The sequence below is a fragment of the Mycobacterium sp. Panama NTM2 genome (assembly GCF_054355555.1).
Map to the genome: position 1 here is coordinate 2,618,750 of NZ_CM135953.1, position 57,373 is coordinate 2,676,122.

The 57,373-nt window shown below is 67.9% G+C and carries 52 protein-coding genes, 1 tRNA gene and 2 pseudogenes (2 of these 55 cut by a window edge); 36 read left to right on the plus strand and 19 right to left on the minus strand.

What is annotated here, in order from left to right; all coding sequences use genetic code 11:
* The 16 genes from ACXYX3_RS12530 to ACXYX3_RS12605 all read left to right on the plus strand — a co-directional run.
* A protein-coding gene (locus ACXYX3_RS12530) for a TlyA family RNA methyltransferase (RefSeq protein ID WP_458611889.1) crosses the window boundary here: on the plus strand, positions 1–641 show its 3' portion. Its footprint begins 169 nt before the window's first position; 641 of the gene's 810 nt are visible here — the last part of the coding sequence; the start codon falls outside the window, past its left edge; its stop codon occupies positions 639–641.
* Positions 638–1,555, plus strand: a complete 918-nt coding sequence (locus ACXYX3_RS12535) for an NAD kinase (RefSeq protein WP_241207597.1) — start codon at positions 638–640, stop codon at positions 1,553–1,555. Before ACXYX3_RS12530 ends, ACXYX3_RS12535 begins: the two co-directional genes overlap by 4 nt.
* A complete protein-coding gene (gene recN, locus ACXYX3_RS12540) occupies positions 1,555–3,330 on the plus strand; it encodes a DNA repair protein RecN (protein ID WP_458611890.1) in 1,776 nt (591 codons plus the stop codon). Before ACXYX3_RS12535 ends, recN begins: the two co-directional genes overlap by 1 nt.
* A gap of 91 nt (positions 3,331–3,421) precedes the next feature.
* Complete coding sequence (gene steA, locus ACXYX3_RS12545; RefSeq protein ID WP_241207596.1) at positions 3,422–4,606, plus strand: putative cytokinetic ring protein SteA; 1,185 nt, start codon at positions 3,422–3,424, stop codon at positions 4,604–4,606.
* Between the two features lie 10 nt (positions 4,607–4,616).
* On the plus strand, positions 4,617–5,558 hold the full coding sequence (locus ACXYX3_RS12550; RefSeq protein WP_458611891.1) for a copper transporter: 942 nt from the start codon (positions 4,617–4,619) through the stop codon (positions 5,556–5,558).
* A gap of 73 nt (positions 5,559–5,631) precedes the next feature.
* Positions 5,632–7,392 carry a CTP synthase gene (locus ACXYX3_RS12555; RefSeq protein WP_458612069.1) on the plus strand — a complete coding sequence of 587 codons (1,761 nt, stop codon included), beginning with the start codon at positions 5,632–5,634 and terminating at the stop codon, positions 7,390–7,392.
* Complete coding sequence (locus ACXYX3_RS12560; RefSeq protein ID WP_458611892.1) at positions 7,385–8,017, plus strand: NUDIX domain-containing protein; 633 nt, start codon at positions 7,385–7,387, stop codon at positions 8,015–8,017. Before ACXYX3_RS12555 ends, ACXYX3_RS12560 begins: the two co-directional genes overlap by 8 nt.
* Complete coding sequence (gene xerD / locus ACXYX3_RS12565; protein ID WP_241207593.1) at positions 8,014–8,973, plus strand: site-specific tyrosine recombinase XerD; 960 nt, start codon at positions 8,014–8,016, stop codon at positions 8,971–8,973. Before ACXYX3_RS12560 ends, xerD begins: the two co-directional genes overlap by 4 nt.
* A gap of 93 nt (positions 8,974–9,066) precedes the next feature.
* Positions 9,067–9,975 carry a ParA family protein gene (locus ACXYX3_RS12570; protein WP_304654343.1) on the plus strand — a complete coding sequence of 303 codons (909 nt, stop codon included), beginning with the start codon at positions 9,067–9,069 and terminating at the stop codon, positions 9,973–9,975.
* Positions 9,972–10,763 (plus strand): segregation/condensation protein A, encoded by a 792-nt coding sequence (locus tag ACXYX3_RS12575; RefSeq protein ID WP_458611893.1) that lies wholly within the window; start codon positions 9,972–9,974, stop codon positions 10,761–10,763. The genes ACXYX3_RS12570 and ACXYX3_RS12575 overlap by 4 nt, the downstream gene beginning before the upstream one ends.
* Positions 10,764–10,779: 16 nt before the next feature.
* Positions 10,780–11,487: an SMC-Scp complex subunit ScpB gene (gene scpB / locus ACXYX3_RS12580; protein ID WP_458611894.1), complete on the plus strand. Its 708-nt coding sequence runs from the start codon at positions 10,780–10,782 to the stop codon at positions 11,485–11,487.
* Between the two features lie 2 nt (positions 11,488–11,489).
* Complete coding sequence (locus ACXYX3_RS12585; protein ID WP_458611895.1) at positions 11,490–12,233, plus strand: pseudouridine synthase; 744 nt, start codon at positions 11,490–11,492, stop codon at positions 12,231–12,233.
* A complete protein-coding gene (gene cmk, locus ACXYX3_RS12590; RefSeq protein ID WP_458611896.1) occupies positions 12,230–12,916 on the plus strand; it encodes a (d)CMP kinase in 687 nt (228 codons plus the stop codon). Before ACXYX3_RS12585 ends, cmk begins: the two co-directional genes overlap by 4 nt.
* On the plus strand, positions 12,913–14,322 hold the full coding sequence (gene der, locus ACXYX3_RS12595) for a ribosome biogenesis GTPase Der (RefSeq protein ID WP_458611897.1): 1,410 nt from the start codon (positions 12,913–12,915) through the stop codon (positions 14,320–14,322). Before cmk ends, der begins: the two co-directional genes overlap by 4 nt.
* 25 nt (positions 14,323–14,347) lie before the next feature.
* Positions 14,348–15,115 carry a sulfite exporter TauE/SafE family protein gene (locus ACXYX3_RS12600; protein ID WP_241207605.1) on the plus strand — a complete coding sequence of 256 codons (768 nt, stop codon included), beginning with the start codon at positions 14,348–14,350 and terminating at the stop codon, positions 15,113–15,115.
* A gap of 207 nt (positions 15,116–15,322) precedes the next feature.
* On the plus strand, positions 15,323–16,231 hold the full coding sequence (locus ACXYX3_RS12605) for a sulfite exporter TauE/SafE family protein (protein WP_458611898.1): 909 nt from the start codon (positions 15,323–15,325) through the stop codon (positions 16,229–16,231).
* Here the strand turns inward: ACXYX3_RS12605 and ACXYX3_RS12610 are convergent.
* Positions 16,211–17,689 carry a cryptochrome/photolyase family protein gene (locus ACXYX3_RS12610; RefSeq protein WP_458611899.1) on the minus strand — a complete coding sequence of 493 codons (1,479 nt, stop codon included), beginning with the start codon at positions 17,687–17,689 and terminating at the stop codon, positions 16,211–16,213. The two genes, ACXYX3_RS12605 and ACXYX3_RS12610, sit on opposite strands and share 21 nt — an antisense overlap.
* Before the next feature lie 100 nt (positions 17,690–17,789).
* Here ACXYX3_RS12610 and ACXYX3_RS12615 point away from each other — a divergent pair.
* Positions 17,790–17,863, plus strand: a tRNA-Pro gene (locus ACXYX3_RS12615).
* Between the two features lie 43 nt (positions 17,864–17,906).
* Here ACXYX3_RS12615 and ACXYX3_RS12620 read toward each other — a convergent pair.
* From ACXYX3_RS12620 to ACXYX3_RS12630, 3 genes are all read right to left on the minus strand, one after another.
* Positions 17,907–19,097, minus strand: coding sequence for an IS481 family transposase (locus ACXYX3_RS12620; protein ID WP_458608895.1), 1,191 nt, complete (start codon positions 19,095–19,097; stop codon positions 17,907–17,909).
* Positions 19,098–19,257: 160 nt separating this feature from the next.
* Positions 19,258–19,581 carry a DUF2795 domain-containing protein gene (locus ACXYX3_RS12625; protein WP_241207585.1) on the minus strand — a complete coding sequence of 108 codons (324 nt, stop codon included), beginning with the start codon at positions 19,579–19,581 and terminating at the stop codon, positions 19,258–19,260.
* A gap of 171 nt (positions 19,582–19,752) precedes the next feature.
* On the minus strand, positions 19,753–20,154 hold the full coding sequence (locus ACXYX3_RS12630) for an STAS domain-containing protein (RefSeq protein ID WP_458611900.1): 402 nt from the start codon (positions 20,152–20,154) through the stop codon (positions 19,753–19,755).
* Positions 20,155–20,324: 170 nt separating this feature from the next.
* Here ACXYX3_RS12630 and ACXYX3_RS12635 point away from each other — a divergent pair, with 170 nt between their 5' ends.
* Together ACXYX3_RS12635 and ACXYX3_RS12640 are read left to right on the plus strand one after the other, a co-directional pair.
* Positions 20,325–21,560, plus strand: coding sequence for an IS256 family transposase (locus ACXYX3_RS12635; protein WP_241207993.1), 1,236 nt, complete (start codon positions 20,325–20,327; stop codon positions 21,558–21,560).
* 320 nt (positions 21,561–21,880) lie between these two features.
* The gene (locus ACXYX3_RS12640; RefSeq protein WP_458611901.1) at positions 21,881–22,873 is read left to right on the plus strand and encodes an AraC family transcriptional regulator; all 993 of its coding nucleotides are present in this window, start codon (positions 21,881–21,883) and stop codon (positions 22,871–22,873) included.
* A gap of 244 nt (positions 22,874–23,117) precedes the next feature.
* Here the strand turns inward: ACXYX3_RS12640 and ACXYX3_RS12645 are convergent, their stop codons facing one another.
* From ACXYX3_RS12645 to ACXYX3_RS12655, 3 genes are all read right to left on the minus strand, one after another.
* Entirely contained in the window at positions 23,118–25,241 is a 2,124-nt protein-coding gene (locus ACXYX3_RS12645; protein ID WP_458611902.1) for a hypothetical protein, read from the minus strand.
* 61 nt (positions 25,242–25,302) lie between these two features.
* On the minus strand, positions 25,303–25,968 hold the full coding sequence (locus tag ACXYX3_RS12650; protein WP_458611903.1) for a cation efflux transmembrane domain-containing protein: 666 nt from the start codon (positions 25,966–25,968) through the stop codon (positions 25,303–25,305).
* Positions 25,968–26,306, minus strand: coding sequence for an ArsR/SmtB family transcription factor (locus tag ACXYX3_RS12655; protein ID WP_241207580.1), 339 nt, complete (start codon positions 26,304–26,306; stop codon positions 25,968–25,970). The genes ACXYX3_RS12650 and ACXYX3_RS12655 overlap by 1 nt, the downstream gene beginning before the upstream one ends.
* A gap of 86 nt (positions 26,307–26,392) precedes the next feature.
* On the opposite strand from ACXYX3_RS12655, the gene ACXYX3_RS12660 reads away from it, so the two are divergent.
* Positions 26,393–26,815, plus strand: a complete 423-nt coding sequence (locus ACXYX3_RS12660; protein ID WP_241207579.1) for a pyridoxamine 5'-phosphate oxidase family protein — start codon at positions 26,393–26,395, stop codon at positions 26,813–26,815.
* Here ACXYX3_RS12660 and ACXYX3_RS12665 read toward each other — a convergent pair whose 3' ends face one another.
* The gene (locus ACXYX3_RS12665) at positions 26,816–28,954 is read right to left on the minus strand and encodes a DNA gyrase subunit A (RefSeq protein WP_458611904.1); all 2,139 of its coding nucleotides are present in this window, start codon (positions 28,952–28,954) and stop codon (positions 26,816–26,818) included. It lies immediately after the preceding gene.
* Between the two features lie 9 nt (positions 28,955–28,963).
* On the minus strand, positions 28,964–30,997 hold the full coding sequence (locus ACXYX3_RS12670; RefSeq protein ID WP_458611905.1) for a toprim domain-containing protein: 2,034 nt from the start codon (positions 30,995–30,997) through the stop codon (positions 28,964–28,966).
* 115 nt (positions 30,998–31,112) lie between these two features.
* Here ACXYX3_RS12670 and ACXYX3_RS12675 point away from each other — a divergent pair, with 115 nt between their 5' ends.
* Together ACXYX3_RS12675 and ACXYX3_RS12680 are read left to right on the plus strand one after the other, a co-directional pair.
* The gene (locus ACXYX3_RS12675; RefSeq protein ID WP_458611906.1) at positions 31,113–32,021 is read left to right on the plus strand and encodes an endonuclease/exonuclease/phosphatase family protein; all 909 of its coding nucleotides are present in this window, start codon (positions 31,113–31,115) and stop codon (positions 32,019–32,021) included.
* Positions 32,022–32,084: 63 nt separating this feature from the next.
* Positions 32,085–32,321: a hypothetical protein gene (locus ACXYX3_RS12680; protein ID WP_241207575.1), complete on the plus strand. Its 237-nt coding sequence runs from the start codon at positions 32,085–32,087 to the stop codon at positions 32,319–32,321.
* A gap of 6 nt (positions 32,322–32,327) precedes the next feature.
* Here ACXYX3_RS12680 and ACXYX3_RS12685 read toward each other — a convergent pair whose 3' ends face one another.
* Complete coding sequence (locus ACXYX3_RS12685; RefSeq protein WP_241207574.1) at positions 32,328–32,687, minus strand: Rv2640c family ArsR-like transcriptional regulator; 360 nt, start codon at positions 32,685–32,687, stop codon at positions 32,328–32,330.
* 105 nt (positions 32,688–32,792) lie between these two features.
* Here ACXYX3_RS12685 and ACXYX3_RS12690 point away from each other — a divergent pair, with 105 nt between their 5' ends.
* Complete coding sequence (locus tag ACXYX3_RS12690; RefSeq protein ID WP_241207604.1) at positions 32,793–33,188, plus strand: ArsI/CadI family heavy metal resistance metalloenzyme; 396 nt, start codon at positions 32,793–32,795, stop codon at positions 33,186–33,188.
* Between the two features lie 10 nt (positions 33,189–33,198).
* A pseudogene (gene arsB / locus ACXYX3_RS12695) lies at positions 33,199–34,724 on the plus strand (ACR3 family arsenite efflux transporter).
* Here the strand turns inward: arsB and ACXYX3_RS12700 are convergent.
* Both ACXYX3_RS12700 and ACXYX3_RS12705 read right to left on the minus strand, forming a co-directional pair.
* The gene (locus ACXYX3_RS12700; RefSeq protein WP_458611907.1) at positions 34,696–35,487 is read right to left on the minus strand and encodes a bestrophin-like domain; all 792 of its coding nucleotides are present in this window, start codon (positions 35,485–35,487) and stop codon (positions 34,696–34,698) included. The pseudogene arsB and the gene ACXYX3_RS12700 overlap by 29 nt on opposite strands.
* Positions 35,488–35,610: 123 nt before the next feature.
* Positions 35,611–36,867 (minus strand): integrase catalytic domain-containing protein, encoded by a 1,257-nt coding sequence (locus ACXYX3_RS12705; RefSeq protein ID WP_176215952.1) that lies wholly within the window; start codon positions 36,865–36,867, stop codon positions 35,611–35,613.
* A gap of 189 nt (positions 36,868–37,056) precedes the next feature.
* Between ACXYX3_RS12705 and ACXYX3_RS12710 the strand changes: the two genes are divergently transcribed.
* Together ACXYX3_RS12710 and ACXYX3_RS12715 are read left to right on the plus strand one after the other, a co-directional pair.
* Positions 37,057–38,004, plus strand: a complete 948-nt coding sequence (locus tag ACXYX3_RS12710; RefSeq protein WP_458611908.1) for a helix-turn-helix transcriptional regulator — start codon at positions 37,057–37,059, stop codon at positions 38,002–38,004.
* Positions 38,005–38,097: 93 nt separating this feature from the next.
* Positions 38,098–38,373, plus strand: coding sequence for a hypothetical protein (locus ACXYX3_RS12715; RefSeq protein WP_458611909.1), 276 nt, complete (start codon positions 38,098–38,100; stop codon positions 38,371–38,373).
* A gap of 20 nt (positions 38,374–38,393) precedes the next feature.
* Here ACXYX3_RS12715 and ACXYX3_RS12720 read toward each other — a convergent pair.
* Positions 38,394–38,552: pseudogene (locus ACXYX3_RS12720) on the minus strand (SDR family NAD(P)-dependent oxidoreductase); the annotation flags it as partial.
* 154 nt (positions 38,553–38,706) lie between these two features.
* Between ACXYX3_RS12720 and ACXYX3_RS12725 the strand changes: the two are divergent.
* The gene (locus ACXYX3_RS12725; RefSeq protein WP_458611910.1) at positions 38,707–40,530 is read left to right on the plus strand and encodes an alkaline phosphatase family protein; all 1,824 of its coding nucleotides are present in this window, start codon (positions 38,707–38,709) and stop codon (positions 40,528–40,530) included.
* On the opposite strand, the gene ACXYX3_RS12730 is transcribed toward ACXYX3_RS12725, so the two are convergent.
* Positions 40,527–41,186, minus strand: a complete 660-nt coding sequence (locus tag ACXYX3_RS12730) for a VldE C-terminal domain-containing protein (protein WP_374238436.1) — start codon at positions 41,184–41,186, stop codon at positions 40,527–40,529. The two genes, ACXYX3_RS12725 and ACXYX3_RS12730, sit on opposite strands and share 4 nt — an antisense overlap.
* A gap of 128 nt (positions 41,187–41,314) precedes the next feature.
* Here ACXYX3_RS12730 and ACXYX3_RS12735 point away from each other — a divergent pair, with 128 nt between their 5' ends.
* The gene (locus ACXYX3_RS12735) at positions 41,315–42,715 is read left to right on the plus strand and encodes an amino acid permease (RefSeq protein ID WP_458611911.1); all 1,401 of its coding nucleotides are present in this window, start codon (positions 41,315–41,317) and stop codon (positions 42,713–42,715) included.
* Positions 42,716–42,718: 3 nt separating this feature from the next.
* On the opposite strand, the gene ACXYX3_RS12740 is transcribed toward ACXYX3_RS12735, so the two are convergent.
* Entirely contained in the window at positions 42,719–43,048 is a 330-nt protein-coding gene (locus ACXYX3_RS12740) for a cupin domain-containing protein (RefSeq protein ID WP_241207567.1), read from the minus strand.
* Between the two features lie 139 nt (positions 43,049–43,187).
* Here ACXYX3_RS12740 and ACXYX3_RS12745 point away from each other — a divergent pair, with 139 nt between their 5' ends.
* From ACXYX3_RS12745 to ACXYX3_RS12755, 3 genes are all read left to right on the plus strand, one after another.
* Entirely contained in the window at positions 43,188–45,425 is a 2,238-nt protein-coding gene (locus ACXYX3_RS12745) for an NADP-dependent isocitrate dehydrogenase (RefSeq protein ID WP_458611912.1), read from the plus strand.
* A 157-nt stretch (positions 45,426–45,582) separates the two neighbouring features.
* The gene (locus tag ACXYX3_RS12750; protein ID WP_458611913.1) at positions 45,583–46,722 is read left to right on the plus strand and encodes a hypothetical protein; all 1,140 of its coding nucleotides are present in this window, start codon (positions 45,583–45,585) and stop codon (positions 46,720–46,722) included.
* 70 nt (positions 46,723–46,792) lie between these two features.
* Complete coding sequence (locus ACXYX3_RS12755; RefSeq protein WP_458611914.1) at positions 46,793–48,106, plus strand: acyltransferase family protein; 1,314 nt, start codon at positions 46,793–46,795, stop codon at positions 48,104–48,106.
* Here ACXYX3_RS12755 and ACXYX3_RS12760 read toward each other — a convergent pair.
* On the minus strand, positions 48,060–48,842 hold the full coding sequence (locus ACXYX3_RS12760; protein WP_241207563.1) for an SDR family NAD(P)-dependent oxidoreductase: 783 nt from the start codon (positions 48,840–48,842) through the stop codon (positions 48,060–48,062). The two genes, ACXYX3_RS12755 and ACXYX3_RS12760, sit on opposite strands and share 47 nt — an antisense overlap.
* A 138-nt stretch (positions 48,843–48,980) precedes the next feature.
* On the opposite strand from ACXYX3_RS12760, the gene ACXYX3_RS12765 reads away from it, so the two are divergent.
* Both ACXYX3_RS12765 and katG read left to right on the plus strand, forming a co-directional pair.
* Positions 48,981–49,418 (plus strand): Fur family transcriptional regulator, encoded by a 438-nt coding sequence (locus ACXYX3_RS12765; protein WP_241207562.1) that lies wholly within the window; start codon positions 48,981–48,983, stop codon positions 49,416–49,418.
* Positions 49,419–49,451: 33 nt separating this feature from the next.
* Positions 49,452–51,698 (plus strand): catalase/peroxidase HPI, encoded by a 2,247-nt coding sequence (gene katG, locus ACXYX3_RS12770; protein WP_458611915.1) that lies wholly within the window; start codon positions 49,452–49,454, stop codon positions 51,696–51,698.
* 7 nt (positions 51,699–51,705) lie between these two features.
* On the opposite strand, the gene ACXYX3_RS12775 is transcribed toward katG, so the two are convergent.
* Positions 51,706–52,455, minus strand: a complete 750-nt coding sequence (locus tag ACXYX3_RS12775) for an STAS domain-containing protein (protein WP_458611917.1) — start codon at positions 52,453–52,455, stop codon at positions 51,706–51,708.
* Positions 52,452–53,456 (minus strand): chemotaxis protein CheB, encoded by a 1,005-nt coding sequence (locus ACXYX3_RS12780; protein ID WP_458611918.1) that lies wholly within the window; start codon positions 53,454–53,456, stop codon positions 52,452–52,454. The genes ACXYX3_RS12775 and ACXYX3_RS12780 overlap by 4 nt, the downstream gene beginning before the upstream one ends.
* 144 nt (positions 53,457–53,600) lie before the next feature.
* On the opposite strand from ACXYX3_RS12780, the gene ACXYX3_RS12785 reads away from it, so the two are divergent.
* The 3 genes from ACXYX3_RS12785 (at position 53,601) to ACXYX3_RS12795 (ending at position 57,052) form a co-directional block, all read left to right on the plus strand.
* Positions 53,601–54,719, plus strand: a complete 1,119-nt coding sequence (locus tag ACXYX3_RS12785; protein WP_458611919.1) for a glycosyltransferase family 4 protein — start codon at positions 53,601–53,603, stop codon at positions 54,717–54,719.
* 153 nt (positions 54,720–54,872) lie between these two features.
* Positions 54,873–55,850, plus strand: a complete 978-nt coding sequence (locus tag ACXYX3_RS12790) for a glycosyltransferase (RefSeq protein WP_458611920.1) — start codon at positions 54,873–54,875, stop codon at positions 55,848–55,850.
* An 11-nt stretch (positions 55,851–55,861) separates the two neighbouring features.
* Entirely contained in the window at positions 55,862–57,052 is a 1,191-nt protein-coding gene (locus ACXYX3_RS12795; RefSeq protein ID WP_458612070.1) for a glycosyltransferase, read from the plus strand.
* A gap of 4 nt (positions 57,053–57,056) precedes the next feature.
* On the opposite strand, the gene ACXYX3_RS12800 is transcribed toward ACXYX3_RS12795, so the two are convergent.
* Positions 57,057–57,373, minus strand: partial view of a glycosyltransferase family 2 protein gene (locus ACXYX3_RS12800; protein WP_458611921.1) — the end only. It continues 577 nt past the right edge of the window; only the last 317 of its 894 coding nucleotides appear in the window; its start codon lies off the right edge, out of view; it ends in the stop codon at positions 57,057–57,059.

Genomic DNA, 57,373 nt, shown 5'->3' on the forward strand with positions numbered 1-57,373 from the left:
CCGACGAGCCCAGCTGGGTGTCTCGCGGTGCGCACAAGCTCATCGGCGCGCTCGACGCGTTCGAAGTGGCGGTCCAGGGGCGGCGCTGCCTGGACGCCGGCGCCTCCACCGGAGGGTTCACCGAGGTCCTGCTGTCCCGCGGAGCACAGCAGATTCTGGCGGTCGACGTCGGTTACGGGCAGCTCGCGTGGTCATTGCGCACCGATGACCGGGTCACGGTGATGGAGCGGACCAACGTGAGGGAGCTGTCTGCGGAGGCCATCGGCGGTCCGGTCGACCTGATCGTCGCCGACCTGTCGTTCATCTCGCTGGCGACCGTGCTGCCGGCGCTGACTGCGTGCGCGTCGTCGGCCGCAGATATCGTTCCCATGGTGAAGCCGCAGTTCGAGGTCGGCAAGGACCGGGTGGGTGCCGGGGGCGTGGTCTCCGACCCGCTGCTGCGCATCGACGCGGTGCGCTCGGTCGCGGCGACCGCGCACACTCTGGGTTGGTGCAGTGTCGCCGTCACGGCGAGCCCGCTACCCGGCCCGGCCGGCAACGTCGAGTACTTCCTGCACCTACGCGCCGACACGACGAATGCCATCAGCGGCGACGCGCTCGAGACCGCGATCCGCCGCGCAGTCGAGGAAGGTCCGCAATGACAGCCCAACGCACCGTCCTGCTGGTGGTGCACACCGGACGGGACGACGCCCTCGACGTTGCGCGACGGGTGGCAAAAGTGTTCGGCGACAACGGAATCGCCCTCCGCGTGCTCTCTGCCGAAGCGGTGGACTCGCCGCAGCGCCGATCGACGGACATGAGTGCCCTCGGTGTCGACGTGGACGTCGTCGATGCCGATCAGCGTGCCGCCCAGGGGTGCGAACTGGTTCTGGTGCTCGGCGGCGACGGCACGTTCCTGCGCGCGGCCGAGCTGGCCCGCAATGTCGAGATACCGGTACTCGGGGTGAACCTCGGCAAGATCGGCTTCCTCGCCGAGGCCGAAGCGGATTCGATCGACACGGTGCTCGACCACATCGTGCGCCGCGACTACCGCGTCGAGGAACGGATGACACTCGACGTCACCGTGTGGTCGGGCGGAGAGCTGCTCGACCGCGGCTGGGCGCTCAACGAGGCCAGCCTGGAGAAGGGCCCACGGCTGGGCGTGCTCGGCGTGGTCCTCGAAGTCGACGGTCGCCCGGTGTCGGCGTTCGGATGCGACGGCGTGCTCGTGTCCAGTCCGACCGGCTCCACCGCGTACGCGTTCTCCGCCGGCGGCCCCGTGCTGTGGCCCGACCTCGAGGCGATCATCGTGGTGCCCAACAACGCGCACGCGTTGTTCGCCCGGCCGATGGTCACCAGCCCCAATGCCTTGATCGCCATCGAGATCGAGGCAGGGGGACACGACGCGCTGGTGTTCTGCGACGGGCGTCGGGAAATGGTGCTGCCCGCCGGCAGCCGCCTCGAGGTGACCCGCTGCGGGACGCCGCTGAAGTGGGTGCGCCTGGACAGCGCACCGTTCACCGACCGGCTGGTCCGCAAGTTCCGGTTGCCTGTCACAGGGTGGCGCGGACAGTAGTGCTAGCCGAGATTCGGATCGAGTCGCTGGGCGCGATCAGCGCCGCGACCGCGGAATTCGACGGTGGATTGACCGTGCTCACCGGGGAGACCGGCGCCGGCAAGACCATGGTGGTGACGGGCCTGCACCTGCTCGGGGGCGCCCGCGCGGACCCGGCCCGCGTGCGCTCGGGGTCGGCCAAGGCGGTCGTCGAGGGCCGGTTCGTGACTGACGAGATCGGCGCGGACGCGGTCGCCCGCGTCGACGACATCCTCGATTCCTCGGGTGCCGATCGCGACGACGACGGCAGTGTGATCGCGGCCCGCTCCGTGAGCCGTGAAGGGCCGTCACGGGCCTATCTGGGCGGCCGCAGCGTGCCCGCCAAGTCGCTCAGCGAGTTCACCGGCGAGCTGTTGACGCTGCACGGCCAGAACGACCAGCTGCGCCTGATGCGTCCGGATCAGCAGCGCGCCGCCCTCGACCGCCATGCCGGCGTCACCTCGCAGCTACAGCACTACCGGACCGTGCGCGACGAGTGGCTGGCCGCGCGCAGCGACCTCGAGGAGCGGCGCCGCAGCGCCCGGGAACTGGCCCAGGAGGCGGACCGGCTGCAGTTCGGTATCGACGAGATCGAGGCGGTCGCACCGCAGCCGGGCGAGGACGAGTCGCTGGTGTCCGACATCCGGCGCCTGTCCGAGCTCGACGCGCTGCGCGAGGCGGTGCAGACGGCGCGCGCCGGGCTCGCCGGTGACAGCGAGCCCGGCGCCGACGGGGTGGCCGCCGTCGACACGATCGGGCAGGCGCGCTCGGCGCTCGAGCACACCGATGACGCCGCGCTCAAGGCGCTGGCCGCACAACTCGACGGAGCATTGACGGTCGTCGTCGACGTCGCCGCTGAGCTGGGCCACTTCCTGTCCGAACTACCCAGCGACGCAAGCGCACTGGAGACCAAGCTGGCCCGGCAGGCCGAGCTGCGTTCGCTGACCCGCAAGTACGCCCCCGACGTGGACGGCGTGCTGGAGTGGGCGCGCACCTCCCGCGAGCGGCTCGCGCAGCTCGACGTCTCCGAGGAAGCGATGGCCGGGCTCGCGCGTCGCGTGGACGAGCTGGCCGGGTCGGTCGCCTCGGCTGCGGCGACCGTGACCAAGGCCCGCGTGAAGGCCGCCAAGGGATTGGCGAAGGCGGTCACCGCCGAACTCGGCGGGCTCGCGATGGCCGGCGCGCAGTTCACCATCGCGGTCAGCCCGCTGCCGACCCGCCCCGACGACAGTGCGCCGCTGACGCTGAGCTCCGGTGACATCGTGCACGCCGGCCGCGACGGTGTCGACGCGGTGGAATTCGGGTTTGCCGCGCACTCCGGGTCGGACATCCTGCCGCTGCACAAGAGCGCGTCCGGCGGTGAGCTGTCGCGCGTGATGCTCGCCCTCGAGGTGGTTCTGGCCGCGTCGACAGAAGGCACCACGATGGTGTTCGACGAAGTCGACGCCGGGGTCGGCGGGCGTGCGGCAGTGCAGATCGGGCGCCGACTGGCCCGCCTGGCCCGCACCCACCAGGTGATCGTCGTGACCCACCTGCCGCAGGTCGCCGCCTATGCCGACGTGCACCTGGTCATCGAGGGTCAGACGGAGGCGACCTCGACGCGCGCCAAGACCAGCGGTGTGCGGCGCCTCGGCGAAGACGACCGGGTCGCAGAACTGGCGAGAATGCTGGCCGGTCTGGGGGAGTCCGACAGCGGCCGTGCGCACGCGCGGGAGCTGCTCGACGCGGCGCGGCAGGAGCGTGACGCGCCGGACTGACGTGTGACTGGTGTGAAAAGAAGAGACTTCTGAGGCTGATGTTACGGCGCGCCTCCGACGGATCTGCGGGGTTGCTGGCCAGAATCCCCCCATGAAGATGTCAGCGCTGCTCTCCCGAAACGCCAGTTCACGGCCGGGCATCACCGGCACCGCCCGCGTGGACCGCGACATCGACCGGCTGCTGCGCCGGGTGACTCCCGGCGACATCGTCGTCATCGACGCCCAAGACCTCGACCGCGTCACCGCCGATGCTCTCGTGGAGGCCAACATCGCGGCCGTGGTGAACGCCTCGTCGTCGATCTCGGGGCGCTATCCCAACCTCGGACCCGAGGTGCTCGTCGCCAACGGCATCACCCTCGTCGACGACACCGGCCCGGAGGTGTTCAAGAAAGTCAAGGACGGTGCACGGATCCGGCTCAACGAGGGCGGCGTCTACTCCGGTGATCGCCGGCTCATCCTGGGCACCGAGCGCACCGACGCCGACATCCACGAGCTGATGCAGGAAGCCAAGGGCGGGCTGGTCGCGCACCTGGAGGCCTTCGCCGGCAACTCGATCGAGTTCATCCGCAGCGAGAGCCCGCTGCTCATCGACGGCATCGGCATCCCCGACATCGACGTCGACCTCAACCGTCGGCACGTCGTGGTCGTCGCCGAGGAGGACCACGCTGCCGCCGACCTCAAGGCGCTCAAACCGTTCATCAAGGAGTACCAGCCGGTGCTCGTCGGCGTCGGAACCGGCGCCGACGTCCTGCGCAAGGCCGGCTACCGGCCGGCGCTCATCGTGGGCGACCCGGACAAGATCAGCACCGAGGCGCTGCGCAGCGGCGCGCAGGTGGTGCTTCCCGCCGACGCCGATGGGCACGCCGCCGGTCTGGAGCGCATCCAGGACCTCGGCGTCGGGGCGATGACGTTCCCGGCCGCGGGATCGGCTGCCGATCTCGCGCTGCTGCTGTGCGATCACCACGGGGCGTCGCTGATCGTCACCGTCGGCCACACCGCAAGCATCGAGGAGTTCTTCGACCGCACCCGGCAGCGCAGCAATCCGTCGACCTTCCTGACCCGGCTGAAGGTGGGCGAGAAGCTGGTCGACGCCAAAGCCGTTGCGACGCTGTACCGCAGCCGTGTCTCCGGCGGTGCGATCGCGCTGCTCGTCCTCGCGATGCTGATCGCGGTGATCGCCGCGCTGTGGGTGTCGCGCGCCGATGCCGCCGTGCTCGAATGGATCACCCACACGTGGAATCAGTTCCTGCTGTGGGTGCAGGGTCTGGTCTCCTAGGGCTCGCGACATGATCTCGCTGCGTTCGCACGCCATCTCGCTGGCCGCCGTGTTCCTGGCGCTCGCCATCGGCATCGCCCTGGGTTCCGGGCTGCTGTCCAACACCGTGCTGTCGGGTCTGCGCGACGACAAGGCGCAGATGCAGACCGAGATCGACACCCTCACCAATGATCGCAATGCGCTCAACGAAAAGCTCAGTGCCGCAGGCGACTTCGATGCCCAGATGGCCCCTCGCATCCTGCGTGGCAGCCTGGCCGACAAGTCGGTGGTGCTGTTCCGCACCCCGGATGCCGCCGACGACGACGTCGACGCCGTGTCTCGCCTCGTCAGCGCGGCGGGCGGTTCGGTCAGCGGCACCATCGCGCTGACCCAGGAGTTCGTCGACGCCAACGCCGCCGAGAAGCTGCTGTCGGTCGTGAACTCGCCGATCGTGCCCGCGGGCACCCAGCTGAGCACCACGACCGTCGACCAGGGCTCCCAAGCCGGCGACCTGCTCGGCATCACACTGCTGGCCGCCAAGGACCCCAAGGCTCCGCCCGTCAACGACGATCAGCGCGACACCGTGCTCTCCGCGCTCCGCGACACCGGTTTCATCACCTACGGGACCGAGCGCATCGGTGTGGCCGACACCGCGGTCGTCATCACCGGTGGCGGTCTCGGCGACGATGCCGGCAATCAGGGCGCGACGGTGGCCCGCTTCGCCGCCGGACTCGCCCCGCACGGTGCGGGCGTCGTGCTCGCCGGCCGGGACGGCGCCGCCTCGGGGACCTCGGCGGTCGCCGTCGTTCGCTCCGACAACGCCCTCGCGAGCACGGTCAGCACCGTCGACGACGTCGACTCCGAATCCGGCCGGATCACCACTGTGCTCGCGCTGGGCGCGCTGGTCGGAGGCGGCAAACCCGGTCAGTACGGCACCGGACAGGGCGCTAGCGCGGTCACCGTTCCCCAGTAGCGCCGCCGCGTGCCCGCGTGTCAGTGACGCGGCAACGCAGTCGCTGTTAGGGTGGAGTTCCGTGCCAGGCCAAATGAAGCCGTTGCGCAAGCATCCGCAGACCGCCACCAAACACCTCTTCGTGACCGGTGGGGTGGTGTCCTCTCTCGGCAAGGGGTTGACGGCATCCAGCCTCGGTCAACTCCTCACCGCGCGTGGTCTGCAGGTGACGATGCAGAAGCTGGATCCGTACCTCAACGTCGATCCGGGCACCATGAACCCGTTCCAGCACGGTGAGGTGTTCGTCACCGAGGACGGCGCCGAAACCGACCTGGACGTCGGCCACTACGAGCGCTTCCTGGACCGCAACCTGACCGGGTACGCCAATGTGACGACAGGCCAGGTGTATTCGTCGGTGATCGCCAAGGAGCGCCGGGGCGAGTACCTCGGCGACACCGTGCAGGTCATCCCGCACATCACCGACGAGATCAAGAACCGGGTACTGGCCATGGCCGAGCCCGACGCCGACGGGAACCGCCCCGACGTGGTGATCACCGAAGTGGGCGGCACGGTCGGCGACATCGAATCGCTGCCGTTCCTGGAGGCCGCGCGGCAGGTGCGCCACGAGGTCGGCCGGGAGAACTGCTTCTTCCTGCACTGCTCGCTGATCCCCTACATGGCGCCCTCCGGGGAACTGAAGACCAAGCCGACGCAGCACTCGGTGGCGGCCCTGCGCAGCATCGGCATCCAGCCCGACGCGCTGATCCTGCGCTGCGACCGGGACGTGCCGGAAGGGCTGAAGAACAAGATCGCCCTGATGTGTGACGTCGACATCGACGGCTGCATCTCGACCCCCGATGCGCCGTCGATCTACGACATCCCCAAGGTGTTGCACCGCGAGGAACTGGACGCTTATGTGGTGCGCCGGCTGAACTTGCCGTTCCGCGACGTCGATTGGACGCAGTGGAACGATCTCCTGCGCCGCGTGCACGAACCGCGTGAGACCGTGCGGATCGCGCTGGTGGGCAAGTACATCGATCTCTCCGACGCCTACCTGTCGGTCGCCGAGGCGCTGCGCGCGGGCGGATTCGCCCACCACGCCCGGGTGGAGATGCGCTGGGTGGCCTCCGACGACTGCGAGACCGACACCGGGGCGGCCAGCGCGCTGGCCGACGTCGACGGCGTGCTGATCCCCGGCGGGTTCGGCATCCGCGGGATCGAGGGCAAGATCGGCGCCATCCGCTACGCCCGCCGCCGCGGCCTGCCGGTGCTCGGCCTGTGCCTGGGACTGCAGTGCATCGTGATCGAGGCGGCGCGGTCGGTGGGGCTGACCGAGGCCAGCTCGGCCGAGTTCGATCCCGACACCCCGGACCCGGTGATCTCGACGATGGCCGACCAGAAGGATGTCGTCGCCGGCGAAGCTGACCTCGGCGGCACCATGCGGCTGGGCGCCTATCCGGCCGTTCTGACCCCGAATTCGATTGTCGCGCAGGCGTATCAGTCGACCGAGGTGTCCGAGCGGCATCGCCACCGCTACGAGGTCAACAACGCCTACCGCGCGCAGATCGCCGAGGGCGGGCTGCGGTTCTCGGGCACCTCGCCCGATGGACACCTGGTGGAGTTCGTCGAATACGACCCCGAGGTGCACCCGTTCCTGGTCGGCACCCAGGCCCACCCGGAGCTCAAGAGCCGGCCGACCCGGCCGCACCCGCTGTTCGTCGCGTTCGTCGGTGCGTCCCTCGATTACAAGAACGCCGAACGACTCCCCGTCGACATTCCCGAGATTCCGGAGGCTCCCGAGCGGGAAACCAACGGCGCCAAGCATTCTCTGGAAGACGCGCCGGCCCGTGGCTGACGGGACCGGCAACCACGACTTCTCGGTGGCCTCGTCGGAGACCCTCTACGTCGGCAACATCTTCGCCCTGCGCGCCGATGAGGTGCGGATGCCGGGCGGAGCGACGGCGCGCCGCGAGATCGTCGAGCACTACGGCGCGGTCGCCGTGGTGGCCCTCGACGAGGACGGGCGCGTCACGCTCGTCTACCAGTACCGGCACCCGTTCGGCCGCCGGCTGTGGGAGCTGCCCGCGGGCCTGCTCGACATGAGCGGTGAACCGCCGCACGTGTCCGCGGCGCGGGAACTCGAAGAAGAGGCCGGACTGGCCGCCGAGACCTGGCACACGCTGGTCGACCTCGACACCGCGGCCGGGTTCAGCGACGAGAGCGTGCGGGTGTTCCTGGCAACTGGGCTGCGTGAGGTGGGCCGCCCGGAGGCTGAACACGAAGAAGCCGACCTCGTCGTCGAGCGTGTCGCGCTCGAAGACGCCGTCGCCAAGGTGTACTCGGGGGAGATCGTCAACTCGATCTCCGTCGCCGGCATCCTGGCCGCGCACGCGATGCCCGGCATCGATGCGCTCCGCGCCGTCGACGCGCCCTGGACCGACAGGCCCCGGGCGTTCGCACGGCGGAAGGGACACGCGTGACCCAGACGTTCTCGTCTGTCGGCTCCACCCTCGAGGTCCAGATCCAGGGCTATCTCGACCACCTGGCGATTGAACGCGGCGCGGCCGCGAACACGCTGAGCTCCTACCGGCGGGACCTGCGCCGCTACGTCGAGCACCTGTCCTCGCGCGGCGTCACCGACCTGGCCGAGGCCACCGAACCCGACGTCAGTGACTTCCTCGTCGCGCTGCGCCAGGGCGACCCCGACAACGGCGTGCCCGCGCTGTCGGCGGTCTCGGCGGCGCGCGCGCTGATCGCGGTACGCGGCCTGCACCGCTTCGCCGCCGCCGAGGGGATCGCGACGCTCGACGTGGCCCGCGAGGTCAAACCGCCCACCCCGAGCCGGCGCCTGCCCAAGAGCCTGTCGCTGGACGAGGTGCTGGCGCTGTTGGAAGCCGCCGGCGGTGACAGCGACGCCGACGGGCCGCTGACGCTGCGTAACCGAGCACTGCTGGAACTGCTGTACTCGACCGGGGCGCGGATCTCCGAAGCCGTCGGCCTCGACATCGACGACATCGATCTGCAGGCGCGCTCGGTGCTGCTGCACGGCAAGGGCGGCAAGCAGCGGCTGATTCCGATCGGCCGGCCCGCCGTCGCCGCGCTGGACGCCTACCTCGTGCGGGCCCGCCCCGACCTGGCCCGTCGCGGCAGGGGAGTCCCGGCGATCTTCCTCAATGCCCGGGGCGGCCGGCTGTCCCGGCAGAGTGCGTGGCAGGTGCTCCAGGACGCGGCCGATCGTGCGGGTATCACCGCCGCGGTGTCCCCGCACGTGCTGCGGCACTCGTTCGCCACCCACCTCCTCGACGGCGGCGCCGACGTGCGCGTCGTGCAGGAGCTTCTCGGCCACGCCTCGGTGACCACCACGCAGATCTACACGATGGTCACCGTCAACGCGCTGCGCGAGGTGTGGGCCGGCGCGCACCCGAGGGCGCGCTAGCGTGCGGGTCTGCCTCGCCGGCGCGCCATCTCCCGTTAAACTCGTCGCGATGTCCGCCACGCCTGAAGGTTGCCTGACCAGCGACGGTCCGGCATGACCGACGACACGGGCACATCCATCCCTGAAGCGGGACCCGAACCCGACCCGGCACCTGAGCCTGAACCCACTCCCGGACTGACCGGCCGGCTGCCCCGTCACATCCCCGAACCGCCGCCGCGCACCTCACACGGCCCGGCCACCGTGATCGCGATGTGCAATCAGAAGGGCGGCGTCGGCAAGACCACGTCGACCATCAACCTGGGCGCCGCCCTCGCCGAGTACGGCCGCCGGGTGCTGCTCGTCGACCTCGACCCGCAGGGTGCGCTGTCCGCCGGGCTCGGCGTCCCGCACTACGAGCTGGACAACACCGTCTACAACCTGCTCGTCGAGCCGCGGGTGTCGATCGATCAGGTGCTGATCACGACCCGGGTACCGGGCCTCGACCTGGTGCCCAGCAACATCGACCTGTCCGCCGCCGAGATCCAGCTCGTCAACGAGGTGGGGCGGGAGCAATCGCTGGCGCGGGCGCTCTACCCGGTGCTGGACCGCTACGACTACGTGTTGATCGACTGCCAACCCTCGCTGGGCCTGCTCACCGTCAACGGCCTCGCGTGCAGCGACGGCGTCGTCATCCCGACCGAATGCGAGTACTTCTCGCTGCGGGGTCTGGCACTGCTCACCGACACCGTCGAGAAAGTGCACGACCGGCTCAATCCCAAGCTCGACATCAGCGGGATCCTCATCACCCGCTACGACCCGCGCACCGTCAACTCCCGCGAGGTGATGGCCCGGGTGGTCGAACGCTTCGGCGACCTGGTGTTCGACACCGTGATCACCCGCACCGTGCGCTTTCCCGAGACCAGCGTGGCCGGCGAGCCGATCACCACGTGGGCGCCGAAATCGGCTGGGGCCGAGGCGTACCGGGCGCTGGCGCGCGAGGTCATCCACCGGTTCGGCGCGTGAGCGAGCCCACCGGGTTCCAGGTTCGGCTGAGCAATTTCGAGGGCCCGTTCGACCTGCTGCTGCAGCTGATCTTCGCCCACCGGCTCGACGTCACCGAGGTGGCGCTGCACCAGGTCACCGACGAGTTCATCGCCTACACCAAACAGATCGGCAGCACCCTGGGCCTCGACGAGACGACGTCGTTCCTGGTGGTCGCCGCGACCCTGCTCGATCTGAAAGCGGCCCGGCTGCTGCCGGCCGGTGATGTGCACGACGAGGACGACCTGGCGCTGCTGGAGGTGCGCGACCTTCTCTTTGCCCGGCTGCTGCAGTACCGGGCCTTCAAGCACGTCGCGGAGATGTTCGCCGAACTGGAGTCCGCGGCGCTGCGGAGCTACCCGCGGGCTGTGGCGTTGGAGGACCGTTTCGCCGACCTATTGCCCGAGGTGATGCTCGGGGTGGATGCGGCCCGATTCGCCGAGATCGCTGCCGCCGCGTTCACCCCCCGCCCGGTGCCGACCGTCGGGCTCGATCACCTCCACCAGGTCCCGGTGTCGGTGCCCGAGCAGGCCGCCAATCTGATGTCGCTGCTGGAGAACCGCGGAATCGGCGAATGGGCGTCCTTCTCCGATCTGGTCGCCGACTGCCAGGTGCCGATGGAGATCGTCGCGCGCTTCCTGGCACTGCTCGAGCTGTTCCGCGCCCGGGCGGTAGCATTCGACCAGTCAGAACCGCTGGGCGTGCTCCAGATTTCCTGGACCGGGGAGCGGCCCAACAGCGAGCAGTTGGCGACCGCGGACGCCGAATAGCGCGGGACTAGAGAACATGCCAGAAGACTTTTCGCCGGACGCCGAGCCGGACAGCGAGCCCGACGCCGAGCACGTCGAGGCCGACCTCGAGGATGCCGAGCTCGATGCGGTGCTCGAGGCGCTGCTGCTCGTGGTCGACACCCCGGTCCCCGTCGACGCGCTTGCGACGGCCACGGACGCCCCCGCGGCCAGGGTCGCCGAGCGGTTGCAGCTGTTGGCGGACGGGTTCGCCGCCCGGGGCAGCGGTATCGATCTGCGCGAAGCCGGCGGTGGGTGGCGGATGTACACCCGCGCCCGCTACGCGCCGTACGTGGAGAAGCTGCTGCTCGACGGCGCTCGGACGCGGCTGACACGCGCCGCGCTCGAGACCCTGGCGGTGGTCGCCTATCGGCAGCCGGTCACGCGCGCCCGGGTGAGTGCGGTGCGCGGCGTCAACGTCGACGCGGTGATCCGGACACTGGTGGCGCGCGGACTGATCACCGAGGCCGGTACCGATCCCGATTCCGGTGCGGTCACCTTCGCCACCACCGAGCTGTTCCTCGAACGCCTCGGCTTGTCGTCGCTGACCGATCTGCCCGACATCGCACCGTTGCTGCCGAACGTCGACGTGATCGACGACATCAGCGAAAACCTGGACGAGGAGCCACGTTTCATGAAACTGAACGGGACATCGGCTGGGTCCCAGCCGGACCCGGCGATCGACGTCGACGCGGAACGGGAGTGACGATGAGCGACGACGAGGGCGTGCGGCTGCAGAAGGTGTTGTCGCAGGCCGGGATCGCGTCCCGGCGGGTGGCCGAGAAGATGATTCGCGACGGCCGGGTCGAGGTCGACGGCGTCATCGTCACCGAACTCGGTACCCGCGTGGATCCGCAGAACTCGACGATCCGGGTCGACGGTGCGCGGATCGCCGTCGATGACGACCGGGTCTATCTGGCGATCAACAAACCGCGCGGTATGCATTCGACGATGTCCGACGATCGCGGCCGCCCCTGTGTCGGAGACCTCGTCGAGCACCGGGTGCGCGGTAACAAGAGCCTTTTCCACGTCGGCCGGCTCGACGCCGACACCGAGGGTCTGCTGCTGCTCACCAACGACGGTGAGCTCGCCCACCGGCTCATGCACCCGTCGTTCGAGGTGCCCAAGACTTACCTGGCCACGGTGATGGGCAGCGTCCCCCGCGGGTTGGGCAAGAAGCTGCGCGGCGGCATCGAGCTGGACGACGGTCCGGTGCGGGTGGACGACTTCGCCGTCGTCGACACCGTGCCGGGCCGGTCCTTGGTGAAGGTCACGCTGCACGAGGGCCGCAAGCACATCGTGCGCCGGCTGCTCGCCGAGGTCGGCTTCCCGGTTCAGGAATTGGTCCGCACCGACATCGGCGCGGTCACGCTCGGCGAGCAGCGGCCTGGCAGCATCCGGGTGTTGACGCAGAAGGAGATCGGCGACCTCTACAAGGCGGTGGGACTGTGACCCGGTCGGTGGTGATCGCGATCGACGGCCCGGCAGGTACCGGAAAGTCAACTGTGGCAAGGGGATTGGCGACCGCCCTGAAAGCCCGCTACCTGGACACCGGGGCGATGTACCGCATCGTCACCCTCAGCGCGCTACGGCAGGGAGTCGACCTCGACGACCCGGCGGCGATCACGGCGGCGGTGCGCGACACCGCGATGGCCGTCGGCCACGACCCCGCCGAGGACCGGTCCTTCCTGGCCGGCGAGGACGTCTCGGCCGAGATCCGCGGCGACGCGGTGACCAAGGCGGTGTCGGCGGTCTCGGCGGTCCCTGAGGTGCGCGCCCGGCTGGTGACGCTGCAGCGCGAGCTCGCCGACGGTGACGAGCCAGTGGTCGTCGAGGGGCGAGACATCGGCACCGTCGTGCTCCCCGACGCCGACGTGAAGATCTTCCTGACCGCCTCCGCCGAAGAACGGGCCCGCCGCCGCAACGACCAGAACGTCGCATCCGGGCTGCCCGACGACTACGACGCGGTGCTCGCCGATGTCCGCCGTCGCGACCATCTCGACTCCACCCGGGCAGTGTCGCCGTTGCGCGCCGCCGACGACGCGCTGGTGGTCGACACCAGCGACATGACCCAAGACCAGGTGATCGGCCATCTGACCGCACTGGTCGAACAGAAAGCCGGTGCGATCAGATGAGTGACGGAGACGGCGTCTGGTTCGACGAGGGCGACTGGGAAGTCGGCGCCGACGAGATCAGCGAAGCGGTCGAGGAAGCGTCGGCGCCGCCACCGGTGCTGGCCGTCGTCGGCCGGCCCAACGTCGGCAAATCGACACTGGTGAACCGCATCCTGGGCCGTCGCGAGGCCGTCGTTCAGGACATCCCCGGCGTCACCCGCGACCGCGTCTCCTACGACGCGTCCTGGTCGGGCCGGCGGTTCGTCGTGCAGGACACCGGTGGGTGGGAGCCCGACGCGAAAGGCCTGCAGCAGCTGGTCGCTGAGCAGGCCTCGGTGGCGATGCGCACCGCCGACGCGATCGTGTTCGTGGTCGACGCCGTCGTCGGCGCGACGAGCGCCGACGAGGCCGCCGCGAAGATCCTGCAGCGCTCCGGCAAGCCGGTGTTCCTGGCCGCTAACAAAGTGGACAACGACCGCGGTGAGGCCGACGCCGCCGCGCTGTGGTCGCTGGGCCTCGGCGAGCCGCACCCGATCAGCGCGATGCACGGGCGCGGCGTCGCCGATCTGCTCGACGCGGTCCTCGAGGAACTGCCCGCCCTCTCCGAGGTCGGCGGCACCGGCGGGGGTCCGCGCCGCGTGGCGCTCGTTGGCAAGCCGAACGTCGGCAAGTCCTCGCTGCTCAACCGGCTTTCCGGTGACGAACGGTCCGTCGTGCACGACGTCGCCGGCACCACCGTCGATCCCGTCGACTCGCTCATCGAGATGGACGGCAAGCTGTGGCGGTTCGTCGACACCGCCGGTCTGCGGCGCAAAGTCGGCCAGGCCAGCGGCCACGAGTTCTACGCCTCGGTGCGCACCCACGGCGCGATCGACGCCGCCGAGGTCGCGATCGTGCTCATCGATGCCTCACAACCGCTGACCGAGCAGGACCAGCGGGTGCTGTCGATGGTGGTCGAGGCGGGCCGCGCACTGGTGCTGGCGTTCAACAAATGGGACCTCGTCGACGAGGACCGCCGCTACCTGCTCGACCGCGAGATCGACCTGCAGCTGGCGCAGATCCAGTGGGCGCCCCGGGTCAACATCTCGGCCAAGACCGGCCGGGCGGTGCAGAAGCTGGTGCCCGCCCTGGAGACCGCGTTGAGCTCGTGGGACAAGCGGATCACGACGGGCCAGCTGAACACGTTCCTCAAAGAGGTCGTCGCCGCGACGCCGCCGCCGGTGCGCGGCGGCAAGCAGCCGCGCATCCTGTTCGCCACCCAGGCCACCACCCGTCCGCCCACGTTCGTGCTGTTCACCAGCGGGTTCTTGGAGGCCGGGTATCGGCGGTTCCTGGAGCGGCGGCTGCGTGAGACGTTCGGCTTCGACGGCAGCCCGGTGCGGATCAACGTCCGGGTGCGTGAAAAGAGGGGTCCCAAGCGCCGATAGGGTCGATCGAGTGCCCGTCGTCGACATGATCCTCATCGCCCTGGCAGGCGTCGGAGCGGGCGCGATCAATGCGCTCGTCGGCTCCGGCACCCTCATCACGTTCCCGACGCTCGTCGCACTGGGGTATCCGCCGGTGACCTCGACGATGTCCAACGCGGTGGGCCTGGTGGCCGGCGGCGTATCCGGCACCTGGGGCTACCGGCGGGAACTGCGCGGACAGTGGCACCGGCTGCGGTGGCAGATCCCGGCGTCGCTGCTCGGCGCGGGTGGCGGAGCCTGGCTGCTGCTGCACCTGCCGGAGAAGGTGTTCCTCCGCATCGTGCCCGTGCTGCTGGTGCTCGCACTCGTGCTGGTGGTCATCGGGCCGCGCATCCAGGCCTGGGCGCGCCGCCGTGCCGAGGCGGCCGGCCAGTCCGCCGACCACGTCTCCGCGGCGCGGATGACCGCGCTCGTCGCGTTGACGTTCGCGGTCGGCGTCTACGGCGGCTATTTCACCGCCGCGCAGGGCATTTTGCTGGTCGCAGTCATGGGTGCGCTGCTGCCCGAGGACATGCAACGCATGAACGCCGCCAAGAACCTGCTGTCGCTGCTGGTCAACATCGTCGCGGCCGTCGCCTACACGGTGGTGGCGTTCGACCGGATCAGCTGGGCTGCCGCCGGGCTGATAGCGATCGGGTCGCTCATCGGCGGATTCCTCGGTGCCCACTACGGGCGCCGACTTTCGCCGAACGTGCTCCGCGCGGTGATCGTCGTGGTGGGATTGATCGGGCTGTACCGGTTGTTGACCGTGTAAGCTGACCGGGATCTGATCAGGGGATGGGGTAATCGATGGTCGACAGCGTGCTGGTGGCGGCTGCGCCGTCCGAAGCGTCTGCACTCGAGCCCTTCTGGCCGTCGCGCCGCCTGATGGCTTTCGACGAGTGGTGTTGTCGGCGTCCCTGACGCCGAGTCCCCTCGTCCGGCCGGTCGCTCCGCGTGACCGCATCCCCCGAAAGCACCCATGCGTTCGCTTCTGATCTTCACCCTCGTCGGTGTCGGCGCCCAACTCGTCGACGGTGCCCTGGGCATGGCCTTCGGGGTCACGGCCACCACGTTGCTGGTGCTCTCCAGCGTCGGCGCGGCCCAAGCCAGCGCCGCGGTGCACCTCGCCGAGGTCGGCACCACGCTGGCGTCCGGACTGTCGCACTGGCGGTTCAAGAACATCGACTGGCCGCTGGTCGCCAAGCTGGGTGTGCCCGGAGCGATCGGCGCCTTCCTCGGTGCGACCGTGCTGTCCTCGCTGTCGACGGAGCACGCAGCTCCGCTGATGGCTGCCATCCTGATGGTGATCGGCATGTATGTGCTGCTGCGTTTCTCGCTGCGCACCCCGCTGGTGATCGGCGGTGAGGGCACTCGGCACGGGGTGAAGTTCCTCGCGCCACTGGGTTTGTTCGGCGGCTTCATCGACGCCTCCGGTGGCGGCGGCTGGGGTCCCGTCACGACCAGCACACTGCTCTCGCAGGGCAAGACGGCGCCGCGCACCGTCATCGGTTCGGTCAGCGCCTCGGAGTTCCTGGTGTCGGTGTCGGCGTCGATCGGTTTCCTGATCGGGCTACGTCACGAGTTCCTGGAGAACTGGCCGGTGGTGGTCGGGCTGATGGTCGGCGGTGTCATCGCCGCGCCGATCGCAGCGTGGCTGGTGAGCCGCATCAGCCCCGCGCTGCTGGGCACCGCGGTCGGCGGGGTCATCGTCTTGACCAACAGTCAGAAGTTGGTGCATTTCTTCGACATCCACTGGCCGTGGTCGACGGCCATCTACACGCTGATCGTCGTGGTGTGGGTGTCGCTGGTGATCTACGCGTGGCGGGTGTCGCGGGCACCCAAGTCGCTGCCGGTCACCGATTCCAGCTCAGAAGTGCTCCCGCGCTGACTCCTGCTCGAGGACGGCGTCGAGATCGCCGAGACGTTCCATTGAGGACACCGCACGGCGGGTGCGCATGTTCTTGGCGAGCAGATCCTTGTGGCGGTGCGTGAAGGCCCAGTACCCCGCGGTGAACGGACACGCATCGTCGCCGAGGCGCTTCTTCGGGTCGAACGCGCAGTCGCCGCAGTGGTCGCTCATCTTGTTGATGTAGGCGCCGCCGGAGGTGTACGGCTTGGTGGCCAGCAGTCCGCCGTCGGCGTGTTGACTCATACCGACGACGTTGGTGGGCATCACCCAGCGGAACCCGTCGACATAGGCGGTGGCGAACCACTCGGTCAGCTCGTCAGGCCGGTAGCCGCGCTGCAGGGCATGGCTGCCCAGGATCATCAGCCGCTGGATGTGGTGAGACCAGCCGCGGTCGCGCACGCCCTTGAGGGCGTGGTGCAGACAGGCCGCGGTGACCTCGTCGGCGTCCAGGTCGGCCCACCACTGCGGCAGCTTGGTGTGCGCTTTCAGCTCGTTCTTCTTCGTGTACTGCGGGCCGAAGTGCCAGTAGAGATGCCACATGTACTCGCGCCAGCCGAGGATCTGGCGGATGAAGCCCTCGGTGGCGGCCAGGGGAGCGTTGCCATCGCGGTAGGCCTGCTCGGCGGCTTCGACGGCATCGAGCGGGTGCAGGACGCCGAGGTTCAGCGGGACCGACAGCAGCGAGTGCGACATCGCCCAGTCGCCGCCCATCATCGCGTCCTCGTAGCGGCCGAACAGCTCCAGCCGGTGGTCGATGAAGCGCTTCAGCGCCCGCTTGGCCTCGGTGGGGGTGACGGCGAACAGGCGCGGACCGTCGGCGCCGACGGTGTCGAGGTCCATCGCGTCGAGGTCGCGGCGGACCTGCTCGTCGATGTCGTCCTCGCGCGGCCTGTAGGGGGCGGGCACGTCGAGCGTGGCCTGCTTCTTGGGCGGGGACTCGCGGTTGTCCTCGTCGTAGTTCCAACGCTTGCCGACGGGATCCGCGCCCTCCATCAGCACGTCGAAGCGGCGGCGTTGGTCGCGATAGAAATCCTCCATGCGAAAGCGGGTCCGATTGCCGGCCCACTCTTCGAAGTCCTTGCGCGGCAGGGCAAATGTCGGCGTGGGGAGCACCTCCTCGACGAGCCCCTGCTTCTGCAGTCGGTTGACGAAGCGCTCGGCGGCGTGCGAGGTGGGCTGGTGGACCAGGACGGGTCGGTCGAATTGCTCGAGTGCGTCGGTGTAGGTGTCGGCCTTGAGCAGAGTCGCGCGGTCGCCGAGATCGCGCTCGGCGTGGCGCAGCGCGGAGAGGACCAGGTGCAGTTTCTGGCGGTGATACCGGCGTTTGGCCAGAGCCGAGGTGGCCTCGACGAGCAGGACCTCGCGATGCGCGTGCTCGCCGCCGTAGACAGCCGGGCCGAGCTGATCGGCGAACAGCCACAGGGGAGTGTCGCTCATTGGTCAGTTGTACCCGCGCGGGGCACGGCGACGCGGTTGGGAACCGGGGGTAACCCTGCTGTAAGCTTTCGACCGCTGACCGGCGATCCCGGGAGGCACGCGGGCTGTGGCGCAGCTTGGTAGCGCACTTGACTGGGGGTCAAGTGGTCGCAGGTTCAAATCCTGTCAGCCCGACTTTTGTGATGTCGCAGGACATCGGAATAGCCGCGGACCTACTTTAGGTCCGCGGTTTTTTCCGTTTGGGGCCTTTGGGGGCGCCGGTGGGTTGGTAGTCCCTGGTGGGGTCGAGTGTGAAGTCGCGTAGGACTTCTCCGGTGGCGGCGTTGATGACGGTGATGTGGTGGTCCTGGGCGAGGATCAGAACGCGGGTTCGGTAGTGGTGGCGGCCGATGCCGATGTGGTGCAGGCGCCCGTTGACGCGCAGAGTGATCGCTCCGGCTTGGTCGACGCGGTCGGTGCGGACACGGTTGTGGGTGTCGATGCGCGTTGCTGGGTCGGCTTTGGGGCGGCTGGTGTAGATCACTGCTGGGGTGGCTCTGTGGGGCAAGGAGCGGTGGGGGCGGCGGTGGTTGTATTCGTCGACGAAGGTGTCGAGTTGGGTTTGGAGTTCGGCGATGGTGGTGGCGCGGGGTTGGCCGGTGAGCCATTTTTTGAGGGTTTGGTGGAAGCGTTCGACTTTCCCGCAGGTGGTGGGGTGGTGCGGGGTGGAGTTGATTTGGTGGACGCCGAGGCGGTGGAGTTCGGCTTCGAAGGCGTTGCGTCCGCCTTTGCCGCCGGCGAGGCGGGTGGTGAAGACCATGCCGTTGTCGGTGAGTGTGGAGTGGGGGATGCCATGGCGGGCAGTGGCTTTGGTGAATTCGGTGACGACGATGGCGCCGGTGATGCGGCGGTGGGCGGTGACGGAGATGGCCAGGCGTGAGCAGTCGTCAAGCCAGCACAGGATTTCGGTGTCGGCTCCGTGTGTGAGGCGCCAGTGGGTGAAGTCGGCTTGCCAGCGTTGGTTGGGCTGTGCGGCGGCGAAACGGATGTAGGAGCTTTTGGGGCGTTTCTGCGGGGTGGGTTCGACGAGGCCGGCGCGGGTGAGGTGGCGGCTGATCGTCGCGGCTGATACACGCAGGTGGTGGTGGTGTTCGAGGTGCCAGGCGATGGTGTGGGGGCCGGCGTCGAGGCCTTTGCCGGTCAGGGTGCGGCGCAGGTCGATGATGAGGTCGATGGTGGATTGTGGGAGCCGGCCTGGGCTGGTGTGGGGGCGCCGGGAGCGGGGTTCGAACGCGGCGTCGCCGTCGAGGGTGTAGCGCTTGATCAGCCTCGAGATCCAGCTTTGGGAGACGCCGTAATCGCGGGCGACCTGCGATTGTGAGCGGCCCTCGACAAGGACTGCGGTGATGACCAGACGAGCCTTCGACACCAGCCGAAACTGGCTGACGTACCTATGCCGATGTCGTGAGACACCCTATTCCGATGTCCTGAAACACCACACTGTCAGCCCGACTTTCAAAACCCGCTCTGACCAGTGTCGGAGCGGGTTTTTGTGTCTCGGCGGTCCTGCGCGATTGCCAAGCGGCGCCTCACTTCTTGCGGTTCTCGCCCAGTTCCTCGGCGATCGGGTTCGGCGGCACGTCTCTGTCCCTCTCGGTGACACCCGGTTTGGTGGGCACCCGGTGCGCGGCACCCTTCTCGCCGTTGCTCATCACGTCGTCGGTCAGCGGCACCGACGCCAGCACTTCGGAGAATGCGGCATATGTCTCGGGTGGGATCGAACGCAGGGCCCGGATGGTGTCGTCATCGCAAGAATGGCGTTCGGCCGCTGCGAGAAGAGTCGCCTTGTCAGCTGGGAAATCGACATCGTCGAGGCATTCGCGGAGTTGGCGGCGAGTGGTGGCTGCGGACATGGTGCTCCTCCTCATCTGCGGGTCTGTCGGTGCCCAATGCCCAGCACGACGGGCCGCAAACCAGGCCGCTCATGACTCCTGGGACGAGATCGCTACCCCTGCGGGTCCGCGCCGCCCGGGTGCCGATCGTCTGTCGCGCGAGGCCCGAAGCGTCGCAGACACTGGCTCTGCTCAGACGCCCTCCGCGCTGCCTCGATGGTCTTCTGCGCGCTCACGGGCGCGATGCGACTGTTCGATCACGGCAGCGCCCGGTGTCTTCAGATGGTCCGCCCTGAGCTGGGCTTTGTGCAGCGACGTGAATATCTCGAAGCGCTCGAGTAGATCAGCAGCGGCGAGCGCATCGGCGATGGGTCCAGTCGGCGACACAACCAGGCAGAAGGAGGTGTCTGCCTCTCCGGCGATTGCAGATGCGTCGACGAGGGTTGTGACGAATGAGCCACCGACCGACGTGGCGCGTGACAGCTCGAGGACCAGCTGTGCCGGTTGTCTTGCCAGTTCAGCGGCGACCAAGCGGCCCATGGTCGCCCCTTCGGCATCGTCGATGTGCCCAGAAACGAACAGGATGCTCGTCATGTCGGGAAGTCGCCTCAGCGTGAACGGATGGATAAGTCCCCTAGCGTGGTGGAGTTTCGGGGGGCGGGGACGACGGTGCTGGGTGTGTCGTTGACGCTGTTGGGGTGGGCCATCGCGTAGTGGTCAGTGAGTTACCTACCAAGTGACTCAACAGGAAGACACACCACGCGATGACCCAGGATCATTCTGCCCTGCTTGCCCAACTCGATGCGCTCAAGTCCGCCGATGTCGGCGCGGTGTTCGCCGAGCTGATCCGCGCCGGGTTGCAGCAGCTGATCGAGGCCGAGGCCACGGCGGCCATCGGCGCCGGCCGCTATCAGCGGACTGACGGACGCACCGTGCACCGCAACGGGCACCGACCCAAGACCATCTCGACCACCGCCGGTGACGTCGAGGTGCAGATCCCCAAGCTGCGGGCCGGATCGTTCTTCCCGTCGCTGCTGGAACGGCGCCGCCGTATCGATAAGGCGCTGCACGCGGTGATCATGGAGGCCTACGTCCACGGGGTGTCCACGCGCAGCGTCGATGACCTGGTGAGCGCGATGGGTGTGCAGACCGGCGTGTCCAAGTCGGAGGTCTCACGGATCTGCGCCGGCCTGGACAAGGAGATCGAGGCGTTTCGTACCCGCAGCCTGGCCCACACCGAGTTCCCGTACGTGTTCTGCGACGCCACGTTCTGCAAAGTGCGCATCGGGGCGCACGTGGTCTCTCAGGCGCTCGTGGTGGCCACCGGGGTGTCCATCGACGGCACGCGCGAGGTGCTGGGCACCGCCGTCGGTGACAGCGAGTCCTACGAGTTCTGGCGCGAATTCCTCGCCTCGCTGAGGGTCCGCGGGCTCAGTGGTGTGCACCTGGTGATCTCTGATGCGCATGCTGGATTGAAATCGGCTGTGGCACAACAGTTCGCGAACTCATCGTGGCAGCGGTGCCGAGTGCACTTCATGCGAAATCTGCACACCGCGGTGTCCGCCAAACACGCCCCGGCGGTCACCGCGGCGGTCAAGACCATCTTCGCCCACACCGACCCCGCCGAGGTCGCCGACCAGTGGGACCGCGTCGCCGATACCTTGGCGGCCAGCTTCCCGAAGGTGGCCGCGATGATGGCCGAGGCCAAGACCGACGTGCTGGCCTTCACCGCGTTCCCGAAGGCGCATTGGCAGAAGATCTGGTCGAACAACCCGATCGAACGGTTGAACAAGGAGATCAAGCGCCGCGCTGATGTCGTGGAGATCTTTCCGAATCCGGCGGCGTTCCTGCGGCTGGCGACTGCGGTGGTCATCGAATCCCACGACGAGTGGCAGGTCACCCGCCGCTATCTCTCCGATGTCTCCATGGACGATTTACGTGCCGTCATTGCCGCCAAACACGCTGCGGCAGCACTTGCCAAACAACACCAAATCACCTAGCGTTCAACATGACTCGTTGATCACAACGCGTGAACCACGCCAGATCCGAAGTCCACCACTCCACGGGACGCTATCGAACGGATGTCCGTTCTGCCGGCCGCTGTCTCCGATTTCGCCCACTCCGTCACCTCCTTCATAAGTCCACCGGCGACCTAATCAGGCGGTGTGGGGGCCAGCTATCCGCTGGAAGTCCCTGCATTGGCCGATTCGCGCCAGGTACGTGGCTGGCATGCTTGAAGGAGGGCCGCAATGACGCGGGGCAGTAGGATTTCGGGGGACCGGCGAGGAGCCCCCCGCGCATGACAAGCTGGGAGCACCACATGACCGACGCGCCGTTCGAGCAGGCAGCGGAGGTGCGCACAACTGACGTCGACGAGGCGGCCGATGCCGTAGGCCGCTTCTATGTGGCCGCAGAACTGGCTCCCATCGAAACCGCCGCGGTGAAGACGCAGATGAAGGCGTTGGTACTTCCCATGGTCACCGTCGGCGACGTCGGCTTCGGGGTGGACATCGAGATACGAGCCGACGACGTCAGTGCCTACTACATCGACGCACCGGTAACAGGCACGGCGATGAACAGGTGGCGCGACGGTGAGGATGTCGCCACGACCGCAGGGGCCGTCGCCATCTTCACACCGGGAACGCCGTGCCGGCTCGCCTGGTCCGCCGACTGCGATCAGGTGTGCGTCAAGGTGCCCGAATCACAGATGCGGCGCCAGCTCGAAGCCATGCTCGACCGTCCCGTCCGAGAAAGAATCACGTTCGATCGGCGGCTCAGTCTCAGCTCCACTGCCGCGAAGGACTGGTATTCCTTGGTGCGGCTCCTCGGCCGGCAAGCCTGGCAGCCCGGAGGCCTCCTGAACCACCCGCTCGCGGTGGGCAACCTCCAACTCCTCTTGATACAGGGTCTGTTGCAGATGCAGCCCCACAACTTCACCGATGCGCTGACCGCACGCGAACACCCGGCCAGCGCAGCAGTGACGAAGCGGGCAATCGATCTGATGCATGCGCAGCCGCAAAAGCTCTGGAGCACCGCAGAATTGGCGCGAGCAACGGGAGTCAGTGCACGTTCCTTACAGCGGGCGTTCGAACGGTCCGACCATCCCGCGCCGATGGCCTACCTCCGACGGCTTCGACTGAACCACGTGCACGCAGAGTTGGCGTCGAGCTCTCCTGACTCGGTCAGCGTGACGACGGTCGCCGTCCGCTGGGGATTCCTGCACTTGGGCCGATTCGCCAGTCAGTATCGAGAGCATTTCGGAGAGACCCCCTCGGAGACACTTCGCTCGGGCGCCCGGCCGGATCGTCCCTAGCTCCTCGCGAAACGACCCCGTCGTGGCAGCAGCGCCGACGTCACCCGGCGCCTTCGATAGCTGATCACACTCTCGTCAGAGGGAACCCGGGGCCGAGACCGCGCGCCGACGCCGAACATCAGCAGCCGCTTGTGAACACACGCAGCGATGTACTCGGTCCGGCTAATACACCGGAAGTGCTCACGTTCTTGGCCTGGAAGAAGTGGTCGAGCTGACCGACCACGACGAGCCGCCGCATCCGCGGTCACACGACAGCCAGCGCCGAGAAGCTGTACACGAGGGTGTCTCGCGTGGCCGTCCCGAGCTTGACGTACGCCGTTCCGTTCGGCTCGAACTCCGACAGGAAACTCTGCGAGGTATTGGATCTGCCCGCTGCCTCCAGCACCTTCTGTGCGCCCGACGGCGTCAGTGCGTACACGCTTGCGGTGGGGTCGAGGTCGTTGTTGATCACGTACGCGGTGCCGTCCGGGGCGAAGGTCAGCAATCTCTGCTTGTAGAACTCCGTGAAGACGTACGTCAGGCTGGTGAACTCGCTCAGCGGGATCACGGTGTGCCCTGTCGAATCGAAGCCCAGGATGTTCCATGCGCCGCCACTTCCCGACACGCGCAGATATCCGGTGCCGTCCGGGCCGAACTCGATGTATCCCGCCAATCCAGGCACTTCGGTCGTGACCGTGTCGGTCGAGAGCGCGAGTACCTGATAGGCCGAGATGAAGCCGTCAGGCCCCGTGTAGCGCAGCAGCTGGTACGGCGCACCGTCGGGGCCGAACACCACTGCGTTTCCCGCCGCACCCGACGGAAGATCGACAATGCGCACGATGGTGCCATCGGTGTTCAGCACGGCCACGTGTTCGGATCCCTCGGCGGTGTAGTTGACGTAGCCGACGTTCTCCGTCGCGGGGGACACGACGCCTCCTTGCCCTGGCGCCACCGACGACTGCGTCGGTGTGCCCGGCACCGCGACGACGGCGACGGTGCCGTCGGGGGCGACGATCGCCACCGGGGTGGTCGTCGACGACGCCGGAACCGCCAGCGGCGCAAAGACAGTGCCATCCGCCGCGACCTGCATCAGGAAACTGACGATGCGGCCCTCGATCACGTCGGAGGTGTCCAGCGTGGTCGGCGTGATCTTCGAGATGAGGGTTGTTCCGGTGCCATCGTCGGTCGAACCGGGATAGGTGTACGTCTCCAGGTAGACGCCGTCGGGCGTCACCACGGTCCACCCGGGCAGGCCGTCGACGGTGCGCACCGTGCTCGACGTCCCGGCGAGGGCGTAAATGCGGGTTGTCTTGCTGCCGAACCATCCCTTCACGCCGGCGGTGACGTAGACCGTGCCGTCGTCACCGACGATCGGGTCGCTGGGTTCTGAGCCGTACGGCAGCGCGACGGTTCGTGTCGCGCCGGTTGCCGTGAAGACCCGCACCGACGAGAACCCGCCCTGGGTCGACACCAGGTACGCGCTCCCGTCGGGTCTGAGTTCGACCGCGGTGTCGTGCGGCAGAACCTGGGCGGTGCTGTTCGGTGAGATCCGCACCAACCGGTAGGGGCGGGTCGCTCCCATGACACCGAAGGTGGGGACCTCAGTGCTGATGTACAGCGCGCCGTCCGCTCCGACGCGAACCTGCCGACCCGGCGTGCCGGTGATCTTGGCGATCCTGGTGACTGTTCCGGCGCTGTCGACGGTCGAGACAGTCGAGCGCCTGCCGCCCGGGCCGAGGGTGACGACGACGACCGTCCCGTCGGGTCGTGCCGCGGGAAAGTAGGCATACCCGTCGATGTCTGCGCTCGCGATGACCTGAGCGTTGTCATCGAGGACGGAGACGTGGGTGATGGACTCGCGCCGGCTGAACACCTCACGGGTCACTTGGTACGCGGTGCCGTCGGGGGTGACGACCGGGGCCTCGAACGCCTCCCCGGGAAGTTCGGAGGTTCCGACAGCAGCCTCGACATCGCGGGCTTCGCGCCGCGCGGAGCCCACCATCGTCCACAGCAGCGACGAGGCGGCCGGCGCGTCAGGTGTGCTCGCCGGCTTCGGCTTCGGGGAGAACAGCGGCCGCAGTGCCGTGGACCGCTTCGTCCGCGGCAGCGCGGACCGCTCGGCGAGATCGGAATCCTGTTCGCTGGCAGCGACTTTGACATCAGCGCTGCCGGTACCTCGCTTGCTCGTGCGTGTGCTGCCGCGCCAGGGTTTGTCGGAAATCTTCCTGGTGTGGTTCCTGGGAGCGTCGGCGCTCTGCGATGTGCCCGCCGACGTACTCGTTGCGTCGGGTTCGGCCTGCGCCTCCCCAGCCAATCCGACGATCGCCGAACCGATTCCCAATGCAACGGCCAGTGCGCCCACTCGGCCGATGTTGTTTGCTTGCCCCACTGCGCAACCTCCCCTGGACCCCTTTCAGCAAACCACGCTGGGAAGCGGCTGTGAAGGGAAATCAGCAGTCGCAGCTCGAGCAGGCCGGCTCACCTGTGCTGACGACGGGTGACGGGCAGCAGGTATCGCCCTTCCAGGCGTTGACGCCTTCGCGGACGGCTATCGCGGCGATGACCACACCCGCGATGGGATCGGCCCAGGTCCACTCGAAGAGGCTGTTGAGCACCAGGCCGACGAGGAGCACCGCCGACAGGTACGTGCACAGCAGCGTCTGCTTGGAATCTGCTACGGCAGAAAGCGATCCGAGTTCGCGGCCGGCGCGCCGCTGCGCGTAGGACAGCACCGGCATGATGACCAGGCTCAGCGCCGCCAGCACGATGCCGATGGTCGAGTGTTCGGCCACGCCTCCACCGAGCATGGCGCGGAGTGCGTCCACCATCACGTAGACGGCGAGCCCGAAGAACGACAACGCGATGATGCGCAGGGCGACCTTTTCGCGCGCCTCGGGGTCCCGGCCGGAGAACTGCCACACGACGGCCGCCGCCGACGACACCTCGATCACCGAGTCGAGCCCGAACCCGATCAACGCCGTGGACGACACCCGGGCACCTTCGGTGACGGCGACGACGGCCTCGATGATGTTGTAGGAGATCGTGAGCGCGACGAACAACCGGATGCGACGGGCCAACAGCCGGCGCCGGGTGTCGGTGAGTGCCACGGGCGCCATCAGGTGCACCCGCAGACCGCGCCGTCGGATGCGACGCAGCGACAGTCGGGATCCACGGCCAGCACCAGCCCCATCAGATCGTCCAGAGCGTGAGCAATGCGCTCGTCGGCCAACTCATATCGCGTGCGACGGCCCTCCGGCACAGCGACCACGAGGCCACACCCGCGCAGACATCCCAAGTGATTGGACAGCATCTGGCGGGACACCCCGAGTCGCTCGGCCAGGTCGGCCGGATAGGCCGGACCGGCGGCGAGGCTCAGCAGGATGCGCGTGCGCGTCACATCGGACAGCGCGTGCCCGAAGCGGGCCAGCGCATCGGTGTGGACGACGGTCGGCATCGCTCGATAGTACATAGAATTGTGTATTCACAAAAAGCTGTACTCAGGGAGGAATCGTTGCAGTCGCCCATCAGTAACCTCGTGTCATGCCCCGCGCACTCACCGATGACGAGATCAAGGCCCTTGTCGACAGCCGGCCGGGCTGGGCGACCCTCACGACCATCGACGACGACGGGTTTCCCCACAGCGTGCCGCTGGGCTACTTCCGGATCGGCGACGACATCGTCATGGGCGTGCGCGACCGCACGCACAAGATCGCGAACATCGAAGCGAATCCGAAGGTGAGCGTGATGCTCGAGGACGGCTCCACCATGTCCGACATCCGCGGCGTCATGTTCCAGGGCAACGCCCGCGTCGTCCGCGACAGCGAGGAAGCCGTCGAGCTCGCCCGCCACGGCGCGCGCAGGCGCGGCGTGCCGGAGGATGAGCTGCCCACCGAGCCGAGGCCGGGCTCCGCCTATATCTACGTCACCCCGGTGCGCACCCGGTCCTGGCACTACGGCGACTGATCAGCCTGCCGGTACGACGTCGCTTCCCGCCCCCTTGATCGACGCCTTCGCTCGACTCTCGGCGCGCACGGCTCTCGTCCCGCGCACATAACCGGTCGCCGAGATCGACGCGGCCAGCAGTGCGTCCTCGCCCTTGGTGAACGGGTGGAAGCCGACACCTGCGCCGCCCCGCCCCTTGACGGGGATGTCGGCGACTTCGGTGACCTTCCAACTCTTTTCGGCCAGCGACAGGATCGCCTCACCGTTGGCGCACGACACCGGGAGCGCGGCGACCACCTCGTCGCCGTCACCGGCGAGCTTCACCCCGGCCACACCGTTGCCCGCGGCACCCTGCGGGTTGACCGCCGCCGGGTCGATGCGCAGGATCTTGCCCCGCCGCGTCACCAGAGCCAGGTGATACCCCTCCGGCAACACTCCCGAGCGCACCAACCCGGTGATGTCGGGCGCCACGGGGATGTCTCGGATCTTGAACGGCAAACCGTTGCCGTTGGTGAACTTCACGCGCCCATCGGTCCAGACCGCCCAGCCGAGACCGGACGTCAACAGCTCGCCGTGGCTGTCGGAGAACACCCCGCGATCGTCGAGGCGCCACGCGGTGTTGACCTTGCGTTCGCGCGGTCCGTCCTCGTCACCGCTCGCCGTCACAGGGGTGGCCTCGGTGTCCAGCACCGTCCGGCGGTCGAACTCCGGCCCCTTGAACAGCTTCGCCGTCTCGACGAGTTCCTGATCGATCACCCTGCGGCGTGCATCCGGGTCGGTCACCAACTCGGTCAGCGCCGCGAATTCGGCGTCCAGCTTCTCCGCCTCGGCCCGCAACTCGATGACGTCGAGCTTGGTGAGCCGGCGAAGCTGCAGTGCCAGAACATAATCGGCCTGCACGGCGTCGATTCCGAACCGCTCCTGCAACCCCTGCCGGGCCTCGTCGACGGTGTCGGAACCCCGGATGACCGCGACCGCCGCATCGATGTCCAGGTGGATGGTCATCAGACCTGCCACCAGGTGCCGGCGCGCGGTGACCTTCTCCAGTCGGTACTCGCTGCGGTGCAACACGACCGAGTCCCGCAGGCTCAGGAACGCCGCGATCAGTTGACGGACCGACCACCAGCGGGGCACGCGGTTCTCGTCGAGGGCCACCAGGCTGGCGGCGAACGTCGATTCCAGCGGGGTCAGCGCCAGCAGCTGCGTGCGGATGTCCTCGGCGCTGTGGCCGCGTTTGGCGGTGACGACGATGCGCAGACCGTTGCGACGATCGGTGAGATCCGACATGTCGGCCACACCGGACATCTCCCCGGACTCCACCAGCGCGCGAATCCGTTCTTGCACAGTGTTGCTCGCGACACCCGGGGGTAGCTCGGTGATGACGCAGTTCTTGCCGTCGATGTGGATCGTGCCGCGCACGGTGAACGCACCCCGGCCGGTGGTGATGTACTCCCGCAACCCGGCCGTGCCGACGACGGTGGCGCCGCATCCCCAGTCCGGCCCGGGAATGAGCTTGCACAACCTGTCATCGGTCATGTTCGGGGTCTTGAGCAGCGCGCGACAGGCGGCCATCACCTCGCGGGGATTGTGCGCGGGCACCTTCGTGGCCCACCCCTCGGCGATACCGACGGCACCGTTGCACAGCAGCACCGGCCACTGCGCCGGCAGCATCGTGGGCTCGGTCCATTCGCCGTCGAACGTGGGCACCATCGGCACGGCGTGGTCGTCGAGTTCGGCGGTCAGCGCTGCACCCGGCGCCGACAGCCGCATCTCGGTGTAGCGGTCGGCGGCGGGGATGTCGCCTTGGATGCGGGGGAACGCACCCTGCCCGTCGATGACCTTCACGCGCTGGAACTCCGCGGCCATCAGTGCCGCCGCCCCGTACATCGACGCGCCCCCGTGCGGGTGCAGATTGCCGGTGACCGCCGAGCACACCTTCGACGACTTCTGCGGCTTGTTGCCGGGCAGCAGCCGCGAGTCGTGCATCTGGTACAGCAGACGCCGCTGGCCGGGTTTGAGGCCGTCGAACGCCGACGGGATGGCACGGTCGCTGACGCTGTAGAGCGCGAAGGTCAGCTGATAGTGGTTCCAGTAGTCGTCGGCGCTCTGGTCGAGCACCAGGTCCGGGTTCTGTTCCGGGATGTCCAGGGTGGCAGACACGTCAAACTCCTAGTCGAGGTCGAGCGCAGAGGTGTCGACGCGGGCGGCGATCTCGGCCATCCACGTGCGACGCCCCTCGGGCGGCCCGCCGAACAACGTGTGGTGCAGCTTCGCCTCGTCGTGGTCGGGATGGACGCGAATCACCGTGCGGCGCTGCGGATCCAGCACGGTGTTCCAGAAGTCGTCGGCATCCATCTCGCCGAGACCCTTGTTGCGTTGCACTTCCACCCGCTTCTTGGACGTGGCCTTCAGTTGCGCCACCGCGGCGTCTCGTTCGGACTCGTCCTGACAGTAGATTCGCTCGTCACCGTTCTTCACCACGAACAGCGGCGGCAACGTCACGTAGACCATGCCGGCCTCGACGAGTGGGCGGTAGAAGTCGAGGAACATCGAGATCAGGCTCGAGTTGATGTTGCCGCCGTCGGGGTCGGCGTCGGAGGCGAACAGGATGCGGTCGTAGCGGCACTGTTCGGGATCACAGTTGTCGCGCACGCCGCAGCCGAGAATCCGTTCGATCGAATCGAATTCGTCCTTGGCGCGGGCCTTGCTCAGCGCGAAGCCGTAGACATTGGGTGGCTTGCCCTTCAGTGGGAAGGCCGCCTGGAAGGTCGCGTCGCGCGCGGCCTTGATGGTGCCCAGTGCCGAATCACCCTCGCAAAGGAACAGCTCGGCTCCCGAGCCGCGACCGGTCTCCCTGCTGGGGAGCAGCTTCGGCGGCAGCGACAGGTTGGTGCCCAGCCCTTTGGCTTTCGACGCTGCGCGCGAACGGGCCTTGGCGCCCTCGGCGCTGCGTCGCGCCCGGGCGAATTCGAGGGCCAGCTTCGTCCACAGCGAAACGGTCTCACCGTTGGCGGGGTTGGCCGCCCAGATGGTGACGCTGCGCGCCACATCCGGTGCCATCGCCAGATTCAACGACCGCGACGACACCGCCGTCTTGGCCTGCGAGTCCCACGACACGTCGGGAGCGCGGGTATCCACGGCAAGGGCGGTGACGGCCGCGAAATCCTGTGCCTCCGGTCCTTCTTCGCCCTTGGCGAGGCCGAGGTCGCGGATCCGGGACGCCCGGTCGGCCAGCGCCTCGGACAGCCCCTTCACCGCCGCGGTCAGATGCGACCCACCGCCGGGCGTGCGCACGGTGTTGCAGAACGCCGCCACCGTCGCCGGTTCCGCAGGCCCTGCCGTCAGCGACCAGCGAAACGGTGTGGGTCCGCGACCGGTGGTGTACTCCCCGCGGCCTTCGACGACGGCCCGCACCACCGGCGCGGGGGAGCCGGCCGCCGTGCACATGAGATCGAGGAGCGTGTCGGTGCCCCAGGGACCTGTGAACGGTTCGAGCAGCACCGGCGGCACCTCGTCACCCGGCCAACCCTCGTCGACGACGCTCAGGTGCACACCGGGGGACATGCGCGCGGCCGCGTGCGCCCGCAGGAGAACCTCGCCTATGTCGAGCGTGGAATCCGGCACGACGGCCGGGTCGAACAGGATGCGCACCGTGGTGCCCTGAGCCTTGGGCTTGCGGTTGCTCACGCCGCGCAGCGGCTGCGCGTCGGCACGGGTGAACGGGGCGGCGGGGTCGAAATCCTCGCCGTCGAACGCGCCGGGATAGCCGCCGCCGAAGCTCTGCAGGTAGGTCTTGCCGCCCCGGCGGACCGTGACGTCCGTACGGGCGGAAATGAACACCGCAGCGGCAGCACCGATCCCGTTGAGGCCGGCGCCGGTGCTGGTGGCGTCGGCATGCGCGGAGAACTTCCCGCCTGCGCGGGCGGTGCCCAGCGTCTTGACGATGCCGTTCTTGCCGGTTGCCGGGTCGGTGTCGACCGGCAGTCCCCGGCCGTCATCGGCGACACTGACCGACCCGTCGCCATGCAGGGTGATCGTGACGGTCGACCCGCCGTGGCTGGGATCGGCGACCTCTTCCACTGCGTTGTCGATCAGCTCACGCAGCGCGGTGTTCAGGATGTCCAGACCGAGGTTGACCGCCGGCCGCAGGCGGGTGTGCTGGACATCGTCGAGCTCGGTGATGTCAGCGGCGGTGTAACTCACGTCTCGTCCTCTCCGTGGGGTGGGGCGCCGGTGGAATGGTAGACGGAGGATCCGACTTCCTCGTGCATCTACAGCTCCGCAACCCAGGTTGTGGCGGTGATGACACCATGGCGTGGTGCGCGCCTTCCTGTCCCGGCAGCGACGGCGGCTGACATGGATGCTGCGCCCGCAGCGGACCATCGACACGGCGGCCTTCGACATCGACAGGAATCGGTGGGTCGCGGTCACGGATGCGGTTCCCGTCGAGCGCGACGAGCTGAGTGTCGCGACGTTCAACATCTGGTTCAGCGACTACCACGCGACAGCGCGGTACCAGGCCATCGTCGACCTGCTCGAGACCTACACCCCGGACGTCATCGCGCTGCAGGAGGTCACTGCCGCGGCACTCGATGTGTTCCTCGGCCGGCCCTGCATTCGGAAGAATTACCAATCGGTGGCGGCCACCGGCCGTGATTTCGGCAACTACGGGTTGCTGATCCTCTCGCGGCTCCCGGTATCGCACGCTGTGTACACCCATCTGCCGCACAGTGTCGGTCGCGGCCTGCTGAGAGCGAACCTCACGGTCAACGGGCAGGAGCTGGCGGTCTGCTCACTGCATCTGCAAAGCGGCAAGAACGCGTCGACGATCCGTGCGCACCAGCTGGACGCGGTGTTCCGTATCGCTGGAACCACCGAAAACGTCGTACTGTGCGGCGATTTCAATCTGCGCGACACCGAGAACGTCGACCTTCCCGCAGACTGTGCCGACGCATGGGCGACGCTGCATCCGAACGAAGAAGGGTTCACCGAGAACACGTCGGTGAACCTCATGCTGTACGACAACAAGCGCAAGCACCGGGGCGTGCGGTTCGACCGCGTGCTGATCACGGGGGACCAGTGGGCCCCGGCGTGCATCGACCTTCTCGGTACCGAGCCGATCTCCCGCGCGTTGCCGCGAGTGTTCCCGTCCGATCACTTCGGTCTGCTGTGTCGGATCGTTCACACCGGCGGCGGCGACGGATCAGCTGTCGTTGCCGACCCGTGAACTCTGCGAAAACTTCTTCATCAGCGGCCGCCTTGCCGCGCCCCGGCCTCTACGCTGGCGTAAATGCCGTCCCCTTCGCCGACACCCGACGAGTTGCGCGTCAACTTCCAAATTCTGCTGAACAGCGCTCTCACCCACGGACGTGCAGCGGCGCGCGACTGCGGTCTGGGTCCCGCGACCATCGCAGCGATCAACGCCATCGCCTACGACCACCCCGATGCCGAAGCCGATACCGTCGCAGCTGCCTACGACGCGTTCAGTTCTGAGCATGGAGCACAAGCGACCAGTATGCCCGCGTGATCTGAGCTACCCGCAGCAGTTCGGATCCAGCACCGTGCACAGGGCGCCCAGTGCATCGGGCGCGACGCGATGAAAAACGTTCATGCCCCGACGATCCGAGGCCACGAACCCGGCGCGGCGCAGCTGCGCGAGGTGATGACTGACGGTGGACTCGGTCAACCCGATTGCCGCCGCCAACGCGCCGCTGTTCTCTTCACCGGATGCTGAACTGAAGAGCATCGACATGATCTTCACCCTGGCGGGATCTGCCAGAGCCTTCAGGCGCAGCGCCACCTGTAGCGCATCGGCATCGCTCATCGGACCCGAGGCCACCGGCGCACAGCACACCGGCCCGGACATGTCGATGGTCGGCAAGCTCTTGGGCACTCACCCATAGTGCCACCATCTTGACATTCATCACAAAGGTGGCATCGTGGCGGTCGTCAATACTTCGACATACGTCGTACAGGTAGGGAGGCAGTGATGTCAGAGATGCCGGTGACATCCCGCATCCAACTCGCACTCAACGTCGACGACCTCGACGAGGCCATCGCGTTCTACTCCGCGCTCTTCAACACCACCCCGGCCAAGGTGAAACCCGGTTACGCGAACTTCGCGGTCGCCGACCCTCCGGTCAAGCTGGTGCTGCTCGAGAACCCCGGCCACGGCGGCACCATCAATCACCTTGGTGTCGAGGTGGATTCGAGCGAAACCGTGCACCGCGAGATCGCCCGCCTCGCCGGCGCAGGCTTAATCACCGAGGAGGAGATCAACACCACGTGCTGCTTCGCGACGCAGGACAAGGTCTGGGTGAGCGGTCCCGCCGGGGAGCGCTGGGAGGTCTACACCGTGCTCGCCGACTCGGACACCTTCGGTGCCCGATGCTGATGGCCCGCTCATGACAGCCGACGCCGGCGTCGTCGACAAGCTCACGTTCCTCGACAGGTTCCTGCCGCTGTGGATCGGTATCGCCATGGCCGCCGGACTCCTGCTCGGCCGCACGGTGCCCGGTCTGGACCGTGTCATCAACGGCATTGCGGTCGACGGCATCTCGCTCCCGATCGCCCTGGGTCTTCTCATCATGATGTATCCGGTACTCGCCAAGGTGCGCTACGACCGACTCGACACCGTGACCGGCGACCGCAGAATGCTCGTCAGTTCCCTTGCCCTGAACTGGATTCTGGGACCCGCACTGATGTTCGCGCTGGCCTGGCTTCTGTTGCCCGACCTGCCGGAGTACCGCACCGGTCTCATCATCGTCGGTCTCGCCCGGTGCATCGCGATGGTCATCATCTGGAACGACCTGGCTTGCGGCGACCGTGAAGCCGCCGCCGTCCTGGTCGCCGTGAATTCCGTCTTCCAGGTCCTGATGTTCGCGGCACTGGGGTGGTTCTACCTGTCGATCCTGCCGGGCTGGCTCGGACTGCCGCAGACGAGCATCGACGCCTCCCCCTGGCAGATCGCGAAGTCCGTCGTCATCTTCCTCGGAATCCCACTGCTGGCCGGGTATCTCTCGCGTCGACTGGGGGAGCGGGCGAGAGGGCGAGACTGGTACGAACGGACCTTCCTGCCGAGGATCGGACCCTGGGCGCTGTACGGACTCCTGTTCACCATCGTCGTCCTGTTCGCGTTGCAGGGCGACCAGATCACCAGCCGGCCCCTCGACGTCGCCCGTATCGCCGTCCCGCTTCTGGCCTACTTCGCGATCATGTGGGGCGGCGGCTATCTGCTCGGAGCCGCGCTGGGCCTGGGCTACGAGCGCACGACGACGCTCGCTTTCACCGCTGCAGGCAACAACTTCGAGCTCGCGATCGCCGTTGCCATCGCGACGTTCGGCGCGACCTCGGGGCAGGCGCTGGCCGGTGTCGTCGGCCCCCTCATCGAGGTTCCCGTACTCGTCGGTCTGGTCTACGTGTCACTCGCCCTGCGCCATCGGTTCGCTGGGGCCCGATCGGAGGAGGCGCCGGCATGACGGATGCCCGGACACCGTCGGTGTTGTTCGTGTGCGTGAAGAACGCCGGTAAGTCGCAGATGGCGGCCGCACTCATGCGTCAGCTCGTCGGCGACTCCGTCGTCGTCCACTCCGCCGGCACGCGACCGGGCGAGCGTGTCAACGCGCTGTCCGCGCAAGCCCTCGCGGAGGTGGGCGTCGACATCAGCGGTGAGGCGCCGAAGCCGCTCGACGCCGGCATGATCGGTGACGTCGACGTGGTCGTGACCCTGGGCCGCGAAGCCCACGTGGAACCGGTTGCGGGTCCTCGATTCCACACCTGGGACACCGTCGAACCCTCCGAGCACGGTATCGACGGGATCGAGCGCATGCGGCTCATCCGCGACGACATCGCGCGGCGCGTGCAGACTCTCGCCGACGACCTGATGCAGCGCGGACCCGAGATCACCGGGCCTGCTCGAGAATTCCGATGACCTGCTGCAGCGGATCGGACACCGTGGACACCGCCCCCACATAGGGATGCGAGAGCTCCACCACGAGGAACAACTGCGCCCCGACGAGCGTGCCGATGATGGCCACCATCGCGTAGTGGTTGGCCGGCTTCTCGACCCCGTAGATGATCGCGCACCCCAGGAGCAGGCCGCTGGTGACGAAGATGACCGCCCACAGCGACCAGGGGGGACCGGTATCGGTCCGCGCCTGCAGCACTCGCTCCGTCCTGGCCTTGCTCATGTCGTTCAGGTTGCCGAAAGACGTTGACAGCAACGTCTTTTGCGCGTCGGTGCGGGGCGTCGCGCTCTCATATGCCGAGTAGAGGCGGTTCAGCGCCTCGTCGGCCGCGGGATAGAGCCGGCCCGCGTTCGACTCGTCCCACTCCGCCAACGCAGCCCGCTCGTAGGCCATCAGGCTCTGGCGAATGCGATCGCGGTCCGGCTCGTCGAACACTCCGGAATCACGGGCGAGCTGCGCCCCGGCCGCCCCTTCGGTCCGCACCACCGAATCGGCGTGGCTGATCTGCCCCCACATGGCCGATACGACGAATCCGATGAAGAACGCGAACACGAAACCGACGACACCGAACGCGAACTTGGTGACGTCGTTGTGCTCTTCGTCGCGGGTGCCGGGAAAGCGGCGCCGTACCAACGTCTGGATCACGACGGCGAGTCCGGCCGTCGCGGCCACGATCAGGATCAACAACAACCACGACGGCACATGGGTCACCAACCATTGACTCACGTCGCCCCCTCGTCAGCTCGATCGCCGCTGACTCTAAACCGGCCGGGCGTGATGCCTCAGATCAAGATGCCCGCGAAATCTGATCCATGCCTCAGGTAAGAATGCCCGCGAAACGGCGTTGGGTCAGGAGGCCTTGATCCGGATGCCTTTGCGGGTGTCGGGTAGGGCGGTGGGGATGCTGGCGAGGTAGAGCTGTTCGGTTTTCTCCTTGGCCAGCTGGAGAAGTCGGTTCTGCAGGTCGGCGATCTGGCGTCCCATCGCGGCCGGGTTCAGGCTGTCGCGGTAGGTCAGGAGCTCCGATTCTTGGGCTGGTGAGAGGACGCCGGCCGCCAGTAGCCGGTCCAGTGGGGTCTTGGGCTGGTCGTAGAGACGGCGGCGCCGGCCGTCACCGCTGCTGGCGTAGCCGATGGGTTTGATGGTGGGGGTCAGGTAGTTGAGCCGGTCGTTGACCAGAGGCCAGAGCCGGTTGAGCACCGCACGTTCCTCGTCGGTGTCGTAGCGGTAGTAGAACCCGTACTTGCGGACGAGATGGTTGTTCTTGGACTCGATGGTGGCCTGGTCGTTCTTCTTGTACGGCCGGGAGCGGGTGAAGAAGATCTCCATCTGCCCGGCCCATTTGATGACGGCTTTGTTGAGGAACTCGGTGCCGTTGTCGAAGTCCAAACCAGTTACCTCATACGGTATTTCATGCACACCTGCTTTCAGGGCGGCCAGGATGTGGGTGTGGGCGTTGTTGCGCACGGTCCGCGTGAAAGTCCAGCCGGTGTGCACATCGGTGAGGTTGAGGGTGCGGGCGAACTCGCCCTTCAACGTCGGCCCGCAGTGCGCGACGGTGTCTCCTTCGAAAAAGCCTGGCGCAGCTTCGATTTCGTCGGTGGCCTTGCGAATCTTGACCGACGAGCGCAACAGCGGCGAGGGCTTGGTGGTGGACTTGCCCTTGATCTGGTCTTTGGCTTTCACCGGCGCCAGATAGCGGTCGATTGACGCCGCGCTCATCGCCAACAGCTCCTCGCGCACCGTCGGGCTGTAACGGTCACGGCCAAAGACCAACTCGCCGTGGCGCTCCAACCCGTCGAGCTGCAGGGCCATCGAAGCAGCCAGGTACTTGCCGCACTGCCCACCCGAGGCGGCCCAGACCTTCTGCAGCACCTTACGGGTGTCATAGCTGTACTTCGGCGAGCGCGGTTTGCGCGGCCGTTTTGCGACACTGCGGCCCGCACCCGGCGGGCGCCTGGCCGCTACCGTGAGCCGCCGGCGGGCGTTATCACGCGACCAGCCGGTCACCTCGACCACCTGATCCAGAATCCGGCCCCGGTCCTTCTTCGAAGCCCTCACATACGCCTTGGCGTACCTGGCGGTGACCTCGGCACGAGACGCCATCGACAACCCACTTCCCATGCTCCACGACTATCACCATTTCGCGGGCATTCTTACGTGAGGCACCGAGGGCGTTTCGCGGGCACTTTTCGTGAGTCAAGCCGCCGGGTTGAATACGACGGGCGATAGTGGGAACAATGGGAGTGGCTCAACAAGGAAGCCCCCGCCATTCCGGCTGTCTGGGGACCTGTGATGACCGTCCTGCTCGACACCGCGGACCTGGGTGAAGCCGAACATCTGGTGAGTGCCAGTTACACCAAAGTGTGCTTCAACCCGTCCGACGATGCCGTCCCACGCGTCCACGTGGAACGCACCGAGCTGGGCAGTATGGTGCTCGACGACTTCCAGTACGGCATGAACTTCACGTTCGACGGCGAACCGCTCGACGACATCGTGCTGTGCCTCGTCCGTTCCGGCACGATCCTGCACACGACGTCAGCGCCCGAACCCCACCTGTCCCGGGCGGGCGACATCATCGCGCTCGGCGCGCACGAAGGCCAACACCTCAGCGGGGAGGCCCACGGCGTGCACTTCGACGCCATTTCCCTCGACAGACGGGTGCTGGACACGGTGGCGGCGGGAGTGACCGGCAGCGAACCAGTCCGCCTGACGGCACCGACGCCGGTGTCACCGCTCGCCGGAGCCCACGTGATCACGGCTCTGCGGCACATCAAGCACTCCGTGGCAACCAATCCCTGCGCCGCCCAGAGCCCACTGGTGGTCGCGAACGCCCGGCAGTACCTGGCGGCCTGCGTTCTGGCCGCATTTCCCACCACCGCCCATCTCGAGCCGACCGCGGCTGACCGGCACGACACCACACCGACATTGCTGCGCCGAGCGATCGCCTACATCGACAGCAACGCCCAGCGCGACATCTCGATGGTCGACATCGCCAATGCCGTGTACGTGTCACCGCGGGCGCTGCAGTACATGTTCCGCAAGCACTGCCACTGCACGCCCACGGAATACCTTCGCCGGGTTCGGCTTTCTCATGCCCACGCCGAGCTGGCGGCCGGCGACCGGTCCACGACGCGGGTCGCGGAGATCGCGCTCCGGTGGGGTTTCTCGCATTCGGGGCGCTTCGCCGTGTACTACCGCGAACAGTACGGCGAGAGCCCGCACGCCACGCTTCGCCGTTGACTTTCTGCCCTTGGGCGAGCGCGGCCGGAAGAGTTATCGTCGACGGGTACGGTTCCGCGATGACGGGTTCGCGGCCGTCTGCGGGAGGCCGACATGCGGCTCAAATACGTCACGATCCTGCCGGCGTTGATAGGCCCCGGGCTGATCGCCTTGCCGCCGGCCGCGGCCGACTGCACCAGCGCCGCCGGCACCACCGTCTGCTCGCAGGGCGACGTCCGCGGCGCCAACACCGGGCAGGGTCCCGGCGCGGTCCCCACCTACAACCCCTACCAGTGCTGGTACTGCAACGACGGCGGCTGGGGCCTGACCTTCATCATCGAGCGGCCGCACCGGCCTCACGGTGACGGCGGGGCCGGCAGAAGAGGTTGAGGCGCAGCGGCTTTCGCGCGCAGATCCGCCCGGCGCGCCACAGCCAGCACCGTCGCGCCCTGGGCCGCCAGTTTCTCCGCTGCGACCTCACCGATTCCCGACGATGCGCCGGTCAGCAGAATGCGCTTGCCCTGCAATGGAATCGACGTGCCCAGCGACGGAAGAGGGAGCGGCCGCATGCCGGCCAGCCGGAACGCTCGGCGCAGCGGGCTCGTCACCGATCCGACTCTAGGCCGACACGACGACGATCTCAGCGAATTGCCGACGCGAACCGCTGACGGGAGCGTAATTTTGCCGTAACACACGCCACGGGGGTCGGCGAAGGGATACTTCATGGGTCAGGCAAAGGTTCAGGCAGCCACCATCGGACGCGTCGGAGCGCTGGCCGTGACGCTGGGCGTCGGCTGGGCGGTGGCCACGGCTGCTCCCGGCGTGGCATACGCCGACGACACCGGCGGTGACACGTCCGCGTCTGCGTCCGTGTCATCGTCGGAGTCGTCGCAGAGCGCGACCGGGGCATCCCGGGCAGCCGAGCGCCGGGCCGCTGCCGCGCAGCGCCGTCAGGAGGCCCGCGAGGCGGCAGCGACGCGGCGCGCCGAGCGTCAGGAGGCTCGCCGTGCCCGGGCCGCCGATCGCAGAGCAGACGACACGGACGGCGCCGTGACGTCGGTGAGGATCACCGCAGGCGCAAAAGCCGCCTCACGCGCCGACGCCCCCGAGGGCCCGCCTCCCGCGGCGCCGCTCGCCCTCACCACGTTGCTGACGGCAGCCGCCGCGAAACGCGACGAGCGGACGACGACGCAGCGGAGCACCGTCGCGCCGCAGGTCAGCGCCCTGGCGGCCGACGACACCCCGAACGTGCTGGTGATCGGCATCGACGGCACCAACCTCAGCAAGGTCCTGGCCAACCAGCAGAACACCAACCTGTTCAGCCTCATGCAGGGCGGCACGACGGCGGCCTCGACGATCGTCGGGCACACCACGATCTCCAACCCGTCGTGGTCGTCGATCCTGACCGGGGCGTGGGGCGAGAAGACCGGCGTGATCAACAACGTCTTCACCCCGTGGACCTACTCGACGTGGCCCACGCTGTTCACCCAGCTCGAACAGTTCAACAGCAGCATCGAAACCACCGCGATCTCCGACTGGGACGTGATCGCCGGCATCGCCGGAACCGGTGGTGCGGCCACAGTCGACAACAACATCTATTTCACCCAGGTCGCCGGCGACACCGACTGGTCGAAGACCGACGACCGGGTCGGCGACGCCACCGAGGCCGCGATCCTGGGCGCCGACCCCAACGTCGGCAACTTCGTCTTCAGCTACTTCGTCGGGGTCGACGAGAACGGGCACATGCACGGCGGCGACTCACCGGAGTACGCCGAGGCCATCACCAACGTCGACCGCAACATCGGGGAGATCCTCGCCGCCATCGAGGCCAGCGGCCAGGAATGGACGATCATCGTGGTCACCGACCACGGCCACCAACCCCAGAAGGGCATCGGCCACGGCTTCCAATCCCCGCCCGAGACATCGACTTTCGTCATCGCGAACGGGGCCGGCTTCGACTCCGGCGCGATCAACCTGACCTACTCGATCGTCGACGTCACCCCCACGGTGCTCACCCTGTTCGGGGGTACGCCGTCGGGGGACTCGGACGGGACGTCCCTGACCGACCAGGACGACAGCAACGTCTACCCGGTGAACGACGACGGCGCCCTGCGGGCCGACCTCCTCGAGATCATCGCCAAGTACGGCTATCCCGACGACGCGACCGAGGCCAGGCTCGCGCTGCGCACCATCGTGACCTCGGTGCCGTACTTCGTGTTCGGTGCGACCAACCAGCTCACCTCAGGCCTGCAGGATCTCGTCGATCTCGGCATCCCGCTGGTCAGCCTGGTGGCCAAGGTCGCGATCATCCCGGTGCAGCTGGGCGGCGACCTGGTCTACGTCGCGACCAATCTGGCGGCGCAGATCGTCGCCAAGCTCACCGGCGTCGAGGGCGCCAGCATCTTCCCGCTGTGGCCCCCGGCACCACCGGCGATCGAACCTCAGCCCGACGAGACCACCACGCTGGTGGACCTGTTCGCGGTGTGCGGTGACGACCCCGCGTCCGCGAGCTTCCTGCGGTGCGGGGCACCGGGTATTGCGGTCTAGCGCTGCATCGAGTTGATGAAGTAGGACTCTTTGCCGGTGGGGTAGCCGCCACCGTCGGTGGCGATGTGCACGTGGTCGAAGTGGTTGGCCGTCTCGTTGCCGTAGTCGGCCGTCCAGCTCGGCGCTCCGATGCCGGGGTAGAGGCCCTGGCGCCAGATCACGTGCAGCACGCCCCAGCGCTTGGCGTTGGCCAAGGCGTAGCCGGCGATCTGATTGCCCAGGGCGATGCCCTCGTCGGAGTGGTAGTTCGGGATCATCACGTCGATCGCCAGCCCGTTGGGATGCCACTTCAGCGGGTCTTGGCGATATCCACCGATCGTGGTGATCTCGGGGAACATCGCGCTGATCGCGCGGGCCGCCCAGATCGTCTTGACCTGCAGGCCGCCCTCCGGCGCGACGCCGCGCGGCAGCGACAGGTCGAACACCCGCGCGTCGATGGGCGCGCTGGCGGCCAGCAGTTCGGCTTTGTCGGGTGGAGGAGCGGCGGGCGACGCGGACGGCCCACCCGGAGCGGCGGCGGGCGGCACGGCGGCCGGGGCCACCGACTTCTCCGTGTCCTGGGCATAGAACATGCCGGCCGACACCACCAGCGACACCGCGATCGCCAGCCACCGGCCACGGCCGTTGGCTAACAAATTCGCGCGCACGAGGTGCACCATAACGCCGCGCACCGCCGGCGCGGGCAATGTTGGCCTACGGCGCGTTTGAAAAAGTTCCGCGCTGGGGACACTGTCATCCTGTTTGGTGCGGGGGGCACGCGTGGCCCGGACGGAAGGCATCCTCGATGAGCGAAGTCAGTACGGAGTCTGCGCAGACCGGCACCCAGCGAAAGCTCGGTACCAGTCTGAAATCTCGGCACATCACGATGATCTCCATCGCCGGGATCATCGGTGCGGGTCTGTTCGTCGGGTCGAAGAACGCCATCGCGGAGGCGGGCCCGGCCGTCATCCTCTCCTACATCATGGCCGGCACCCTGGTGGTGCTGGTCATGCGCATGCTGGGGGAGATGGCCACGGCCAACCCCGACACGGGATCGTTCTCGGTCTATGCCGACCGCGCCCTGGGTGGCTGGGCCGGCTTCTCCATCGGCTGGCTGTACTGGTGGTTCTGGGTGCTGGTGATCCCGGTGGAGGCCACCGCCGCGGCGAACATCCTGAGCGATCTGATCGGTGGCGCACAGTGGATCTGGGCGCTGGCGGTCACGCTCCTACTGACCATCACCAACCTCGCGAGCGTCGGCAACTACGGCGAGTTCGAGTTCTGGTTCGCCTTGATCAAGGTCGTCGCCATCATCGCGTTCATCGGCGTCGGTGTGGCCGCGATCTTCGGCCTCATTCCCGACTCGCAGGTCAGCGGCATCGAGAATCTCTGGCAACCGGACGGATTCCTGCCCAACGGTTTCGGCGCCGTCATCGCCGGCATGCTGATCACGATGTTCTCGTTCATGGGTACCGAGATCGTCACCATCGCGGCCGCCGAATCACCTGACCCTCAGCACGGCATCTCCAAGGCCGTCCGCACCGTCATCTGGCGCATCTCGCTGTTCTACATCGGGTCGATCTTCATCATCGTCTCGTTGATGCCGTACAACGATCTGCCCGACGGGTCCTACCAGTCGACGCTGGAGGCGATCGGCATTCCCGGCTCCAAGCTCATCATGGACATCGTCATCCTGACCGCGGTGGCGTCGTGCCTGAACTCCGCGCTCTACACGGCCTCGCGAATGTTGTTCTCGCTCAGCGAGCGTCGGGACGCTCCGCAAGCGGTCCGCAAGATCGCGGGCAACGGGGCGCCCTGGGTGGCGGTACTGGCCTCGACCGCGGTGGGCTTCCTCGCCGTCATCGGCAACTACCTGCTGCCGGAGAAGATCTTCGGCTACCTGCTGGCCACCAGCGGCGCGGTGGCGCTGTTCGTCTATCTCGTCATCGCGATCAGCCAGTTCGTCCTCGGCCGCAAGATGCGGGCCGCGGGCGAACGCCCGCCGGTGAGGATGTGGCTGTTCCCGTACCTGACCGTGGTGGTGATCGGGCTGATCGTCGCGGTGCTGGTGTTGATGGCGTTCGATCCCAAACAGCAGCAGGCGATCGCACTCTCGGTGATCTCGGCCGTCGTCATCGTCGGGCTCGGGGTGTTGGTGCACCGGCGCCACGGCGCGGCCGCCGGGCAACCGGCCGACAGCCGCTGAGCGTCAGGGTCGCTTGGCCACCGTCAGCAGGATCGCCGCATCCTCGAGCGCGCGCAGGGAATGGTGTGCATCGGGGATCAGCAACAGATCCCCGGTGCGGCCGTCCCAGTGATCGTCGCCGGCGAGCAGCCGCACGGATCCCCTGAGCACGAAGATGGTGGCCTCGCCGGGATTGGCGTGTTCGCTCATCTCCGAACCTGCCGTCATCCCGACCACGGTCTGGCGCAGGATCCGCTCGTGACCGCCCACCACCGTGTCGGCGGCGTTGCGGCCGGTCGATGCCGCCCGCTCGAGTTGTTGGCGGGCCAGCGCGTCGATCGACACCTTTTGCATGGCTGCCATTCCATGCCCGCTGCGGCTGGATCGTCAACCGAGGATGTGACCGGACCGGGGAGCACCCCGGTTCGGTAGGGTTGAACCGCCCCGAAAATGACACATCTCTGACCGCACTTCAACGCCGGGAGGCCACTACATGAGCGCCGAGCAGCCCACCATTTTCTACACCCTGACCGACGAGGCGCCGCTGCTCGCGACCTACGCCTTCCTGCCTGTGGTGCGCGCGTTCGCAAGCGCCGCCGACATCGACGTCAAGTCCAGCGACATCTCGGTGGCCGCCCGCATCCTGGCCGAGTTCTCCGACCGGCTCAGCGAGGACCAGCGAGTACCCGACAATCTCACCGAACTCGGTGAACTGACCCAGTTCCCCGAGACCAACATCATCAAGCTGCCGAACATCAGCGCCTCGGTGCCCCAGCTGCTCGCCGCCATCAAGGAACTGAAGAGCAAGGGTTACGACCTGCCCGACTATCCGGGCGATCCGAAGACCGACGATGAGCGCCAGATCAAGGAACGCTACGCCAAGGTTCTCGGCAGTGCGGTCAATCCCGTTCTGCGCGAAGGGAATTCAGACCGCCGGGCGCCGAAGGCGGTCAAGGAGTACGCCCGCAAGCACCCGCACAGCATGGGGGAGTGGTCACAGGCCTCCCGCACGCACGTCGCGACGATGAAGGGCGGCGACTTCTACCACGGCGAGAAGTCGATGACACTCGACAAGGCGCGCAACGTACGCATGGAGCTCAAGACCACGCGGGGCGAGACCATCGTGCTCAAGCCCGAGGTCAAGCTCGACGAGGGCGACGTCATCGACAGCATGTTCATGAGCAAGAAGGCGCTCATCGAGTTCTACGAGGCGCAGATCGAGGACGCCTACAAGACCGGCGTGATGTTCTCGCTGCACGTCAAGGCCACGATGATGAAGGTCAGCCACCCCATCGTGTTCGGCCATGCCGTCAAGGTGTTCTACAAGGACGCGTTCGCCAAGCATCAGGAACTGTTCGACCAGCTGGGCGTCAACGTCAACAACGGCCTGTCGGATCTCTACGACAAGATCGAGGCGCTGCCCGCATCCCAGCGCGAGGAGATCATCGAAGATCTGCACAAGTGCCACGAGCACCGGCCCGAGCTCGCGATGGTCGATTCGGCGAAGGGCATCTCCAACTTCCACTCACCCAGCGACGTCATCGTCGACGCCTCGATGCCGGCGATGATCCGGCTCGGCGGAAAGATGTACGGCGCCGACGGCCGCACCAAGGACACCAAGGCCGTCAACCCCGAGTCGACGTTCTCCCGGATGTACCAGGAGGTCATCAACTTCTGTAAGACCCACGGCCAGTTCGACCCGACGACCATGGGCACGGTGCCCAACGTCGGCCTGATGGCGCAGAAAGCCGAGGAGTACGGCAGCCACGACAAGACCTTCGAGATCACCGAAGACGGCGTCGCCGACATCGTCGACAACGAGACCGGCGAGGTGCTGCTGACCCAGAACGTCGAGGAGGGCGACATCTGGCGCATGCCGATCGTCAAGGACGCCCCGATCCAGGACTGGGTCAAACTCGCCGTGACGCGCGCCCGCGCCTCGGGCATGCCGGTGGTGTTCTGGCTCGACGACGAACGGCCGCACGAGAACGAGCTGCGCGCCAAGGTGAAGAAGTACCTCGGCGACCACGACACCGAGGGCCTGGAGATCACGATCCTGCCGCAGGTGTGGGCGATGCGGTACACGCTGGAACGGCTGATCCGGGGGCAGGACACCATCTCGGCGACCGGCAACATCCTGCGCGACTACCTCACCGACCTCTTCCCGATCCTCGAGCTGGGCACCAGCGCCAAGATGCTGTCCATCGTGCCGCTGATGGCCGGTGGCGGACTGTACGAGACCGGCGCCGGCGGCTCGGCACCCAAGCACGTCAACCAGCTGGTGGAGGAGAACCACCTGCGCTGGGATTCCCTGGGTGAGTTCCTGGCTCTCGGCGCGAGCTTCGAGGACATGGGGGCCAAGGCCGGAAACAAGAAGGCCTCGATCCTGGGCAAGGCGCTCGACGCCGCCATCGGCAAGCTGCTCGACAACAACAAGAGCCCGTCGCGCAAGACCGGTGAACTCGACAACCGCGGCAGCCAGTTCTACCTGACGATGTACTGGGCGCAGGAGCTCGCGAACCAGAACGAGGACTCCGAGCTCGCCGAGCACTTCGGTGCGTTCGCCAAGACCCTGGCCGAGCAGGAGGACACCATCGTCTCCGAGCTCAACGCCGTGCAGGGCGAGGCCGTGGACATCGGTGGCTACTACTACCCCGATCGGGAGAAGACCACCGCGGTGATGCGGCCCAGTGAGACGTTCAACTCCGCTCTGGAGTCGCTGCAGAGCTGAGCTACCCGTCCAGCTAAACGCTGGAATTGGCCGCTGCGGTCAATAGCGGTTTCGCCACGTTCGGCGACAACTCGGTGTGGTGTGCGTAACATCCGACATGGATACGCCGATAAAGGGCCATCACCGGCCGTCGTCAGGGGTAGCTATGCGCGTGGTTATGGGTCTTTCGCTGACCGCCAAGAGTGCGGTGTGGGCATTGGTCGATGTCAAGGACGGCACCATCCTGGCCGACGAGGTGGTGCCGATCGATTCGGCGAACGAGATTGCCCGCGCCACGGCGCGCAGCGTTCAGGCGTTCGCCCTGCAAAGTCAGCGCGATATCGACGGGGTGCGCCTGACGTGGAGTGACGACGCACGGACCCATGGCATCCGGCTGCGCACCAAGCTGCGCCTGTTCGGATTCGACACGGTCGAGACGGTGACGCAGGAGGCGGCCCGCGAAGGACGCAACCGCACCGCCCGCCACATCGCCCCTCACCTGGTGCTCGCCTACGGCGCGGCGCGCGCCGATCTGCACGGCAGCGATCGCGGCGACTATCGCAGCGTGCTGTCGCGGCTGGTGTCGCGGGTGCCGCTGCCCGTCGCGGGTGCCGCGGCCGGCGTGGTGGCCGTCGCCGGCGTCGGAATCTACGCACTGACCGGTGGATTCACCACCGATACCCCGGTCGTGGAAGCCTCCGCTGCCACGCCGGCACCCGCCGCGGTACCGCCTGCTGCGCCGGCACCCGTTCCCGCGGCCGTACCGGCCCCGCCGCCGACCGTCGCGCCGGCCCCCGAAGCTGCTCCGGAGACGTTCACGCCGGTCGAGTCGGCCCAGTCGTTCGCGGCTCCCACAGTGCAGGATCCAGTGCAGGAGCCGGTGCAGGAGGAGCCCGCAGTGAGCGCGTCGACTCCGGCGGCGACGACGGGGACCCCTCTTGCGGCCACCGCCGACACACCCGTCGGACCCGCGGAGAGCGGGGCGGCCCCGCAGACTGCTGCGCTCCCGCAGGGCTCGGCCGGTACGCAGGGCTCGGCCGGTACGCAGATTGCCACCGCGCAGGAGTTCCAGCAGCCCACCTCCGCCAGCGTCGCGGCGGTCGGCATCACGCCCAGCGATCCGCAGACGATCGACACCATGATCGGCCAACCGCATCTCACCGGGTCTCAGCTGGCCGCCGGACCGGTGCAGGCGGTGGTTGCGCCGGCGCCGGCGCAAACCGCTGCAGCAGTCCCGGTGAGCACCGCGACGTCGGGACCGACATCGGGTACCGCGTCCAACGGTCCGCTGAGCGCCTTCCTCGAAGCGCTGCCCTGACAGATCAACGCCCGCATACTCGGGTAGTAGTACTCATCCACTCGACACCACCCGGCGGCATGCTGGGGTCATGACCGTTACCGCCCCCACCCGTGACCGCGCAGTGGACGTCGCCCGACTCGCGGCGCTGTCGGTGGTGATGTTCGGCCACTGCGCGCTGCTCCTCGCGTCGATCGACGGGCGCGGCCTGCACGTGGGGAACCTGATCGGCGCACTTCCCGCGATCGCGCCCGTCACGTGGATCGTTCAGGTGATGCCGCTGTTCTTCCTGGCCGGCGGCGCTGCCGGTACCTATGGTCACCGCGACGGAACGCCGTGGGGCACCTGGCTTTTCACGCGAGCACAGCGACTGTGCCGACCGGTGTTCTTCTACCTCGCGGTGTGGTCTGCGGGCCTGCTCGTCGTGCGTCTCACGCTCGGCGCGGAATCGGCCGCGCGACTGGGCCGAGAGAGCGTCGCGCTGCTGTGGTTCCTCGGGGTCTACCTGGTGACACTCGCCGCTGTCCCCGCCCTGGTCCGGATGACCGCACAGCGCACCGTCACCGTGGTCCTCATCGGTCTCCTCGCTGCGACAGCGCTCGGCGACGCCGCCCGGTTCGCCCTCGACACTCCCGACGCGGGCGTCACCAATTTCGTCGTCGTCTGGCTCATCCCGGTCGCGATCGGCGTCGGATACGCCCGACGGTTGATCAGCGCCCGATGGGCGGCCTGGGTCGGCGTCGGCGCATTCGTCGCACAACTGGCCATCGCCGCCGTGGGGCCCTACGACGTGTCGCTGGTGGTCACCGGCGCCGAGCAGGTGTCGAACGTGGCTCCGCCGACGCTGCTGCTCGCGGTGCACTGCACGTGGATGTCGTGCGCGTTCGTGCTCGCCGCCGGTGCGCTGCAGCGATGGGCGCTCGGCCCGCGGGTGTGGCGGGTGGTCAGCACGGGCAACGGCGGCGCGATGACGCTTTACCTCTGGCACATCCCGGCGATCGCGGTGGCCGCCTTCGCACTCCACGCCGTCGGCCTCGACGCCTACGACGTGCACGCACCGGGGTTCTGGGGGCTGTTGGCGGTGCGGGCGGTGGTGTTCGCCGGCGTGATGGCCGCATTCTTCGTCGCACTGTCGCCGCTGGAACACCGTCCGCTGCCGTGGTGGGACCGGCCGGTCAGCGCACGCGGTGCCCGCGCGACCGTCACCGGTGCGCTGGTGTGCGCAGCCGGGGTGGCGCTCGTGTTCACCGCCAAACTGGGGCTCACCGGAGGGGGGTGGGCGGCGCTCGCGGTGTTCGCCGCGGCATTGGCGGCGGCGCGGATCGGCGCAGGCGTCGCCGCCGCTGTCGGACCGGACGTCAGCGCCCGAACGGCGCCGACACCAAGCGGTTCCCGGCGGCCTTGATCGGGTCCGGCAGGACGCGCAGCATCGAGCCCATCATCTTGGAGCTCCACGATGCGGCGACCACCTGCCGGTCACCGCGCATCAGCGCCTCGTAACCCTGGCGGGCGACCTCGGCCGGGTCGTCTTTGCCCATCCTCCCGATCGGGGTGTGCAGCATCTTCGCGCGGCCGAAGAACGCAGTATCGGTGGGCCCCGGCAGCAGCGCGGTCACCGTGATCGACGTGTCCCGCAGCTCGTCCTGTAAAGCCTTGACGAACGATTGCACGAACGACTTCGACGCGTTGTAGACCGGCTGGAACGAGCCCGGCATCATCGACGCGACCGAGGACGTGAACAGCACTCTGCCGGCGTCGCGGTTGGCCATGTCGCGCAGGACGAGTTTGGCCAGGTGCACCGTCGAGCGCACGTTCAGATCGATGATGCTCATATCGTCGGCCAGTTCACTGGCGAGGAACATGTCTCCTCGTCCGACCCCGGCGTTCAAGGCTGCCGCGGCGACCGGCGTTCCTTTCTGCACTGTGCTCGCGAAGAGGTGTTCGACGCCCTCGGGCGTGCGCAGGTCCACCTGGACGGGGTGCACTGCGCCACCGTAGGTCGCGAGTTGGTCGGGCACGGCGACGATGCCGTCGTCCTCGGCGGCGACCACCAGGTCGTAGCCGTCACGGGCGAAACGGCGCGCGAGTTCGAGGCCGATGCCGCTGGATGCGCCGGTCACGAGGGCAAGAGGTGCTGTCATGTCCAGCCCGTACCCGTGGCTGTGGCGCGCAAAAGCCGTGTTCGTTTTCTGGCCGCCCAGCGACGTGGCGGAAAATTCCCTGCAAAAAGTTCCGTCGAATTCTTGATCTAATCCAGAAAACGGGCCAAGATCGAAGAGATGACCGACGACCCCGACTACGCAGACGCGCTCAAGTCAGCGGGCCTTCGGGTGACCCGGCCCCGGATGGCGGTGATGCATGCGGTCGAGCACCATCCGCACGCTGACACCGAGGACATCATCGCCGCCGCCCGCGACCGGGCGCCCGACATCTCCCGCCAGACGGTCTACGACGCGCTCAACGCGCTCACCGCCACCGGTCTCGTCCGCCGGATCCAGCCCGCCGGTCATCTCGCCCGCTACGAAGCCCGAGTGGGCGACAACCACCACCACATCGTGTGCCGGTCGTGCGGTGTGGTGGCCGACGTGGACTGCGCCGTGGGTGAGGCGCCGTGCCTGACCGCGTCGGACGATCTCGGCTTCGACGTCGACGAAGCCGAGGTCATCTTCTGGGGCCTGTGCCCCGAGTGCACCCCGCAGCCCCGATCACATCCGTGATCAGCTCGTCATCCACCACCGAAAGGGAATGTTGTGTCCTCTGATACGTCCGATGCCCGCCCGCCGCACTCAGACACCAAGACCCACAGCCACAGCGAATCCGAGAACCCGGTCATCGACGCGCCGCAGCCCAAAGTCCACGCGCCGCTGACCAATAAGGACTGGTGGCCCGAGCAGGTCGACGTCTCGCTGCTGCACAAGCAGAACGAGAAGGGCAACCCGCTCGGTGAGGACTTCGACTACGCGACCGAGTTCGCCAAGCTCGACGTCGAGGCGTTCAAGCGGGACGTCGCCGAGGTGGTCACCACGTCCGTGGACTGGTGGCCCGCCGACTACGGCAGCTACGCCGGCCTGTTCATCCGGATGAGCTGGCACGCCGCAGGCACCTACCGCATCTTCGACGGGCGGGGTGGCGCCGGTCAGGGCGCGCAGCGGTTCGCCCCGTTGAACAGCTGGCCTGACAACGCCAACCTCGACAAAGCGCGCCGGCTGCTGTGGCCGATCAAGCGCAAGTACGGCAACAAGATCTCCTGGGCCGACCTGATCGCCTACGCGGGCAATGCCGCGCTGGAGTCCGCGGGCTTCAAGACCTTCGGTTTCGCGTTCGGGCGCGAGGACATCTGGGAGCCCGAGGAGATGCTGTGGGGCCAGGAGGACACCTGGCTGGGCACCGACAAGCGGTACGGCGGTACCAACGACAGCGACCGTCAGCTCGCCGAGCCCTTCGGCGCCACCACGATGGGGCTGATCTACGTCAATCCCGAAGGGCCCGAAGGCAAGCCGGATCCGCTGGCCGCCGCGCACGACATCCGTGAGACGTTCGGCCGGATGGCGATGAACGACGAGGAGACCGCCGCGCTGATCGTCGGCGGCCACACGCTGGGCAAGACCCACGGCGCCGGCCCCGACGAGGGGATGGGCCCCGAGCCCGAGGGTGCGCCGATCGAGCAGCAGGGCCTGGGCTGGAAGTGCCCGTTCGGTTCCGGCAAGGGCGCCGACACCATCACCTCCGGGCTCGAGGTCGTCTGGACCGGAACCCCGACGCAGTGGAGCAACGGCTACTTGGAGATTCTCTACGGCAACGAGTGGGAGCTGACCAAGAGCCCCGCCGGTGCGTGGCAGTTCGAGGCCAAGGACGCCGAGGCCACGATCCCGGATCCGTTCGGCGGCCCGCCACGCAAGCCCACCATGCTGGTCACCGACGTCTCGATGCGGGTCGACCCCATCTACGGTCAGATCACCCGCCGCTGGCTCGACCATCCCGAAGAGATGAACGACGCGTTCGCCAGGGCCTGGTACAAGCTGATGCACCGCGACATGGGCCCGGTCAGCCGCTACCTCGGACCGTGGGTGCCCGAGCCGCAGGTGTGGCAGGACCCGGTGCCCGCCGTCGACCACGAATTGGTCGACGAGTCGGACATCGCGTCGCTGAAGAACACGATCCTGTCGTCGGGCATCTCGGTGCCGCAGCTGGTCAAGACGGCGTGGGCATCGGCGGCGAGCTTCCGCGGGACCGACAAGCGCGGTGGCGCCAACGGTGCCCGCCTGCGGCTGGAGCCGCAGCGCAGCTGGGAGGTCAACGAGCCCTCGGAGCTGGACAAGGTGCTGCCTGTGCTGGAGAAGATCCAGCAGGATTTCAACGCCTCGGCCTCCGGTGGCAAGAAGATCTCGCTGGCCGACGTGATCGTGCTCGCGGGTTCCGCGGCGATCGAGAAGGCCGCCAAGGACGGCGGATTCGAGATCGACGTCCACTTCGCCCCCGGTCGTACCGATGCGTCGCAGGAACAGACCGACGTCGAGTCCTTCGCGGTGCTCCAGACCCGGGCCGACGGGTTCCGCAACTACGCGCAGCCCGGCGAGAAGACCCCGGTGGAGAAGCTGCTCATCGACAAGGCTTACTTCCTCGACCTGACCGCACCGGAGATGGCTGCGCTCATCGGCGGTCTGCGCGTGATCGGCGCCAACCACGGCGGCAGCAAGCACGGGGTGTTCACCGACACCCCGGGCGTGCTGACCAACGACTTCTTCACCAACCTGCTCGACATGAGCACGGAGTGGAAGCCGTCGACCGACACCGAGAACGTCTACGAGGGCCGCGACCGCGCGACCGGTGCCATCAAGTGGACGGCGACCGCCAATGATCTGGTGTTCGGGTCGAACTCCATCCTGCGGGGCATCGCCGAGGTCTACGCCCAGGACGACAGCCGGGGCAAGTTCGTCGAGGACTTCGTCGCCGCGTGGGTCAAGGTGATGAACAACGACCGGTTCGACCTGCGGTAGGTAGTTCTCACAGCCGGTTCTCCGGCCCGATGAGCGCCCACACCGTCTTCCCGCCCGCCGTGGGAATGCTGCCCCAGGCCCTGCTCAGGGCAGCCACCACGGCGAGGCCGGAGACGGTGTGGGCGCCGTTGTCCACATTCTCGTGACGGACGGCGGCACGCGGGTCGTCGTCGCTGACCGCGACCGTCACGCTGTCGTCCACCGCTTCGACGGTCACCACCGGGTGACTTCGGGTGTGGGTCAGCACATTCTCGACCAGTACGGTGACCACGGCCGACGCCGTCAAGGTGGCGTCATGACACGACCATGCCGTCAGACACTGCCGGACGAAGCGACGGGCGGCGGTGACGGTGGTGGCCGACACGTCCAGCGTCGTGCGGGCCCGGTGGCGGAAGTGGGCGCGGTGTCCGATGGCGGACGCGGCGGCGACCTCGTCGGAGACCACGGGAACGTAGCGGGTGATGCCACTGCGCTCGATCCTCGACCGCTCGGCGTCGTCGTCGCACACCAGGACCAGTGGAACGTCGGGCCAGACGCTGACGTGCCAGCGCGCGCTGGTGAAGGCGGCCCAGGCGGTGATGGCGGGTGCAGTGAGTCCGCTGACGTCGACGACGACCGCGTCGTGCTGGTCGAGCGCTGCCTTGATCACAGCGTCTCGGACATCCCGATAGGTCCAGCTGTCGAGTGTCCCGGCCACCGTGATCAGCGCGTACCCCGGTGTACGGGTCACGCGGATTGCGACCGTGCTCTCGATCATCGTCCTGGCGGCATCCCCTCCGGTGCCGACGACAGTCTGTCGCGCAGCACGGCCAGTGCTTTGTCGGTCGCGGCGGCCAGCTCACAGTAGCGCTGCTTGACCGCGGGGGAGGTGGCTTTGTCGGCCAGTTGGCGGGCGAGCCGGCTCTTCTCCACCAGCGATTGGATCGCCATCCACAGAGCTCTCTCTATCTCCCGATCCTGAGCGCCCAGCAGCGCCTCGGCCGTCCACGCATGGCCCACATGGCAGCGGAAGTGATCGGCACTCGCGATCTGCAGGGAACCGTGGCAGTCCGGACACATCAAACCGGCCGGCTCGTCGAACGACTCGTGTGCCGTGCCGACCCCGAAACGGCCCGACATCGCGATGCGGTTCTCCGATGCCAGATTTGGATGCAGTGGGGCAGCAGCAGAGGAGGCGGGTAGCTCCAGGTCGGTGAGCATCGCGCCGATGTCCGCCGCGCGCACCGTGCGATCGACGACGCCGGCGTTCAGCGCGTTGCGCGGCAGTGCCGGGAACGTGGCGTCCTGCGGGTCCTGACACATCGTGATGCCGCCCCGAGACCGGATGGCTGCCAGACCCAACACGCCGTCGTCGAGCACTCCCGAGACGAGAATGCCGACCGCCTTTGGTCCGAATGCTACTGCCACAGAACGGAACAACGCGTTGAGTGCCGGTCGGTACCCGTTCTCGGTCGGACCTTCGGACAGCACGATTCGGTGGTCGAGTGTCAGCAGGTGCCGGCCCGGAACCGCCACGTAGATCCTGCCGGGTTCGACCGGCATGCCCTCCTCGGCCGCCACCGTCTCCAGCGGCGTGCGCCGGCCGATGATGTCGGCCAGCACGCTGGGTGCGTCCGGTGGTAAATGCAACGCCATCAGCACCGCGAACGGAAGATCGGCGGGTAGAGCCGCCGCCGCGTGGGACAGCGCCTCCACGCCGCCCGCCGATCCACCGATCGCCACCACGCCGCGCAGCGAGCGCACGTGCTCGATCGTCATGGGTGTGGGGCTACCCGCGACGGCCGGAGGTAACCCGGTCGGACTCGGACGATCCACCTGACGAAGAGGGGGATCCACCAAACGAACCGCCCGGCCGCGAGGAGTTTGGCAGTGATCACTTGTGGCCTTCCCACAACTATGAGAGTGGCGATCATCGCGAACACGGGGCGCGCGGCAGGGTGCTACGACGCCGAGAGTCTCGCGGCCGCGCTGTCACGGCGCGACCACGAGGTGCGGTTCATCACCGCGTCACCGGTGAGTGCGAACACCGGCGACTACCGCATCGTGCGGATCCCCGACACCGACCCGAGTCCCCGGTCCGAGGGCGAGTTGATGTCGGGGATCGCTCAGATGGGCCGGTTCCTGGTCGACGAATACACCGACGAGCCGCCGGACGTCGTGCACTGCCATGGGCTCGCGTACGGCATGGCGGCCGCGCTGGCCGCCAACCGCCGGCCCGTCGCGACCGTGCAGACGTTCTCGCGGGTGTCCGGCGAGCGATCCGAAGTGCGGGGTTCGGAGACGACCAAAAAGCTCGAGACGCTGCTGGCCCGCAACGCCACGATGGTGACCGCCCCATGCAGCGACGACATGCAGAGGATCATCCGCCTCGGCGCGTCCCGAAGGCGCGTCAGCGTGCTCCCGTGCGGCATCGACGTCGACGCCTTCCACGTACCACCGGCGAATCCTGATGCGCGACGGCACCGTATCGTCGCACTCGTCGACGATCTGGGCGCTCCCCGCGGTGTCGCCGCGCTGGTCGCCGCTCTTCCCGGTGTGCCCTCCGCCGATCTCGTGGTGCTCGGCGCCGGCGCGTCCGGCGGCGCGGGGATGCAGGAGCTGCTCACCCATGCGCAGCGACTGGGCGTCGGCGATCGCATCCGGGTCGCGCAGGCGGCCGGCGATCGGGACGTCGCGGCGTGGCTCGCATCCGCAGATGTCGCTGTGTGCCCGTCGCCCGAGGACCCCGACCCCCGCCTGGCGCTCATGGCGATGGCGTGCGGCGTGGCCGTCGTGGCCGTCGAGGCCGGTGGCGCACGCGATGCCGTCATCGAAGAGGTGACCGGGTTACTGGTGCCGCACGGGCATCCACAGGAACTCAGCCGTGCGCTGCGCGCAGTCCTCGCCCAGAACGTCCTGCGGCAGGGGATGGGGCTGGCAGGCCGCGCCCGTGCGCGGTCGCGCTACTGCTGGGACCGGGTGGCCACCGACGCTGAAGCGGTGTACGAGTCGGCGGCGCGACGAGCCACGATATCCGTCTGACGAAGTGCTCGCCGGCGGCGACCCCGGACGTGGGCCGCCGCTGGGCCATGCGCGAATTCTGCTCTGTGGTCGGCGTTTTCGCTGGTAACAGCGGAATCCAACTTTTCGGAGAAGTTCGGTTTGGTGAATTCTCTCAAGGGTATTTCGCGCCCCATGCCTTCGCTTCAGGGACCGCGCACCGTGCTGATCTGGCACGTGCACGGTTCGTGGACGGAGTCCTTCGTGACGGGTCGGCACCGCTATCTGATCCCCGTCACCGCCGATCGTGACGAGGACGGCCGGGGCCTCGCCGGCCGCACCTGGCCCCGGGCCCAGGCCGTGCCCGTCGACCGTCTGCGTGACATCGACGTCGATCTCGTCGTGCTGCAGCGGCCGCGAGACGTCGAGCTCGCGGCGCGCCATCTCGGCCGCCGCCCGGGCGTCGAGGTCCCGGCGGTGTACGTCGAGCACAACGCGCCCCGGCCGTCCCCCGTCGACAGCCGGCACCCGCTGGCCGATCGCAGTGATGTCACGCTGGTGCACGTCACCGCGTTCAACGAGTTGATGTGGGACAACGGCAGTGCGCCGACCCGGGTCATCGACCATGGGGTGGCTGACCGGGGGCATCTCTACACCGGGGAGATCGCCGCGGCGGCGGCGATGATCAACGAACCGGTGCGGCGGTGGCGCACGGTCGGCGCCGACCTCCTCGCGCCGCTGAGCCGGTACGCCCCGGTTGACGTCTGGGGAATGAAAACCGAGGAGCTGAACACGGATTCACGCTCTGGCGGCGCGGTGAGGGGACACGGCGACATTTCCGGGGCCGCCGTCCTCGACGACGTCGCCCGCCGACGTGTGTACCTGCACACCGCCCGCTGGACGTCGCTGGGACTGTCCCTGCTGGAGGCGATGTGCGCGGGCATGCCCGTGGTGGCCGTCGCCGCGACGATGGCGCCCCTGGCCGTCCCCGCAGACGCGGGGGTGGTCAGCGCCGACCGCTCGGTGCTGGGAGAAGCCCTCGCGCACTTCGTCGCCGACCCCGACGCCGCCGCGCTCGCCGGCAAGGCCGCCCGCGAGCATGCCCTGACCCACTACGGACTCGATCGCTTCCTCGCCGATTGGGACCGCCTGATCGAGGAGGTGTGCCCATGAGCGCCCCCACGCTGCGGATCGCGATGGTCTCCGAACACGCCAGCCCGCTGGCCCTGCTGGGCGGTGTCGACGCGGGCGGCCAGAACGTGGCCGTCGCCGAACTGTCCGCGGCGCTCGCGGCTCAGGGGCACGAGGTGGTGGTCTACACCCGTCGCGACGACGAGGATCTGCTGGACCGGGTCGACACCGAGTTCGGCTACACCGTCGTGCACGTTCCGGCCGGACCCGCCCGCCGCATACCCAAAGATGATCTGGCGCAATACATGCCGGACTTCGGGGATGTGCTCGCCGACGACTGGGCGCGCTGGCGGCCCGACGTCGCCCACGCGCACTTCTGGATGTCGGGCCTTGCGACACTGCGCGCTGCGCGGCGGCACCGCATTCCGGTCGTGCAGACCTTCCACGCGCTCGGAGTGGTCAAGCGGCGCCACCAGGGCCGTGACGACACCAGCCCCGACGACCGGATTCGGCTGGAGAGCCACGTGGCGCGCAGCGTGGACTGGGTCGCCGCGACATGCACCGACGAGGTCGCCGAACTGCAGCGCTTGGGCCGCGACGCGGACGCGATGTCCGTGGTGCCCTGCGGGGTGAACCCAGACGAATTCCGCCACATCGGGCCGAGGGCCACCCGCGGCAGCGCGCAGCGCATCGTGTCGGTGGGACGCCTGGTGCCGCGCAAGGGATTCGAGACGCTGATCCGCGCCATGCCGCAGATCCCCGCCGCGGAGCTGGTGATCGTCGGCGGTCCCGACAAGTCCGAACTCGACCGCGACGCCGAGGCGCAGCGACTCAATGCCGTTGCCGCCCAGTTCGGTGTCGCCGATCGCGTGCACTTCTACGGCGCGATCGCCCGCGACGAGATGCCGATGCTGCTGCGCTCCGCGGACGTGGTGGCCGCGACGCCGTGGTACGAGCCGTTCGGCATCGTTCCGCTGGAAGCGATGTCGTGCGGTGTGCCCGTGGTGGCCAGTGCCGTGGGCGGCATGCTCGACACCGTCGTCGACGACGTGACGGGGCGGCTCGTCCCCCCGCGCGACGCGCAACGCTGCGCGGACGCGATCAACCCCATCCTCGCCGACGCGGGCTTGCGGGCCGCGCTGGGCCGCGCAGGACGCGCCCGCGTCGAGGAGCGCTACTCCTGGCGGCGCGTCGCCGAGGACACCGCGGCCGTGTACGGGCGTCTGATCGGGGCGGCGTCATGATCGGTCAGGACTCGAGCACCCGCAGCGCGCGTTCGGTCTCGTCCGGCAACCGCCGGCGCGCGGCCAGCACCGCAGGCACCTTTCGCACTGCCTCGCCGAGCGCGCCGGCGTGGGCGCGGTCGGTGGCCGCAGCCCGCACGAAGCCCGCCGTTGCTCTCAGGCAATGCCGCAGCGGCCGGCGCAACCATGTCGTCAGCACCGCGTTGCGCATCGACCGGGCGTCCTGCGCCGCGCTGGTGCCGCGGTGGGTCGAGGGCTGGTGGAAGGCCGTGAGCCGGTCGCAGAAGCACAGGTCCCAGCCGTGGGCGGCGAGGTCCCAGG

Coding starts and splice junctions, on each gene's coding strand:
- ACXYX3_RS12535 (WP_241207597.1), top strand. CDS start 638: ATGACAGCCCAACGCACCGTCCTGCTGGTGGTGCACACCGGACGGGAC.
- steA (WP_241207596.1), top strand. CDS start 3,422: ATGAAGATGTCAGCGCTGCTCTCCCGAAACGCCAGTTCACGGCCGGGC.
- ACXYX3_RS12550 (WP_458611891.1), top strand. CDS start 4,617: ATGATCTCGCTGCGTTCGCACGCCATCTCGCTGGCCGCCGTGTTCCTG.
- ACXYX3_RS12555 (WP_458612069.1), top strand. CDS start 5,632: ATGAAGCCGTTGCGCAAGCATCCGCAGACCGCCACCAAACACCTCTTC.
- ACXYX3_RS12570 (WP_304654343.1), top strand. CDS start 9,067: ATGACCGACGACACGGGCACATCCATCCCTGAAGCGGGACCCGAACCC.
- scpB (WP_458611894.1), top strand. CDS start 10,780: ATGCCAGAAGACTTTTCGCCGGACGCCGAGCCGGACAGCGAGCCCGAC.
- ACXYX3_RS12585 (WP_458611895.1), top strand. CDS start 11,490: ATGAGCGACGACGAGGGCGTGCGGCTGCAGAAGGTGTTGTCGCAGGCC.
- der (WP_458611897.1), top strand. CDS start 12,913: ATGAGTGACGGAGACGGCGTCTGGTTCGACGAGGGCGACTGGGAAGTC.
- ACXYX3_RS12600 (WP_241207605.1), top strand. CDS start 14,348: ATGATCCTCATCGCCCTGGCAGGCGTCGGAGCGGGCGCGATCAATGCG.
- ACXYX3_RS12605 (WP_458611898.1), top strand. CDS start 15,323: ATGCGTTCGCTTCTGATCTTCACCCTCGTCGGTGTCGGCGCCCAACTC.
- ACXYX3_RS12610 (WP_458611899.1), bottom strand. CDS start 17,689: ATGAGCGACACTCCCCTGTGGCTGTTCGCCGATCAGCTCGGCCCGGCT.
- ACXYX3_RS12625 (WP_241207585.1), bottom strand. CDS start 19,581: ATGTCCGCAGCCACCACTCGCCGCCAACTCCGCGAATGCCTCGACGAT.
- ACXYX3_RS12630 (WP_458611900.1), bottom strand. CDS start 20,154: ATGACGAGCATCCTGTTCGTTTCTGGGCACATCGACGATGCCGAAGGG.
- ACXYX3_RS12635 (WP_241207993.1), top strand. CDS start 20,325: ATGACCCAGGATCATTCTGCCCTGCTTGCCCAACTCGATGCGCTCAAG.
- ACXYX3_RS12640 (WP_458611901.1), top strand. CDS start 21,881: ATGACCGACGCGCCGTTCGAGCAGGCAGCGGAGGTGCGCACAACTGAC.
- ACXYX3_RS12650 (WP_458611903.1), bottom strand. CDS start 25,968: ATGGCGCCCGTGGCACTCACCGACACCCGGCGCCGGCTGTTGGCCCGT.
- ACXYX3_RS12655 (WP_241207580.1), bottom strand. CDS start 26,306: ATGCCGACCGTCGTCCACACCGATGCGCTGGCCCGCTTCGGGCACGCG.
- ACXYX3_RS12660 (WP_241207579.1), top strand. CDS start 26,393: ATGCCCCGCGCACTCACCGATGACGAGATCAAGGCCCTTGTCGACAGC.
- ACXYX3_RS12680 (WP_241207575.1), top strand. CDS start 32,085: ATGCCGTCCCCTTCGCCGACACCCGACGAGTTGCGCGTCAACTTCCAA.
- ACXYX3_RS12690 (WP_241207604.1), top strand. CDS start 32,793: ATGCCGGTGACATCCCGCATCCAACTCGCACTCAACGTCGACGACCTC.
- ACXYX3_RS12705 (WP_176215952.1), bottom strand. CDS start 36,867: ATGGCGTCTCGTGCCGAGGTCACCGCCAGGTACGCCAAGGCGTATGTG.
- ACXYX3_RS12710 (WP_458611908.1), top strand. CDS start 37,057: ATGACCGTCCTGCTCGACACCGCGGACCTGGGTGAAGCCGAACATCTG.
- ACXYX3_RS12715 (WP_458611909.1), top strand. CDS start 38,098: ATGCGGCTCAAATACGTCACGATCCTGCCGGCGTTGATAGGCCCCGGG.
- ACXYX3_RS12725 (WP_458611910.1), top strand. CDS start 38,707: ATGGGTCAGGCAAAGGTTCAGGCAGCCACCATCGGACGCGTCGGAGCG.
- ACXYX3_RS12735 (WP_458611911.1), top strand. CDS start 41,315: ATGAGCGAAGTCAGTACGGAGTCTGCGCAGACCGGCACCCAGCGAAAG.
- ACXYX3_RS12740 (WP_241207567.1), bottom strand. CDS start 43,048: ATGCAAAAGGTGTCGATCGACGCGCTGGCCCGCCAACAACTCGAGCGG.
- ACXYX3_RS12745 (WP_458611912.1), top strand. CDS start 43,188: ATGAGCGCCGAGCAGCCCACCATTTTCTACACCCTGACCGACGAGGCG.
- ACXYX3_RS12750 (WP_458611913.1), top strand. CDS start 45,583: ATGGGTCTTTCGCTGACCGCCAAGAGTGCGGTGTGGGCATTGGTCGAT.
- ACXYX3_RS12755 (WP_458611914.1), top strand. CDS start 46,793: ATGACCGTTACCGCCCCCACCCGTGACCGCGCAGTGGACGTCGCCCGA.
- ACXYX3_RS12760 (WP_241207563.1), bottom strand. CDS start 48,842: ATGACAGCACCTCTTGCCCTCGTGACCGGCGCATCCAGCGGCATCGGC.
- ACXYX3_RS12765 (WP_241207562.1), top strand. CDS start 48,981: ATGACCGACGACCCCGACTACGCAGACGCGCTCAAGTCAGCGGGCCTT.
- ACXYX3_RS12775 (WP_458611917.1), bottom strand. CDS start 52,455: ATGATCGAGAGCACGGTCGCAATCCGCGTGACCCGTACACCGGGGTAC.
- ACXYX3_RS12780 (WP_458611918.1), bottom strand. CDS start 53,456: ATGACGATCGAGCACGTGCGCTCGCTGCGCGGCGTGGTGGCGATCGGT.
- ACXYX3_RS12790 (WP_458611920.1), top strand. CDS start 54,873: ATGCCTTCGCTTCAGGGACCGCGCACCGTGCTGATCTGGCACGTGCAC.